This window comes from Pelagibius sp. (assembly GCF_965227505.1).
Taxonomy (GTDB): Bacteria; Pseudomonadota; Alphaproteobacteria; order Kiloniellales; family Kiloniellaceae; genus Pelagibius.
In genome coordinates this window covers 5,027,672-5,085,342 of the sequence record NZ_OZ245757.1, presented here as the reverse complement: position 1 = coordinate 5,085,342, position 57,671 = coordinate 5,027,672, and the positions used below count along the sequence as shown (strand labels likewise).

Here is a 57,671-nt window from a genome sequence, read left to right as displayed (position 1 = left end):
CGCACGGCGTCCAGGTCGACCGGTGTGCGCAGCGTGCCGTCTGCCAGCGTCCGTTCGGGGACTTCGAGGCGCAGATTGCGCGGGACTACCGGATCGAAATCTCCGCGCAGACCCCATGTGCGCGGCCGGTCGCGGCGGCGCATTTCCAGCACATCGCGCAGGCCTTCGGTCGTGATGACGCCGATTTTCGCGCCCTTGCGTTCGAGCAGGGCATTCGTGCCCGCTGTCGTGCCGTGCACAACGACGGCGACTGATGAAAGATCGTCAACCTGTCGCGCAATGCCCTCGAGAAATCCGCCTGACTGGTCAGGACGGGTGGTCGGGACCTTTGCCACCTCGGCGGATCCTGTGGCTTCGTCCAACACGAAGACGTCCGTAAAGGTGCCGCCCACATCGACACCGATCATGCGGCTCACTGCGCAAACTCCTTCCAGTTCGCGCCGTAGATCTCCGTCGCGGCCTCCGGCGTCAGATAGCCGAGCGCCACGTCTTTTGCGACAGCATCCGCGGGACGATCGGCCACTGCCCCATAGCCGCCGCCGCCTGGGGTCTCGAGCCGAACAGCCTGCCCCCTCTCAAGCCTGATCCCCAGCATCTTCGATGCGAGCGGCGGCGCGTGCCAGCCGTCCGACTGCTCGTAATGAAAGACATTCATTGCCGCTGCGCCGCCGCCAGCGGTTCCTTGCGGCGCAAACCGTCCGCGCTCGCCAAAGAGGAACGCCTCTGCATTTTCCTCGAGGAGTTCGATCTCGTAAACCGCGCCAAGTCCGCCGCGATGCATGCCGGCACCGGCGCTGTCCGGCCTCAGCGCCCACTGGCGGAACATCACCGGATATGCCGCCTCCAGGATTTCCATTGGTGGAATCGTCGCCGTCGATATTGGCGCGTTTCCGTGGTTGAGGCCGTCGCTTTCGATACTGCCGCCGTGTCCGCCGCCATAGAAGCTGAACATGACCCAGGGTTGACCATTCGCGCGCTTGCCCGCGATCGAGAGCGCGTTGATCGTGCCATAGGCGTTTGCGACAACCCGCTCCGGCGCAGCCTGGGATGCGGCCGCGAAAACGACGTCGATCATACGCAGGATCGTCTCGGTGTAGCCGCCCACCGGGGCCGGAAACTCCGCCGAAAGCAGCGATCCCTCGGGCACGCGAACGTCGACAGGCCGCATGACACCGGCGTTGGCAGGCAGATCCGGAAAGATGTGCTTGATCGCGACATAGGCGGTAGCGACGGCGGTGGGCAGCGCAATGTTGACCGGCCCCGCGGTCACCGAGGCCGTGCCCTCAAAATCCAGCGTCATGGCATCACCGGCAATTTCCAGAGCGACCTTGATCGGAAGCGCCGTGTCGGTGATCCCATCATTGTCGAGATAATCGACAGCCTCCCAGCGTCCATCAGGCAGGGCCGCGAGCTCGCTCCGCATCAGCTTCTCGGCGCGGTCACCCAGCGCGTCAAGCGCCGCTCTCACCGTCTCTGCGCCGTACTCGTCAAGCAATTCGTCAAGCCGCTTCACGCCCAGATCGAGCGCTCCAAGCTGTCCGTTCAGGTCGCCCATAGCCGACTGCGGCAGGCGCGTGTTGCGGAGCAGGATGTCAACGATGTCCTGATTGATCTCACCCTTGCGCGCGAGCTTTACGGGCGGGAGAACGAAAGCCTCCTGAAAGGCATCTGTTGCCGTGGGGTTGTAGTTCCCCGGCACCGCCCCGCCGACATCGTGCCAATGGCCCACACTGGCGAGATAGCAGAACAGCTTTCCATCCCGGAAATAGGGCCGGACGAGCCGCATGTCCGAGAGATGCGTGCCGCCAAGGTGCGCGTCATTCAGGATATAGATGTCGCCATCGGCGAGATCGCCCGCCTCGGCGGACTTGTCGATCACGGCCTTCACGGTAAAGGACATGACCCCCACGAAGATCGGGAGGCCCGACTTACCCTGCACAAGCGTATCGCCTGTTGCTGCGTGATAGAGGCCGTGGGAGGCATCGTGCGCCTCGGCGATGATCGGATTGAACGCCGCACGAAACAACGTCGCATCCATTTCATCGGCAATCTGCTCCATGCGCCCTGCCAGGACGGCAAGCGTGATCGGGTCGATGGCCTCGGTCATTGCGCGCGCACCTCCGCGATGTCGTTCCAGACGTCCTGCCTGGTGATCCGGCCTTCCCTCACCTCGAACCGGTCGATGAAGCGAATGCCGTCGAAGGGGCTTCCATCCGGCCATTCCCCGAAAAGGACGCCGCGGACGTAAACGACCGAGACGCCGCCGTTGTGAAAGGCTTCGAACGCTTCCTTGGATTTCTTTACGAAGCGGTATCTGCCTTTCGCCCAGTCAACGACTTCCGTGATGGATCTCATTGGCTGCGTGCCCGGAAAGACAGTCTCAAAATCGTCGCCCAGGAATGCCTGAGCTGCTGCGAGGTCCCTTGCCTCCATCGCGGCAAGGTAGTCCTTCACAAGCACCGTTGGGTCGGGAAGCGCCGGGGCGGGCTGACGGTGCCGACCCCCGCGGGCATAGGCCTCCGCAGGATACTCGTGCAGCATGACCGTGATCGCCTCGTCAGGTGCCGGAACGACAAAGCGGACCGCGTCGGTCAGGGCCGAGGTCAGACGGGCTTTTTCCCCATCGGCGTATCCTTCGAGAATATGCGCCTCGATAACCGGCATTTTCATCCTCCCAGAAATATGTTCTTTCCATATAACAGGTTTTGGGCTATGCAAAGATCAAAATAATTGCAGGAAACTGGTCAGGCAGGCTTGCCCAGGCGTCGTCAACCCTAGGCGCCTGGCACCCAAAGGGAGGAATGCGGCGGTGGCCATCCACCCGCAATCGACACTGCCAGAAGGCGGCAAGGCGCGCCGCGTATACCTGTTGCTTCGCGACGACATCGCCAATGACCGCTATTCCGAAGGGGCGCTGCTGCCGGGCGAACACCGGCTGGCGGAAAGGTTTGATGTCAGCCGCGTCACCATTCGACGCGCGCTCGATGCGCTCGCAGACGACGGTTGGATCGAGAAGCGGACTGGTGCGGGCTCCATGGTCCTCCCGCGTGACAGGGCCGACCCTCAGATTGCCGCGAATTTCGCGACGCTGATCCCGCAACTCGTTGAGTTCGACAGGCGGACCACCGCGCGACTTCTGTCCTTCTCATATGGTCCTGCGCCGACTGGAGTCGCCGCGGCACTCGGCCTCTCCAAGGACAGCAAGATACAGACTGCGGTGCGCGTCCGGTTCTCCGACGACAAGCCGTTTTCGCACCTGACCACCCATGTTCCCGAAGACATCGCCCGCAACTACGACGAGGCCGATCTCGCCACACAGCCGCTCTTTCGCCTGCTCGAGCGTAGCGGCGTGCGGGTCGAGAGTGCGCATCAATCGGTCACGGCCACTCTGGCCGCACCCGATGTCGCAGATGCTCTTGGCGTCTCCGTTGGTTCGGCCCTCTTGTCATTGCGCCGCGTTGTGAAGGATGCCGATGGGCGGGGGGTTGAGCATCTCTCCGCGCTTTACAGGCCGGACCTGTTCAGGCTGGAGATGAGCCTCACCCGCGTCGGCGCCGATGAAGCGCGGCACTGGGAGCCGGTCATCGGGCCGAGAGAGGAATGAAAACCCTGCTCGACAAGCTCTGGGCCACTCACGAGATCCTTCGCCGCGAGGATGGTTCAAGTCTCCTGTGGGTCGACCGGCACTTCGTGCACGAGGGATCGCACCACGCATTCGCGAAGATCGCGGAACGGAATCTGCCTGTCGCCGAACCCGCTTTGACAACTGGCGTGGTCGATCACTACGCCCCTACGCGCGGACCCGCACAGGACCCCGGGATCGCGAATATGATCGCCCAGCTTGAGCGCAATACCGCGATGCACGGCATTGCGTGCTATGGTCTCGGCGACCCCCGCCAGGGGATCGTCCATGTTGTCGGCCCTGAGCAGGGCCTGACGCTGCCCGGCCTGCTTGTCAATTGTGGCGACAGCCACACGTCGACGCACGGCGCCTTTGGGGCGCTTGCCTTCGGGATCGGCGCGACAGAGGTTGCGCACGTCCTGGCGACCCAGACAATCTGGCAGAAGAAACCGAAGTCGATGCGAATCACGGTCTCCGGCGCCCTGGGGCCGGGTGTCGCCGCCAAGGACCTGGCCCTTGCATGGATCGCCAAGCTTGGCGCCGACGGCGCACATGGACACGCGATCGAATACGCCGGCACGGCCGTTTCCGCGCTTTCGATGGAAGGACGCATGACGCTCTGCAATCTGTCCATCGAAGGTGGCGCACGCTTCGGAATGATCGCCCCGGACGAGACCACCTTTGCCTACATCAAGGGGCGTCCCTGCGCGCCCCCTGGCCCAACTTGGGAGCAGGCCGTTGGGGCCTGGTCGGCCCTGCCGACCGACGAGGACGCCGCCTTCGACCGGGAAGTGGCCATTGAGGCGGCCGAGATCGCACCGATCGTGACCTGGGGCATATCCCCGGAGGATGCCCTGCCGGTCACTGCGGCGGTGCCCGATCCGAGCAAGCTTGAGGGCGCGAAGGCCGACCGCGTTCGCGCCGCGATCGACTATATGAACCTGACCCCGGGTCGCGCCCTCTCGGAGGTCGCCGTCGACCAGGTCTTCATCGGCTCCTGCACCAACGCCCGCATCGAAGATCTGCGCGCCGCCGCGGCAGTCTTGAGCGGCCGAAGGTCCAAGGTCCCGGGGCTGGTGTCGCCCGGCTCGCAGATCATCAAGGCGCAGGCCGAAGCCGAGGGTCTCGACCGCATCTTCATCGAGGCGGGACTCGAGTGGGTTGGTGCAGGATGCTCCCTCTGCGTGGCCATGAACGGCGACGTCGTTGCGCCCGGCAAGCGCTGTGCCTCAAGCACAAACCGCAATTTCCCGGGACGCCAGGGACGGGGTGCCCGCACCCATCTGATGTCACCCGCAATGGTGGCCGCTGCTGCCGTCACAGGTCACCTGACCGATGTTCGCCCGCTCCTTGAAGGCAGGGGCCTGTGATGCGCGGATGGACCGAGCACGAAGGGCTGGCCGTGGCGCTTGACTGCGAAAGCGTCGATACTGACCAGCTTATCCCAGCCCGCTTCATGGTGACTCCGCGGTCGGAGGGCTATGGGCGCTTCCTGTTGAACGACCTGCGGTACGATCCCCGCGGAGCGCCGATCGCAGACTTCCCGCTCAACCGGCACCCGGAAGCCTCCATTCTTGTCAGCCGGCGCAACTTCGGCAGCGGCTCGAGCCGCGAGGCGGCGGTCTATGCGCTCGTTGATTTTGGTTTCCGCGTTGTCGTCGCGCCGAGCTTTGGAGACATCTTCGCGAGCAACGCGGTGAACAACGGGTTGCTGCCCGCCCGCGTCGAAAGTGTGGACGAGATCCTTCACGCCTTGGATTCCGGGACGCTGCCCGCAAAGGCCGACCTCGAATCCCAATCCGTGACGGTCGGCGGCATCACCCGATCCTTCCAGATTGACCCCGCCTGGCGGGAAAAGCTCATCAAGGGCTGGGACGACATCGATCTGACCATGGCGCGGCGACAGCAGATTGCCGCCTTCCGGGCAACGCGCGCCGAAGCCGCGCCCTGGGCCTTCACGAACGAGCAGGGAAACACATGAACACGGGGACCGGGAACCGGCCCCTTCACAGGGAGGCCAAAGGGCTGCCCAATCGGGTAAAGAGGAGACAACGCCCATGAAGATGAACCTCATCGCCGGACTTGTTGCCGGCTCCACCGCTGTCGCAAGCGTCGCCTACGCCGAAGAGACCATCACCGCAGTCCACGCGTTCCCCGAAACCCTGATCTACACCCAGAGCTTCCTGGCCTTCGTCGACAAGGTGAACGAAGCGGGCGCCGGCGTTGTGCAGATCGAAGTCCGGGGCGGACCCGAAGCCATCGGCATGTTCCAGCAGCCGGATGCGGTGCGCGACGGGATCGTCGACATGGTCTATACGCCCGGTTCGTTCTACGGCGGCGCCTTGCCCGAGAAGGACGCGCTGGTTGCATCGAACCTGACGGCGATCGAGACCCGCCAGAATGGCGGCATCGAATTGATCGACCAGATTCATCAGGAGAAGATGGGCCTGAAGTATCTCGGCTGGTTCGACAGCGGTGTCTGCTACAACCTCTGGACCCGGGACGAGCCCAGCTTCGACGCCGACGGCAACCTTGAAGTCGAAGGTCTGAAGCTTCGCGGCAATGCCGTCTACAACGCCTTCTTCGCGAACTACCTGGGCGCTCAGGTCATCGACCTGCCGACTGGTGAAGTCTATGCCGCCCTTCAGCGCGGTGTCGTCGACGCGACCGGCTGGACTCAGATTGGCCTGATCGATCTGAAGTGGAATGAGTTCCTCAACTACCGGATCGAACCCTGCTTCTTCTCGACCGACCTTGGCGTGATCGTGAACCTCGACAAGTGGAACGCGCTGAGCCCCGAAGCCCAGAAGATCGTGCAGGACGTGGCGATCCAGCATGAGATCGACAGCTTCAACGCGCTGCGCACGAAGCGGGATGAGGACTTTGCCGCCCTCGACGCGCAAGGCATGAAGGTCGTCTCGCTCGAAGGCGATGCGAAGGCCAACTACCTGCTCGCCGCCCGCGAGAAGAACTGGGAGCGGATGCAGGGGCTTATGGCCGAGCACCCGATGGGCACCGCAAACTACGACCGGCTGATCGAGCTCTTCTACGACGCCGAAGCCGACAGGTAAGCACGTTAGGCTTGGCCCGGACGGCGCGAACGTCCGGGCCAACCTTTGTCCGGAGACCAGATGCGCCTGATAGTCCGCCTCTATGACCTGCTGCTCTATGGCATGGCCCTGGTCGCGGCGGCGACGCTCGTCTGGCTTATGGTTTCTGTGGTGACCTCCGTCGCGATGCGGAACCTGGGTGTACAGCCTTTTGCATGGTTGTTCACATCCGCTGAGTACGGACTCCTCTACATGACCATGCTGGGCGCGCCCTGGCTCGTCCGGGAAAAGGGGCACGTCCATATCGAGCTTGTGACCGCGGCACTTCCCGGCGGTCTTCGGCGTATCGTCAGCAGGCTCATTGCCGCAGCCTGTGTCGCCGTCTCTCTGATCCTTGCCTGGTACGGGCTCGAGCTTTTCCTGACGAATGTAGAACGCAACGACTACGACGTGCGCGCCTACTTCTTCCCACGCTGGATGCTGACCATCAGCTTCCCCATCGCCTTCACCGTCATGGCCATCGAGTTTGCGCGTTTCGTCTTCGGACCGCAGCTGATGCACTCGGGCGAAGCGGGAATTCACGAGTAATGGAGTGGTACGAGGCGCTGGGGCTGCTCGTCGGCTCGATCATGGTTCTGATGGCGCTCGGGATGCCGGTGGCACTGGCTTTTCTCGCCGCCAACATTCTTGGCGCCTGGGTGTTCATGGGGGGCGAGCGGGGTGTCGTTGCGCTCTTGAACAACGGCTGGGGCTCGCTGACGAAGTTCGCGCTGGTACCCATCCCGCTCTTTCTTCTGATGGGTGAGATCTTCTTTCACACCGGTCTTGGCGGGCGCATGTTCTCGGCCATCGACAGGCTGCTGGGACGACTGCCCGGACGGCTGAGCTATGTAACGGTCTTGGGAGGCACAGGCTTTTCGACGCTTTCCGGCTCATCGATGGGGTCCACCGCCCTCCTCGGATCCCTCATGGTTCCGGAAATGACCAAGCGCGGTTACAAGAAGTACATGTCAATCGGACCGATCCTCGGCACCGGTGGACTCGCGATCATTATTCCGCCCTCGGCACTGGCGGTACTGCTCGCGACGCTTGCCCAGATCGACGTTGGTGCGCTCCTGATTGCCGGGATCATCCCCGGGCTCATCCTTGCTGCGCTCTATATCGGAACGATCTACCTTCAGACGCGGCTCGATCCGGCGGCTGCTCCGGCCTACGACGTTCCTCCGCAAAGCGTCGCGGAGAAGCTGGGTCTGCTCCTGCGGGATGTGGTGCCGATGATCGGGCTCATGGTCCTCATCGTCGTGATGATGATCAACGGGATTGTCACCCCGTCGGAGGCCGCAGCCTTCGGGGCCCTGGGCGTTCTATTGCTTGCGGTCCTCTACCGCTGCCTGACCTGGGAGGCCATCAAGAACTCCGTCCGCAGCGCGCTCCGGGTCACCCTCATGGCCTATCTGATCGTTTTCGGATCAGCGACCTTCAGCCAGCTCCTCGCCTTCTCCGGCGCATCGCGCGGTCTGATCAACTGGGCGACCGGCTTCGATCTGGACCCTGTCGCCATGCTCCTTGTCATGTTCGGAGTCCTTCTGATCCTCGGGATGTTCATGGAGCAGATCTCGATCATGCTGCTCACTGTCCCGATCTTTTTCCCGTTGGCGATGAGCCTCGGGTTCGACCCGATCTGGTTCGGGCTTATCATGATGCTCGCTCTCGAGATCAGCTTCACGACACCGCCCTTCGGGCTCCTGCTCTTCGTGATGAAAGGCGTCGCACCCTCGGATACGACAATGCGCGAGATCTACCTCTCGGCCATGCCCTTTATCATCTGCTCACTGATCCTGGTGGCGCTTCTGATCATGTTCCCGCCGCTCGCAACCTGGTTGCCGCAAACGGGCTAAGGCAGACTACGCGGTACTCCGCGTTCCGAACATCCGAAGGATCCTTGCTGATCGGCCGCAAGGCGCCCTCTCAAGTTACAGAGCGTTCAGGCTTCCGCCATCGACCAGAGACTGGAGAATGGCGTCCTGGGTGACAGCTGCTCTCACAAGGTTCACCCCTTGGACCACGATGGTCACATCGCTGAAACCACTGCCGTCACCATCGATGTCGATACCCATGGTGCTGTTGCTCGCGAGACCGTCGAAGGTGACCTCCAGGTAGCTTGCCAAACTGGCGCCGTCTTCAGCCCCGAGACCAACCAGGAGATCCGAAACGTCGATGACATCGCTGTCCCCAATACCGAAGTCCGCAATTACCTCCGTCGACCCGGCCGGACCGGGCGTAAAGACAAAGATATCGCTGCCTGACCCGCCTTCCAGCGTATCGTCGCCGTCACCGCCATTCAAAGTGTCGTCGCCCGGCCCGCCCACGAGGCGGTCATCTCCGCCATTTCCGAGCAGGTAGTCCGACCCTGCATCGCCGAAGAGCGTGTCGTCGCCGCCTTGCGCATCGTCGCCGCTCGAGTCGCCGTAGATCGTGTCGTCGCCGCTGCCGCCATAGAGGAGGTCGTCGCCGCCGCGGCGGGAGGCCGCCGCCCCACCGTCCAACGCCAGGACATCGCCGGAAATCAAGTCCTGGCCGCTGCCACCGAGAATCGTGTCGTCGCCACCGAAGACGGCGATGGCCAAGCCGCCCACTGACAGGGCGTCGCCGGCCAGGGTGTCGTCGCCGGCATCTGCAGCAATCCAGTCGTTGCCGGCGGCAGAACCGCTCAACCCCTCGGCGGTGTCGTTATGGAGCGATGCATCGCCGCCATCCGCCGCCATGGCATCGCCGGAGATCAGATCGTCGCCGACGCCGGCCACCGTAATCGTGTCGTTGCCGAGAAGCGCCAGAACCGCCGCTGCGGTGTTGACCACCGTGGCGCCCCCGCCTCGCCCGCTCGCAAGCGCGTCGCCGGCAATCGTGTAGCCACCATCGCCGCCGATAATGGTGTCATTGCCGGCCCGGCTCTCCCCTGCTGCTGCACCGGTCAAGGTGTCCGCAAGATTGGTAACCAGGGCCGAGGCATCGCTCCCTGCGGCCAGGGCATCGCCGGCAGCCTGGGAGCGGGGAGCGAGGAGATCACCATCCCCGCGCGGCTCCGTATTGTCGCCGAGGCGGATCCGATCGCTTCCCGCCGTGGAACCGCCGCCCCGGGCGGTGTTCTCTACCTCTGCTCTGGCGCGATGGCCCAAGGTAAGCGAGTCTCCGGCAATCGTGAGCACGCCGTCGCCGCTGTAGATCGAATCATCGCCGGCCATGGCCGGGCTGGTCTCACCCCGGGCTGAGACTGTGTTCCTGGTCAAGGCCGTAGTCTGGTCGGCCACCGTCAAGGCGTCGCCGGCAACGCTGTCGTTGCCGTAGAAGCCCGGTGAGACGGAGCGGAATCCAGCGGCGTAGATGTCGTCACTCCCTGCCCTCGGACGGCCCTGCTGGTTGGAGGTCACCGTGTTGTCCGCCGTGGCGTCGCCGCTATCGATACCGGAAGTCATGGCATCGCCGGCGATCAGATCGGACCCGAAGTTGCCGACGATGAAATCGCCCCCGGCTCTGACAATACTGTCATCGTTGGCTGTTGCCGTATTCGTAACGCTGGCAGAGGCACCAGCGCCCAAGGCCAAAGAGTCGCCGGCCAGGATGTCATCGCCGTCGTTCAGAAGGTCACTGCCTTCATCAGCCCAGATTTCGTTGGAAAAGATCCCGTCGTTTCCTGCCAGGGACACCGAAAGATCGAAGCCCGTCGCCTGGTTTGCAGCGGTTGCCAAACCATGGTCACCCGCTGATAAGGCATCGCCAGCAATCGTGTCATCGGCGCGCCCCCCGGTTATCCCATCGTCACCGATAGGGGCGTAGCCGCCCAGCTCGGCCACCGATGTGTTTTCCACATCCGCGACACCGCCCTTGCCGTAAGCCAAGGAATCGCCGGCGATCAAGGCATGAACCGTAGACCCCGCCGCGATACGGTCACCGCCGGCCAAGGCATAGGCAAAGGCAAAATCGTCTTCTCCGGAAGCGAGGCCGACGTTCCTCGTTTCCGCACGGGCATTGGCACCGTAAGCGAGGGCATCGCCTGCAACCTTGTCGAAGGAGCTTCCGAAAACATCGATGAAATCCCACGATGAAGTCGCCAGAACATCGCCGTCAAGCGCCTCTGCAAAGCTGTTGGCCCGCGCGGTGATGCCTTCGCCCATGGCAAGAGCATCACCGGAAATCGTGTTTGAGCCTCCGCCACCGGGGATGCCGGCTTGAATGCGGTCGCCGCCTGCGCGGCTGGCGCCGCCGCTGCCCGTGTTTGAGGATGTGTTGCTGGCGATGGCATCGCCACCCTCTTCGTGGAAGGCCGCGGCATCACCGGCGACGATGTTGTTGCCGACACCTGCGTCAATGGTGTCAACACCGCTGAGAGCCGCAATCGAGCCGAAAGCGGAACTCTCGAAGGAAGTATCGGCGACCGTCGCCGCCACGTTGGAAGCGTCCGCCGTGCCCCGTATACCGGTCGCCAAAGCGTCACCGGCGATCACATCGTCATTGCCGTTATCTGATCCCTCGGTTCCGTCACCGTAGATTACATCGGACCCGCCCGACGCGATGATCTCGAAACGGCCGAACTCACTTGGCAGTTGCGCAACTGACGTCTCGTTGTCGACCACCGCCGCGGCGCCTGCCCCATCCGCCAGAACGTCGCCGGATATGGTGTCCCTGCCATTTCCACCCAGGACCGTGTCGCTCCCCGCACGCGCCCTTGCCACCAGCTCGGCCAATTGATTGAGATCAGGGCCATCGCCTGTCACCGACGCAGTTGTGGCCGCCGTGTTCTTTACACCGGCGTCGCCGCCGGCCAGGGCATCGCCGGCCAGGAGGTCGTTGCCGGCACCAGCATCGATACTGTCGCTGCCGGCAGAGCTGGTCACAGCGCTGTCGCCCGCTTCTGTCTGCGACGCGGTGGTGGACGCCGTGTTCTGGACCTCCGCTGCTCCATCGCCATCGAGCGCAAGACCGTCACCGGAAACAGTGTCGCCCTGGGCGCCGCTCTTGAGCGTGTCATCCCCCGCTAGCGCTATGCCGGAGCTGTTGGCGACCTGGAGCGATGCCGCGCTAAGGGCCCGCGCCATTCCGCTACCCAAAACCAGCGACTCGCCTGCAAGCGTATCGCGTCCATCGCCACTGGCGATGGTGTCACTTCCCGCGTAACCGTCCGCGGTTACGGCGTTTTGCGCCTGCGCGAGCGACCCTGGTCCGCCATCAGCCAGCGCGTCACCGGCAATGAGGTTGTAGCCGCCGCCGCCATCGATCGCATCGTTTCCGGCGCTGCCCTGCGCCGCAGGTCCGCCGAGGGTGTTCGCAACCACGGCTTCCGCGGCACCGGCCGCCGCAAGTGCCATGGCATCGCCAGCCAGCACGTCGGCGGCCCCATCACCGCTGATGGTGTCGTCACCCGCCTCGGCAGGAGCCCCGGCCGCTTCCGAAACCCTGTTCTGCACTTCGGCGCGCGCCGCACCGCCGCCATGCGCAAGACTGTCGCCGGCGATGCTGTCGTTGCCATCGAGGCCGCGCAGGCTGTCCGTGCCGGCGGCCGAGCCTGCCACTGAAGAGGTATTTTCGGTCAGCGCATGCGCGTCACCGCTCGCCACCGCCAGGCCATCCCCTGAGGTGACGTCGTTCCCGGTGCCCGCCGTAACCGTATCGCTGCCCGCCCGGCCGGCCTGCGCCCCATTCGCGGCGTGGGCGTCGGCTGTCCCTCCGGTCGCGCGGGCCAGGGCATCGCCCGCCAGGGTGTCCGCGCCCGCACCGCCGCGAATGACATCCCCAGCAGCGACACCGCCAGCGATCGCGATGCCTGTCGCAACCGCAGAGGCCTGCTGCACGGCGCGGGCCAGACTGTCGCCCGCGATCAGATCCCTTCCGCCCCCGCCGGAAGCACTGTCATTGCCGGCCGATCCTTCTGGCCCGGTGGCCTCATTGGCGGCAACCGCATTCGCAACCCCTCCCTGCTCAAAGCTGTCGCCGGCGATCAGGTCTCTTGCATCGCCGGCACGCAGCGTATCGTTCCCGGCAAGGCCGCCGCTGCTCTGGTTGGTTGCCTGGGCCGCCCCAGGGGAAGGGTTGGCGTCCAGCGGCTTGATCAACAAGACGTCGCCGGACAGCTTGCCGAGGCCATCGCCGGAAACCAGGAGATCGTTACCGGCAGAACCGCCCTCCGATGCCGTGTTCAGGCTCGCCGCTGCGCGGGTGCGTTCAAAGCTGCCTTGATCAAACGCCAGCGCATCGCCGGCGAGCGTGTCGTGCCCGCTTCCGGCGGTCAGGGTGTCACTGCCCGCATCGGCCAGCGCTCCTGCCGCCCTATTCTCGCTCTGCGCCAGGACTTCACCGCGACTGGAAGCGAAGGCGTCGCCGGCCAGGAGATTGTTGCCACCCCCCGCAGCAAGGACGTCACCGCCCGCAACGCCACCTTCGGCGGTGTTCTCAACGAAGGCCTCGACACTTGCAAACCGACTGACGGCCATCGCATCGCCGGAAAGGTTATCCGCCCCCCCATTGCCACTGATGGTGTCGGCGCCGGCAACGCTTCGGCCGACAACGCTTTGACGAGAGTCTTCCAGGAAGACGCTGTTCCTGGCCGAGGCTGTCCCCAACACTCCGTCCGTCGATGACAAGGCATCTCCGGCAATCGAATCAAGTCCATCCAAACCGCGCAGGTGATCGTTGCCCGCCGACGACGAAGCGCCTACAGCCGTGTTTTCGGCCGCTGCGGTCGCCGGGCCCTCTGGAGTGGCCGCCATTGCATCACCGGACACCAGATCCGCACCGCTGCCGGCATTGATGATGTCGTCGCCCGCCGAGCCGCCGTCCGCATCGTTGGTGCTGCGGGCCTCGGGGAACGAACCTGCCGCGATTGTCAGGGCATCTCCGGCGAGGGTGTCGGTTCCAGCTCCGCCAAAAATGCGGTCTGCTGACGCTGTGCCGCCGTCTGTGGCCCTTGCGGCAGCTTCGGCCAGGCCCTGCCTTTCGGTGTTCGCCAGGCTGTCTCCGCCAATGGCGTCGCCCCCTCCACCTCCGAAAATGGTGTCACTGCCAGCAAGTCCCGCAGGTCCCCGGGAATCATTTTCAGTCGTACGATAGGAGTCCCCCGCAATGGTGTCATGGCCGTTGCCCGTTACGATCCGGTCGTTCCCGGCGGCGCCACCATCAGCGGTATTCAATGCGCGGCTCTCTCCGGAGGACCGGGTGTCTCCCACGAGGAGGAGAGCCTCTCCCGAAATGAGGTTGTCGCCGTCGCCGGCCAAAAGTTGGTCGTTACCCGCAAAACCACCCGCGGCAGCGATATTGGTTACGACAACACTTGGTGATCCAGAAGATCCGAAAGCCTCGCCGGCCATGGTATCGTTGCCTTCGGCCGCAGTCAGGGTATCGTTCCCGGCGAAGGCCCCCGGTCCTTCGGCTTGGTTCTCGACCACTATATTAGCCCCACCACGGGAGGCGTCCCGGGCCAGGGCGTCGCCGGCCATGCGGTTGGACCCGCTACCGCCCTCCAGACGGTCGCTACCCGCCGTCCCGCTGGTCGACAGGTTTCGGGCTTCCCCGAAAGTCCCGAAGCCGTCACGGCGGGACATGGCCAGGGCGTCGCCCACGATGACATCGCCGCCATCCCCGCCCTGGAGGGTATCGGAGCCAACAAGACCACCGTCCGTCACCGAGTTCTCGGCCGTTACCTCGGAGCTGGGCACGTCATCGCGTGCAAGCGCTTCCCCGGCGATTGTGTCATCGCCGTCGTTTCCCAGGATGAGATCATTGCCGACCGAGCTTTCGGGATCGGCACCGTCGCGGTTGACCACTGTCGCAGAGGCAAAGTTTTCGGCCACCGCAAGGGCTTCACCCGCGATCAGGTCATCCCCCAGGCCCCCGTAGATGGTGTCGTCACCACCTTGCTCGATTTCCGCAGAGGCATCGCTCAGAGCGCCTCCGTAGCCCACCGAACCCCGGTCCAGGATGTCTCCGGCAATGGTGTCTGCCTGTGTGCTGCCGCTGTCGCCCGGGACGAAGCCGTCGTCGACGCCGCCGACAGGGGCGGCGTAGCCGAAAATCCGGTCATCGCCCGTCCCGCCATCGAGGGTATCCCGGCCGGCGCCGCCGATCAGATAATCGCCGCCCGAGCCGCCGTAGAGCAGATCGTCGCCATCATCGCCGCTCAGGAAATCGTTGTGATCCTCGAAGATCCCGTCGGCCTCGGCATTGGCAAAGACTTCCGCCTGTAGGGCCGCCAGCGCCTCGCTGCCGCCATAGAGCGTATCGTCACCGGCGGCACCGAAGAGCAAATCCGGACCCGGCCCTCCTTCCAGCAGTCCACCGGCGCCGCCGCCTATGGCCAGAACGGTCTGACCGGCCTTCGGGTCAGGATTGGCCTGGCCGGGATTGAGGTCGTCGCGGAGTGGGTCCGCAGGATTGGGGTCCAAAGCGCCGGCATCAGCTGCGCCGCCGGCCAGGTCGTTCAGGCGACCGTCCGTTGCCGTGACCGAGGTTGTCCAGTCCGCCGCACTGTCGCTGTCCAGCGCGCTCCCGGAGTTCGCATCGTTCTCGTCGAACACGCGTGAAAACACCTGGTGATCGTTGGTGAAGCGGCCATTGAAGGTCTGTAGACCGATACCGACGTTGTCCGAGGTCACGCCGCCTGCGTCCCAGACCGCCGCCGTCAGCGCGCCAAGGTCAGCGCCGGCAAGGTTGGCCGCAAAGCTGTCCAGGGAGCCGGCATCCTCAGCAACAAGGTTGACCGCCAGCGGCGCTGTGGTGTCTTCGCCCAGTGCCCAGGGCAGAGCTCCGGCAATGACAAGGCCGCTGAGCGGAATACCCGATGTATCAAAGACCCTGACGACCACCGCGGCATCCCCGCCCGCATCCGCCGAGGCGTCCTGATACAGCACCAGGTAACCGCCGGCGGGGATCTCTATCCCATCCGGCAGGTCAAGCACCACAAGGTCTCCGGCAGGGTTCAGAAACTCCAGCCTGTTTGCGAAGGTCTCTGTCAGCGCTTCGGTGTTATTGTAGAGTTCCACGAAATTGTAGAGCGCGGCCGTTTCATCAGCGGCCACGGACGCCCCGTCGGCGCTCCCGCCATTGTCAAGAGGTGGGATGTCGAGAGCCGCGGAAACCCCGATCTCATTGATCACAAGGTGTCCAGGGAGGTCTTCATCCAAGCCGCCAACGATCCGGCTCTGTGAAGGCGGTGTTATGCTACCGCTTGCCTCGCCCTGGCGAACTTGGGGAAGCGCCGCTCCAGCAACCGCTGGATCAATCCTTTCGCCCTGATTGTCGGGGGCCGTGGAGGGTCCGGTTCCCCTGACGGAGAAGTCGGCACCGTTGCCCTCCTTGGCGATGGAAGCCGAAGCCCTCGGACCGTCCACAGGCAGGTTCTGCACGACCGGAGCGGTCTTGTTCTCTTGGATTGCGTTCGGCGACGGCACAGATCCACGTGCACCGGTTTCCTCGATCTCTCGGCGCATCGATAGGCTCCCTTCTTCCCTGTTAGAATCCGCCTTGCACCTGCCCAGACCTCACGACCGATGAACGACCGGTTCAATGGAGAACCGTCGCCGATAGGGGGCCTGGAATCCTTCTTCCAAACCGAGAGCAACTTCTTCGCGACTCCACGGAAAGTCGAGAAACCTAATTGAGACAACTTTGGGTTTATGTATGAGCTTGCCCAGGGGAAGGCCGCTGGCCGAGGTTGTGTTCCCAACGGCGGTGCAGGAGTGAATAAGGTGGAAGAGATTGAGTGCGCCAAAGAACATCAGCGCACCCTGACCCGGGAAGCTGAACATACTGCAGGACCTGATCCCACTCCTGGAACAGGTCACCAAGAGCGGCGATCAAAGGGCGCGTCCGCCAGATCCGCGCCCAGATCGAGAAGGCCACCAGCGACCATGACCGCGAAAAGCTGGGAGAGCACCTAGCCAAGCTCTCGAGCGGCGTGGCGGTTATCCGGGTCGGCGCACCTCCAGACCGGGATTGGTTGCGCCCTTAGGCCCGCTCTCTGGCCCCCGCACCCCGGATCACCTGGAGATGCGCTCAGCCAGACCGTTCCGCTCCTCTGCGATGCGCTGGACCCTGTCCCAATCGATGCGGAGGTGCCTGCCCTGAGCGTAGGCCAAGATCGCTTCGCGCAAACCGGGCAATGGTTCAGGTCGGAAAGCACCGCCGACTTCAATCTGGTCGGCCTGTTCTTGATTGGGGTGAACCTCGAGGTAGAGCTCTTCACCGATCCATCCAAGCTTGACCTCTTGATCGACAATCGTGACTTTCGTGCCAACCGCGACAAGGCTGAAGAGACGCTCGATGTCCTCCGGGTAGAGACGCAGGCAGCCATGGCTGACCCGTCGGCCGATGCCTTCGGGCCGGTTTGTCCCGTGAATGACGTAACCTTCCCAGCCGAGATTCAGGGCAAAGGCGCCGAGCGGGTTGTTGGGTCCCGGCGGGATCGCGGCGGGCAGTCCGGGCCGCGCGGCCCGGATCGATGCGGGGGGGACCCAGACGGGATCACGACGCTTGCTAGCGACATGCGTGGTGCCGGTCGGCGTTTCACAACCGGCGCGCCCAATCCCCAGAGGGTAGCTGCGAGCCCGGACGTCACGACCGCCAAGGAAATAGAGCCGTTGGTCCGCCAGATTGACCACGATACCCGCGCGCTCCTCCGTCGGTGCGAGGTGCAGGGTCGGAACCACGACCTCCCGGCCCTCGCCCGGCAGCCAAGGGTCGACCTCGGGGTTGGCGGCGCGCAGTTCGGTGAAGCCAAGGCCGTAGCGCCGCGCGATCGACATCAAGGTCTCATCGTGGGAGACGCGATGGGTAACATGGGTGGACGGTTCCGCCGCCGCGTTGGCCGCCAACAACACGACAGCCGCCGCGACCGTCAGACCGCCGACGATGGAAGCAGCGAAAAGGCCTATGAAATCCAGCAGTACCCTTGCTGAGACGCGACCCCAGGACCGCCTTCCTACGGAAGGCGGTGCCTGCGCCGCCGTGACGGATTGTGGTACGTTGATCATCTCAATGATCTGGGGATCGAGTGCCATCCTTGCGACCCTCCATCAATGGATCACAACGCGGATCTCGATCCCCGGTTCATGACAATGCTGCGACCTGAAAGAGGCATTGGCACCCCTATCGCTGCGACGCGTAACACCTGCGCCGTGCCGTGATACGCCAAAGCGGGAATGCACCAGATTCTCCAGATCCGCGCGTCCGATGCCATCGCGGATTAGAGCGGCACCGGCTTACCGCATTCGGAGATTGACCTGAATCAAGCAAATTTGCGGCCGCAGAGTGCAAAGTCCTCAAGGTGCAAAATGAACACGGACCCTCGACAACCGCATGGAACCTCGCTGGGCATCCGCCTATCCCCCTGGCTTGGATTGGCGCACGGAGATTGCCTCCCGGCCGCTTTTCGCCCTGCTCGACGATGCAGCGGCGCGCTATCCAGAGCATGCCTTCCTCGACTTTTTCGGCAAGAAGACCCGCTACCGAGACGCGGCTGACACGGTCGAGCGCCTGGCGCAAGGATTCATGAGGCATGGCGTTGGAAAGGGGGTCAAAGTGGGCCTCTTCCTGCCCAACTGCCCTTACTTCGTGCTCTGCTTCTTCGCTGTTCTCAAGGCGGGCGGAACGGTGGTTGCCTACAACCCGCTCCTCGCGGAGCATGAACTGGAGCGGCAGATACGCGATTCCGAGTCTGAGGTGATGGTAACCCTCGACCTGGCGCGGCTGCACGAGAAGCTCCTCTCAGTTTGCGCGAAGACGCGGCTGCGCAAAATCGTGGTCTGCCGGATGACGCGCATTCTGCCGTTCCCGAAAAATCTGCTCTTTGCACTCATGAAGCATAAGGAACAGGCAACGATACCCTCGGATGACCTGCACCTGCGCTTTGAAACGCTGCTCGACTCCGGCGGAAGCTTGCCACTGCCTGAGATCGACCCCGGCACCGACACGGCAGCGCTGCTCTACACCGGTGGCACGACGGGAGTTCCAAAGGGCGTATGTCTGACCCATGACAGTCTCTATGCCAATGCGATCCAGGGCGCCCGCGGACTGACGACGGTCGAGCCGGGGCGGGAGCGGGTTCTTGCGGTCCTGCCTTTCTTTCATGCTTTCGGCATGACAGCTGTGATGAACACCGGCATAGGAATCGGCGCTGAACTGATTCTTCTGCCTCGCTTTGACGTGAATGAGGTCTTGCGGACAATCGACCGCCACAAACCGACCCTCTTCGCCGCAGTGCCGACGATCTATGTGGCGATTACCGCGGCACCAGATCTCCAGTCCTATGATCTCTCCTCTCTCAAGCTCTGCACCTCCGGCGGCGACGCGCTGCCGCCTCAGATAAAGGAAAGCTTCGAGCGAATCGCAGGATGCAAGCTTCTGGAAGGCTACGGGCTGACCGAGGCCTCACCCGTGGTAACCTTCAACCTGCCCGGCGCCACCGACAAGCCGGGATCCATCGGCCTTCCCATGCCGCGTACCACGGTTGAGATCCTGTCAACGGAGGGCCGGCGGACGGTTCTGGAGCCCGGCGAGACGGGCGAGATCTGCGTCTCCGGCCCGCAGGTCATGGCCGGCTATTGGAAGCACCCCAGGGAGTCTGCCGACGCCCTGATCGAGGGGCGGCTTCACACCGGCGATGTCGGATACATCGACGATGAGGGTTACGTCCATCTGGTCGACCGCCTGAAAGACGTAATCAAAACTGGTGGCTACACGGTTTATCCGAGCGCGATCGAGGCTGCGATCCGGTCGCACCCGAAGGTGGCCGACGTCGCGGTGCTCGGCCAACCGGATCCATACTGGGGCCAGTTGGTCACGGCGGTCATCGTTCCGCTTCCAGCCCGCGACTTGGAAAAGGGCGAAATCCTCGCCTTCCTGGAAGACAGGCTCTCGCCTATTGAAAGGCCGAAGCGGATCGAGGTTCGCGAGACCTTGCCACGCTCGGTGATCGGCAAGATCCTCAAGGCCGAGCTGCTTTCCGAATTGGCCGAGGGGTCTGCGCAGCAAGACCAAGGTCCGGACCTGCCAGAGGCATGATCGCCCGCCAGACTGGTGGCGCAAGATTGAAACGTCAGCAGAACGGATGGCCCGGGAGCGGCGCCATCACGCCGATCACTGCTCCAGATCCGGCTCTCCGCAATGCTCCAGGATCTCAGAGCGGACCTTATCGCGCAGCCGCAGCGCAGCCGAGAAGTCCACGCCATCCGGCACAACCGGCTTGCCGATCGTGATCCGGACCGGCCCGCGCCTGGGAAACCAATAGTTGCTGCGCATCACCGAGCGCGTACCCCGCAGGGCGACCGGAACGACCGGGAGCCCGGCTCGGCACGAGGCGATGAAGGCGCCAAGATGGAAAGGCAGGAGGCCGGGCGCACGCGTGAAGGTGCCTTCTGCAAAGAACACCAGACGGCGCCCGCTTCTTGCAGCGGCGAGAATCTTGTCCAGCTCCTGCGCGCTGGCCTCGCGGTCGAACCGCTCGACGAAGACCGCACCGAGGCGCCGAAGGAACGACCCGGCAACGACCTGCGAAGCCAGCTCGTTCTTCGCGACGAAGACCAACTCACCAGGAAAAGTGGCAGCCAAGACCAGCCCGTCGACGTAACTCGCGTGGTTTGCAACGATGCTGCAACGAGTCCCCGGCAGATTCTCAATTCCCCTGACATCGAGGGGCACCGCGAGCAGGCGAAGCGCCAACCGTGCAGCACGATGAAGCAAGGCCCAGCGCCAGCGTGGGATCGGCAGGATCAGGACCGCCGCCCAAATGACGCTGGCCATGAGAACGATGACGCCCCACCAATAGCCGGCATAAAGCAGGCTCGCCAACATGCCGATGGCGCGCCGCGCCTGGGGTTTCAGTCCAACCAAGGTCAGGCGCACAATCTGCCACCAGAGGGATTTCGACCTGGCGACAAGCCTGCCTTCTTCGTAGAGACTTCGGGCGGCCGACCGGCGGATCTTGCCGCTGGATGTCTTGGGCACCGTGCGCGGCGGAGCCAGGATGATCTCGTCCGGCGGATTCTCGAGGATCCCGAGGGTAACCTCCGACACCCGGCTGCGCAGCGCCGCGAGGACCCCCGGATCGGTTGCGCGCGTTTCCGCCAGAACCACAACCCGCTCCGTGCCCGATGCGGCATCACGGCTGCCGAAAACGGCGGTGCAACCCTTGCGCAGCCCCTCGACCTCTCCGACTGCCTCTTCAACCTCCTGCGGATAGATGTTGCGTCCGGCGCGGAGGATAACGTCCTTGATCCGCCCGGTGATGAAGAGGTCGCCGCCGGCCTCGTAGGCGAGATCGCCGCTATCGAGCCAATCCCCGACGGAGAGCTCCTTGCTTTTCGCAGCGTTCCTGAAGTAGCCGCTGGTTGCAGAGGGGCCGCGGAAGTGGAGACGCCCCTGCCGGCGTTCGCCGAGTTCAAGCCCGGCCGCGTCGACAATGCGGACCTCATGCCCTGGCAGCGGACGGCCGCAGGCGACGAACTCAAGCGCCGTCGGGTCGTCCGCCGGTGCAGGAACCGCCGCTCCCTCCAGGCTCAGGGCGTCGCGCCTGATGCGATCGATCACCGGCGCACGCCCCGGTGGCGGAAAAGCCAGGCCAACAGCGCTCTCGGCCAATCCGTAGACCGGCCCCATAGCCTCGCGGCGAAACCCAAAGGGCGCGAAGCGTTCGGTGAAGCGCCTGATCGTATCGGCGCTGATCGGCTCGGCCCCATTGGCAACGAACCGCAGCGAGCTCAGGTCCAGCCCCTCGATGCTCTCTTCCTCAATCCTATTGAGGCAGAGTTCGAAGGCGAAGTTTGGCGCGGCCGACAGCGTGCCCCGATGGCGATGGACCGCCCAAAGCCAGCGTTCCGGCCTGGCAAGAAAGCTTATGGGCGACATGATCACGGCTGGCGCCGCATAGTATAGGCTGCCGAGCCAGGCGCCAATCAGCCCCATGTCATGGTAAAGCGGTAACCAGCTCACGAACACGTCCGAGGAGCTGGCTTCCATCTGATCGCCCATCGCCCGAATGTTGCTCAGGAGATTGTGGTGACTGAGGACCACGCCTTTGGGATCGCCGGTGCTGCCGGAGGTGTACTGGATCAGCGCCATGGCCGACGAGGCGGTCAGCCGGGGCAGCTTGCCGTCCGTGGCAACAGAAAGCTCCTCGACCGTTGTCACCGCCTGGAGCGTCGGCACCTGAGACTTGAGAAGCGCCGCCACGGGGCCCGCCTCTGCTCCCGAGATCAGGAACGCGGCGCCGGCATTGCGCAGGATCTTCGCCTGGCGCAGCAGGTGTTCTTCGACCTGCGAGCGGCGCAGGGGGGGATAGATGGGAACCGGCACCCCGCCAGCGTAGAGCACGCCGAAAAAGGCATAGAAAAACGCCGAAGACGTCGGCAGCATGATTCCGACGCGCTGATCCGGCGCCAAGCCGCCTTCGCGCAGCCCGCAGGCTACCGAACGGGCGCGCGAAGACAGCTCGGCATAGGTTACCGTCTCCCTGCTTCCGCTTTCCGTGAGAAGCTGGAGGTGTGGTCTCTCGGGGTGGGCCTGCACGTGCCAGTCCAGAACCTCCGGGAGGGTGGCGGCCTGCCGGGGTACGGACCCGACGACCCCCAGCGAGCCGAAGTCGGGTCCAAGATCATCGCCGGGCGCGAAGCCCTCCTCCGCGCCCCGGAGTGCTGCGAGGAGGTCGCCGGGGGTCTCGGCTTCTCCAATGAGAGTCTCCGGCAGATGCTTGCCGAAGGTGCGCTCCAGCCGATACAGCAGTTCGACCCGACCCAGGCTGTCAAATCCCAGGTCCCGGTCCAGGTGGCTGTCCAGCCTAGGCGATACCTTGCCTGAGCGGCCCGGATGCAGTTCGACAACCAGGTCGCCAACAAGGCCGAGCAGCCGCTCTCTCATCTCCGGACGCTCGACTCCGCCGCGAGTATTCGGCTTCTCTGCTGCCGACTTCGGTGAATGATCCTTGCGCGACACCCTGACATTCCACGATAGCTGACGCTGAGAGCACTTCTAGCAGCGGCGGTCCGGCGCACTCATTGATCTAATCCCTATGGCTGCGCCTGCGGCTACGCCCGGCCTGCGGATTCCTCTCAAGACCTTGACCCAATCAACTTGGTAGATGGGGACCCCCGTCTGCCTTGTCGATGGGACGACCTGACGGTTTCTGGCGCGGACTTACGATGCCAGTCCTTCAACAGAGCCATGGGCATGGCGCAGGCCGGACGCCACTCCCCGGACCGGTTGTCGGCAGCACCGGCCTAGAGAGCCGGGTCAGCCGCGGGCCGCACAAGAATCTTGTCTATACGGCGGCCGTCCATGTCGACGACCTCGAACCGCGCATTCTGATAGAGAAAGCTCTCACCGACGGTGGGCAAATGGTCAAGCTGCTGCAGGACGAAGCCGGCGACGGTATCGAAGCCACCATGCTCTCGAAGGCCTCGCAAGCCGACGCGGTCCTCGAACTCGTCTATCGGCAGCATCCCATCGACGAGCCAGGACCCGTCATCGCGTTGAACGATGAGAAGTTTGGCGGCTTCTCCCCCCTCCGGCAATTCACCTGCGATCGACTCCAGAAGATCGGTCAGTGTCGCCACGCCCTCGGTCACGCCATACTCGTCGACGACGACAGCCATATGTACGCCTTCGAGACGAAACCGTTCGATAAGCTTCAGGACGGGGAGCCGGTCAAGAACGATGAGCGCCGGCACCATCAGGGATTTTAACGCGATGGGCTCATTCTTCAGCGCCAGCGGCAACAGATCCTTTGTGTGAGCCACGCCAACCGCGTGGTCGATCGAGCCATCGCAAACGAGCAGGCGCGAAAAGCGAGACGTCTCGGCCACACGTTTCAGTGTTTCGTAGTCGGCTTGCGCATCGATCCAGACGACCTCGGAACGCGGCGTCATGATGACCCGGACCGGCCGATCGGCGAGGCGGAGCACGCCATCGATCATCTCGCGCTCCTGGGGCACGAAGATTCCCGCGAGCGTACCTTCGGCAACCAGCGACTTCACTTCATCCTCGGTCACGCTCTCCTTGCGCATCGCGGAAAGCTTCATGAAGCGAAGAACCGCATCGGTCGAAACCTTGAGGAGCCAAACCGCCGGGGCGGCCAAATGGGACAGCAGCTTCATCCGTCTGGCGACGAGCGAAGCGACGCGCTCGGGATTTGCCAGCGCAATGCGCTTCGGCACCAGCTCGCCGACGATAAGGGAGATGTAGGTGATCACTACCACCGTCAGGCCGATCGCGATCGTGTCGCCGTGCGGTGCGACGGCGGGGAAGGTTTCAAGCCAATCGCCAAGCCGGTCGGCGATCGTCGCTCCGCTCACTGCGCCCGCCAGAATTCCCACCAGCGTTATGCCGATCTGTACCGTTGACAGGAATCGCGTCGGGTCTTCGATCAGGAGCAGCGCCGTGCGTGCCCCCCTGTTGCCGAGGCCGGCCATGCGCTCAAGCCGGCTCTTCCGGGACGACACCAAGGCCAGTTCCGACATCGCCAAGAGGCCGTTCATGAGTATGAGCAGGAGCACAAAGACTATCTCTAGGTACAGCATGGTCATCCAATCTGACGAAGCAGGAGAGAGCGCTTCCCGGCTCCAACCACCCCGCCACGGCGGGCGTTCGATATTGCTTCACATTAGGTGCTTCATTTTACTGCGGAAGCCACGACGAAGGTACCGAGCGTTAACCGCCCGGGCATCAGGCTCCCGGTTGCCGCAAGCATGGCTGGCGCCTCAAACTGGGCGATGACGGCAGGGCACTCGCCAACTGTTGGTTCAAACAAAAACTGCCTGTAACAGAGTTCCTCAAACCCACAGGAACAAGTGCTTGGATCAGCTATCCGAAAGGGCAACATACCCGTCACAGTCATTTCCGTGGGCTGGTCTAAATCGGGGATGATGTTCTCGAGCCAGTACTTGGGAATGAGGCGGAGTGCGGCAAGCAAGACGCCTCGGGCATTTCACGCGACTTCGGCGACAACGGCAGGTCTTTCAAACCCTGACTGCGAAAGGTCATGCAGTATTCATCTCAACCTTCGGCGCTTGTGTCCCAATCTAGAGCAGACCGGATGCAAGGCGACTTGACACAGATCATGACTTGAAACCGGCCTTCTAATCTCAACAAAATCAACGCTATTGACGCCTCAACCCTGAGACCGGGCGGGGGAGCGATGTGTCCGCCCGGCGAACGAGGCGGACACCAGTCGTCCAACCGGCCGGAGCCGATCGATCAGGGCGTTTTCGCGCAACGCAGTTTTCAGAGCCCAAGACAGTCGAAAAGCGTTCGTAGAGGCTCTTCCTCAGCCGCTCGGCCTCCACTGTTGACGGCGCTGCCGCGGAGCCATCGCCGCTCGGACTGTCCGCAATGCAGTCTTGCCCCGCTTCGGTCGACGGTTGCAAAGGACCGGCTGGCTGGCCTCCGAAGCCGGCCGGACTACTTCACAGCATTCTCACCTGTGGGGGCCGTTTGCTGATCAGCCTCGTCAGCCGCCTCGTCTTCCTCAAGACGAAATATGACGAACTCGCCTCCAGGGCCGGTGAGCAGACCGGGGCCCGGCCGTATCTCGCGGGCGTTGCGCTTTTGCTCGCCCGGTTTCAGGGTGACCCCGCTGCAAGCCGTCACGGCAAGGCCGACGGCAAGCGCCACCGGGACAATCCAGAGCCTGGCCATCAGAACTTCGCCCGGCTGCCGAGCGTGAAGGCGAACACGTCATCAGTGTCCGGCGCGCCCGCTTCGGTATCGAGCGAGAACCAGCGCAGCTGCGAGTAGAGTTCCAGCCCCCAATCCTCCACGACCTGCACCGCGGCAATGCCAGCGGAGCGGCCCTCGTCGCATTCAGCACAGACGTTCTCGCTGTGGGTAAAGTCGACACCGAAACCGGTCGGTCCGAAACCGAAGAACTCGGTATCCCAGCCCAGCTTGGCATAGAGGTTGTAGGGGTTGTCCTCTTCGGCCTCGTCCATACCCCCGGAAAACGTTATGCTGAGACCGCTCGGCATGTGCAGCACCGACGCGGACCCGTTGATCCGATAGTCGACGTCATCGATGTCAGGGTCGGAGATGGCAACGGCACCAAGGGTCAGGAAGTCGCCGATCTCGACGCCGGTCCAGTCCCCATAGTCGCCGCCCCAGGTCGCCGCCAGATCAAGGCGATCATCGGAAGCCGCTGATGCAGAGAACTGAACGCCCGGTCCGAAGACCGGGGAGTCATAGAGAACCCGGTTCCGCCGCCCGTTGCCGTCAAAGTTGAAGAACGCATCGCCCAGCGTGATCCCGGTCAGGCTGTCGCCGTCGGTGAACTGCAGGCCGCCGACAATGTCGGAGACTCCGGAGTACATGATCGGGCCGGCAACCAAGGACAGATCGTATTCGGCCGTGTCCTCGGAAGCCGTGTTTCCCTTGCCGAGCGAGAATTGACCGTAATCGTCGTTCCGCGCAAAGATCTCGACCTTTCTCTGATCAAAGAAGTCACCGGAATCTTCGTCATCCTGGCTGACGTCGAAGGAGTTGTTCGGCGAGACGGCAATCTCAATCCGGGTTCCGAGGGTCGTCCCCTCGCCCAGATCGCCGGTGCCGACAAAGCGGATTCGCGAATTCGAGACGTCGTTGTCGACGAAAAAGGCATCGGTCTCGTTGCCGTCATTGACCACATTGACGGCCCGGTTTACCTGTCCGGAAATAGCCAGCTTCACCTTCGGCTGGCCCGAGGTCACACCTGGTTGCGTTGTCTCCCGCTCCTGCGTTGCCGTGTCCTGCGCCTGCGCGACCGCGCCGGCCTGCTCCCGGGCCTCCTGGGCAGCGCCGCGCGCCCGCTCGACGTCGGCCCGGGTTTGCGCCAGTTCACGCTGGACGGCCTGCAGCTGCTGCATCATCAGGTTCAGCTGCTCTTCCAACGCTTTGACACGTTCATCCGTCGATGTCTGAGCAGTCACCGGACCGAGGGTGAGCCCCAGCGCCAGAACAAACGTTCCACAACAAGCCGCAAAGCGGCCAAACCTGCGAACGCCCATGCCTTCAATCTCCTCCATCACACGTCATGAGTGGTCAGGGATCAATCGCCTCAGTCGCGCTTGAACGCTCGTGCCAGGCGAGCTCGCCAGCCTGCTCCGTCACCGTTGTTCCCGCGGATCCCTGAATGATCTGCACGAGGTCGGCCAGAGCCCCGATCGCCGCGGTCTTTCCCGTCCGCGCGGCAAAGCGGCAGGCGGCCTCAACCTTCGGCCCCATCGAGCCGGCGGGGAACTCGTAGGACTGGATGGCTTTCGGCGTCGCCCGTTTGATCGCTCTCGCGCCGGGCTCGCCCCAGCCCACGTAGACCGCCTCAACGTCCGTTGCCATGACGAAGAAATCGGCTTCGAGTTCGCGGGCCAGCAGCTCGCTGGCGAGGTCTTTGTCGATGACCGCCTCGGCACCGGTCAGCTTGCGGTCGTCGTCATAGACTGTGGGGATGCCGCCGCCGCCGGCGCAGATGACGATCGTTCCCTGCTCCAGCAACCAGCGGATCGGCTGGATTTCGAAGATCCGTTTGGGCTGCGGCGAGGCAACGACACGGCGCCACTTGTTGCCATCCGGCTTAATTGACCAGTCCTTTTCCTCGGCGAGCCGGTGCGCCTCCGCCGCTTCGTAGACCGGGCCGATGAACTTGGTCGGATCGTCGAACGCAGGGTCTTCGGAATCCACTTCGATCATCGTCAGCATGGTTGCAAAGGGCATTTCGCCGGGCAGCAGGTTGGCCATCTCCTGCTCGATCATGTAGCCGATCATGCCTTCGGTCTGCGCTCCCAGAACATCGAGCGGATAGGCCTCCTCCGGCTTGTAGGCCGCCCCCTGCAGCGCGAGCAGACCGACCTGCGGGCCGTTCCCATGGGAGATGACAAGCGCATGCTCCCTGGCCAGCGGCGCCATCGCCGCAGCCGCGGCGCGGACGTTCTCGCGCTGATTCTCAGCCGTCAGGGCCTGACCGCGCCTCAACAGGGCGTTGCCACCGAGGGCGATGACGATGCGCAAGGCTCAGGCTCCTATCGTCGCGACCAGGACGGCCTTGATGGTGTGCATGCGGTTCTCCGCCTGATCAAAGACGATGGAGCGCCCGGACTCGAAGACCTCTTCGGTGACCTCCATGGCATCAAGGCCGTACTTTTCTTGAACCTCCCGACCCAGGGTCGTCTCCGCGTTGTGGAAGGCCGGCAGGCAGTGCATGAACTTGGCGTGGCGGCTGCCGGTCATCTCCATCACCTCTCGGGTTACCTGGTAGGGTTTCAGAAGTGCGATCCGCTGCTCCCACAGTTCGGCCGGCTCGCCCATGGACAGCCAGACATCGGTGTAGACGTAGTCGCAGCCCCGGACAGCTTCTTCGACGTCCTCCGTCAAGGTGATCTGCGCCTGGGTCTTCTTCGCCAGGGCTTTGCACTGCTCTCTCAGATCTTCATCCGGCCACAGTGCCTCCGGCGCGGCCATTCGGATGTGCATGCCGAGCTTGGCGGCGCCGATCATCAGAGAGTCACCCACGTTGCTGCCGGCATCGCCCAGGAAGCAGAAGCTGACGTCGGAGAGATGCTTATGCGTGAACTCCCGCATCGTCAGAAAGTCGGCAAGAACCTGGGTCGGATGGAAGGCGTCGGTCAGGCCGTTCCAAACCGGGACGCCGGCGAAGTCCGCAAGGTCCTCAGCGGCTGCCTGGCCGAAACCCCTGTATTCGATCCCGTCGTAGATGCGCCCGAGCACGCGGGCCGTATCCTTCATGGTTTCCTTATGACCGATATGGCTGCCGCTGGGGCCGAGGTAGGTGACCTGCGCCCCCTGATCGTAAGCCGCCACCTCGAAACCGGTACGGGTGCGGGTCGAGGCCTTCTCAAAGATGAGGGCAATGTTCTTGCCGGTCAGACGGCGCTGTTCGTAGCCGGCCGCCTTTGCAGCCTTGAGGTCGGCGGCCAGCCGGATCAGATAGCGGATTTGGTTCGGCGTGAAGTCGAGCAAAGTGAGAAAGCTTCGCCCTTTGAGGTTGATCGGCATAGGTCCTCTCCATGCTCCGGGACAAGCGGCTTCTCGCGTCGAGGGGCGCAAACCGGTTTGTCAGACGGGGTCGCGCAGCAGCGGGCAGGTCATGCAGTGCCCGCCGCCGCGGCCACGGCCGAGTTCCGAGCCGTGGATCGTAATCACCTCGATCCCGGCCTTACGCAGTTGGGTGTTGGTGTGGGTGTTGCGGGCGTAGGCGACGACGACACCGGGCTCGAGAGCAACCACATTGTTGCCGTCGTCCCACTGCTCGCGCTCGCGCTCGTAGGCATCGCCACCCGTGAAAATGATCCGCAGTTCGTCAATGCCCAGGCAGTCCGCGACCACGGAAAAGAGGTGTTCTTTCTCCTGCCGGAAATCGATTTCGCTCGACTTGTCGCCGGGCCTCAGGCTGTAGCAGACGATCTCGTCACAGACCGCCTTGTAGGCGGTCGCCAGATCGTAGTCGCAGAGCGAGAACACCGTGTCCAGGTGCATCGCCGCTCGGGATCTCGGCATCTGACAGGCGACAACCCGCTGCGCCGCACCCTGTCTGAACAGCGACCGCGCGACCTGGCCGACAGCCTGCGGAGAGGTGCGCTCCCCCATTCCGATCAGAACCACGCCCTTGCCGAGGGGCATAACGTCGCCGCCTTCGAGCGTCGCCATTCCATGGTCAAGGTCCGGATCGCCCCACCAGACTTTCAGCTCCGCTTGCTGAAACAAGGGGTGAAACTTGTAGATTGCAGTGGTCAGCAGCGTTTCCTGCCTTCGGGCGGACCAAAACAGCGGGTTGAGCGTCACGCCGCCGTAAATCCAGCAGGTCGTATCCCGTGTGAAGATCGTGTTCGGCAAGGGGGGCAGCACAAAACCGTTCGGGCCGAGGTAGCGGCCCAGCATTCCCTTCGGATCGAACGGCAGCTCACCGGCCGCAATGCCCCCGATGAGATAGTCGGGAAGCTCTTTTGCCGGCATCTCGTCCAGCCAGGCGCGAAGCTCCTTACGCATCCCGACGCCGACCTGGTTCTCAGTGATCTTACGGTCGAGCACCCAGGCACGCGCTTGCGGGTCCGTCATGGTCGCCGCGAGCAACGCATGCATTTCCAGCACCTCGACGCCCCGCTCCTCCATCTTGGAGCAGAAGTCATAGTGATCAGTCCGGGCCTGCTGGACCCAGAAGACATCGTCGAAGAGCAGCTCCTCGCAGTTGGCCGGCGTCAGGCGCTCATGCGCCTTGCCCGGCTTGCAGACCAGAACCTTGTGTAGCTTTCCAACTTCCGAATGAACGCCATACGCCGCGGCAACGCCGGCCTTCCGATGCTGATCCATCTCGCTCATCCGATCACCACTCCAACGCTGAGTGCCGCCATGATCATGATGGTGAGGATCAGGCACAGCGGCAGTATGAAACGGAGCCAGCGTTCATAGGGTATGCGGCCGATGGCCAAGGCACCCATGACCACGGCAAAAGTGGGGTTGAAGAAGTTCACAAGGCCGTTGGCCGATTGATAGGCCGTCACCACGAGATCGCGGCCGACGCCGGCGAAGTCGGCAAGCGGCGCCATGATCGGCATTGTCAGGACCGCCAGACCCGATGACGACGGCACGAAGAACGAGAGCGCCACCTCGAGCCAGTACATCGTGTTGATGAAGGCAATGGGCGACATCCCGTCCATGGCTTGAGCCGAATGGAAGAGAATCGTATCGGTCAGATGCCCGGCATCCATCACAACGACGATGCCGCGGGCGACACCGATGATCAGGGCGACTCCAAGCAGTTCCTTGGCACCCTCCACAAAGGCCGTCGTGAAGCCCTCCTCGCCCAGTCCGCCGATCACGCCGACGACGATGGCCGAAACCAGAAAGAGACCGGACATCTCCGCCATCCACCAACCGCCGGCCGCAACGCCCCAGACCATGACGGCGAAGGTGCCGGCAAAGATCAGCAGGATGATCTTCCGCTTCAGGGTGAACTCGGTGACTTCCGAGGTCCTTCCACCTTTCAGGAAGTGCGCCTCATTGGCCTCTTTGCGATCCGCAACAATCGATCTGGACGGATCGCGCCGGACCCTTTCGGCGTAGCGCATGACATAGGCGACGCAGACGAGCCAGCCGACGCCGAGAATGATCAGGCGGAGGCCGATTCCCTCGGTAAAGGCGATGCCGGCGGCGTCGGCGGCGATGACCGTTGCAAAGGCATTCACCGTAGACCCCAAAACGCCCATTGCGGCACCGACCAGGATGATCGCGACGCCGGTCAGCGAATCGTAGCCGGCCGCAATCATGATGGGGATCACAATGGTGTAGAAGGCCAGGGTCTCTTCGGCCATGCCATAGGTCGTTCCGCCAGCGGCAAAGAGGCACATCAGGATCGGAATCATCCACTTTTCCCGGCCTCGAAGCGCCCTCATGGTGCCGGTGATCCCGGCACTGATGGCCCCGGTCTTGGCGACCACCCCGATGAAGCCGCCGAGGACCAGAACGAAGAGCGCAACGTCGATGGCATTGGCCTCGTAGCTGACCGGGTCGTAGAAGCCCGCAATGGGCGCCAGGATTATAGCCCCCAGGCCCTGCGGGCTTGGCTCGACTTCCTGGTAGGTGCCGGGTACCGGCACTTCCCGGTTCAGGGCTTCGTTGAATGCCTGCTCATACTCCCCGGCAGGAACGATCCAGGTGAGACCGGCGACGATAACAATCAATCCAAAAAGGATTGTGTAGGCAGTCGGAAACTTGAAGCGCGGCACAGGGCCGGCAGAATCGCTTGCCAAGAGAGAGCTCCACTTCGGTTCGAATCGCCGCGCTGCGGCGGCCGCTCCCTCTTCTCAAGCGTTCGCATTGCCCAACCAGCCCAGACCACGATGCGGTCCGGCGGATGGGTAAACGGGATCGGAAAGGTTCGACCCCCGCGTCCCGACTCATCACGGCACAACGTGGAGACGGAACGCCTCTGTATTGGAAGCGGCGGTTGCAATGAAGTGTACACTTATGAGGCTGCCGGACCTTGATCTAGGTCATCCGCGCGGCCGGTGGATTGTGAGACAAGAGTTCTTGTTCTTCGGGTCAAGCCCCACTGCTGCAGAACTCATCAGGCAACCTGCGAGACGAGACAGGATCAAGTAGTGCAGCGAAGTGCCTGAGGCCCGATCCGTCAGAACACCGACGCGGTTTCCCTTTGTGTCCCAGCCTCGGCATTTTCGAAGCGTCGGGCTGTTTGGCGTGCCGGAACAAATGACCTTTGACGACTCCGGAACCGGTAGCAACCGCTGAGAACTGGTGATGAAGAGATTCCGAACCATCCTCGTTGTCTTTGTGCTGGGTGTTGCCGCAGCCGCGGCCGGCTACTACTGGTGGCAGGAACGGACCAATCAGTTGCCGGCCAACATCGCAACCGGGAACGGCCGCATCGAGGCTGAAGAAGTGCACGTGGCAGCCAAGTATGCTGGCCGCGTTTCAGAGGTTGTGGTTGACGAGGGCGACATGGTCGAAGCCGGCCAAACGCTGGCCCGCATGGACACGGCAGAACTTGAAGCGAGCCTAGCAAAGGCCGAAGCGGACGTTGCCCAGGCCCTTGAAGCCGTTGCCGAGGCGAGAGCCCAGATCGCCCAGCGCCAGAGCGAGCTGGCCTTTGCCGAGCAGGAACTGGGGCGAGCGGTCTTTCTCGTCCAGAAGGGGCACGTTTCCACCGAGCACCTTGAGCGGCGTCAGACTGAGCGGGACACGGCCAAGGCAACGCTCGAGGCGGCCAATGCCCGACTTTTCAGCACCCAGCGCGCCGTCGAGTCCGCAGCGGCCGAAGCACGGCGGATACAGGCCCAAATCGACGATTCCGTTCTCAAGGCGCCGCGCGAGGGGCGCGTTCAATACCGGCTCGCGCTACCCGGCGAGGTCCTTCCCGACGGCGGCAAGGTCGTCACCTTGCTCGATCTGAGTGATGTCTACATAACGATCTTCCTTCCAACGGCTCAGGTCGGCCGCGTCTTCGTCGGATCGGACGCACGCATTATCCTGGACGCTGTCCCCGAGTTCGTAATCCCCGCGAAGGTCTCCTTCGTGGCCGCCAACGCGCAGTTCACGCCAAGGGAGGTTGAGACGCGGAGCGAGCGCGAGAAGCTCATGTTCCGGATTAAGGTCAAGATCGACCCGGAGCTGCTGCGCGCCCACATCGAGAAGGTGAAGACCGGCCTGCCGGGCGAGGCTTACATCCTGCTCGGCTCCGATGCCGAGTGGCCGGAGCGCTTTGCCGTAAGGCTGCCCCCGGTCTCCACACAATGACCGCAGAACCGACGTCGGCTGTTCGATTGGAAATTGTGAGCCATCGCTATGGCCGCACAAGCGCTCTTGATGCCGTAACGCTCGAACTGCCGGCGGGCAGAACGGTGGGCTTTATCGGTCCTGACGGGGTCGGCAAGTCAACGCTGTTGGCGCTGGTCGCCGGGGCGCGGAGAATCCAGTCAGGGAAAGTGACCGCGCTGGGCGGCGACATGGCCGACTCAGGGCACCGGCGCCGCGTCTGTCCACGGATCGCCTATATGCCGCAGGGACTGGGCAAAAACCTTTACATGGATCTTACGGTTTCGGAGAACTTGGAGTTCTTCGGCCGTCTGTTCGGCCAAGGCCCGAAAGAACGCCACCAGCGCATCGCCGACCTTCTGAGAAGCACCGGCCTTGACCCTTTCCCCGACAGGCCGGCGGGAAAGCTGTCCGGGGGGATGAAACAGAAGCTCGGGCTTTGCTGCGCACTGATCCACGATCCGGACCTTCTGATCCTTGATGAACCGACAACCGGCGTCGACCCCTTGTCGCGCCGCCAGTTCTGGGACCTGATAGACCGGATTCGAAGGCAACGGCCTCACATGGGCGTGCTTGTCGCCACTGCCTATATGGATGAGGCCGAGCGCTTCGACCTCCTCGTTGCCATGAATGAAGGCGCGGTTCTCGCAACCGGCAGCCCCGCGGAGATCAAGGCGAAGGCGAGCGCCGAGACTCTCGAGGACGCCTTCGTCGCGCTTTTGCCGGGCAGTGAGGAGCGCAGCCACCGGCGCTTGACGATCCAACCCCGCAAAGGTCACGACGGGCAGCCCGCCATCGTCGCCGAGGAGCTCACTCGGCGCTTCGGCGACTTCACCGCTGTTGACCGCGTCAGTTTCCGGATCGCGCGCGGTGAGATCTTCGGCTTCCTGGGGTCCAACGGCTGCGGCAAGACCACGACGATGAAGGTGCTGACGGGTCTGTTGCCGGCCTCCGAAGGCAAGGCCTGGCTTTTCGGCGAGGAAACCAAGGCGCACGACCTCGAAACCCGCAAGCGGGTCGGCTACATGTCCCAGGCTTTCTCGCTCTATGCCGAGCTCACGGTACGTCAGAACCTCGATCTGCACGCAAGACTGTTCCACCTGCCGCGTCAGAGCATCCCCGGACGGATCGAAGAACTGATCGTGCGCTTTGGGCTCATCGACTATACCGAGGTCCTGGCGGCGGCCTTGCCTCTGGGTGTCCGCCAGCGGCTGTCGCTGGCAGTCGCCACCATTCACGAGCCTGAGATGCTCATCCTGGATGAGCCAACCTCCGGGGTCGATCCGATTGCCAGGGACAGCTTCTGGGAGCTCCTGATCGACCTTTCGCGCAACCAGGGTGTGACGATCTTCATCTCGACCCACTTCATGAACGAGGCGATGCGCTGTGACAGGATCTCGCTGATGCATGCCGGACAGGTTCTGGCCAGCGACACGCCTGCAGCACTGGTGGCGCAGTGCAGCGCGGAAACGCTGGAGGAAGCCTTTATCGCTTACCTCCAGGGGGCAACCGACCAGGAAGCGGGCGGGCAGCAGACAGGCGGCCATACCGACGCCGACGTCCAAGGCGGCCTCGCGGGGCCGCCGACACCCCAGGTCGATATGCTGTCGCGGCGCGCGGCTCAACGCTTCAGCCCGCGCCGCCTTTTCGCTTACAGTCTCCGGGAATCCATGGAGCTTCTGCGCGACCCGATCCGGCTGACCGTCGCGCTTCTTGGTACAGCGTTCCTGATGCTTGTCTTCGGTTATGGCATCACCTTCGACGTCGAGGATCTCACCTACGCTGTGCTCGACCGCGACCGGACACCAGAGAGCCGCAGCTACCTCGAGGGGCTTGCCGGCTCGCGCTACTTCTTGGAGCAGCCGCCACTGGCGACCCATAGCGAGATGGACCATCGTCTGAAGAGCGGTGACATCTCGCTGGCGATCGAGATACCGCCCAACTTCGGCAAGGACCTGCTGCAAGGCCGGACACCGGAGGTCGCCGCCTGGATCGACGGTTCCATGCCTTTCGCCGCGGAGACGACACGCGGATACCTGGAAGGCCTGCACCGGCACTACCTGACAGAGCTCTCGCGGCGCAATTACGGCGAGGCCCCTGTCTTTCTGCCGGCGGAAATCGAGTCCCGCTACCGCTACAACCAGGACTTCAAGAGCATCTTCGCCATGGTGCCCACGGTCATCGCGCTGATGCTGATGTTCATTCCAGCGATCCTGATGGCCCTCGGCGTGGTCCGTGAAAAAGAACTCGGGTCGATCACCAACCTCTACGTAACGCCGGTGACCCGCCTGGAGTTCCTGTTCGGCAAGCAACTGCCCTACATCGCCCTGGCTATGGCCAACTTCTTCCTGATGTGCGGCCTGGCGGTATTCCTGTTCGGTGTTCCGGTCAGGGGCAGCTTCCTTGCCCTGAGTTTTGGTGCCCTCCTCTACGTGACCGCGACCACCGGGCTTGGCCTGTTCATCTCTTCGTTCACAAGGACCCAGATCGCTGCGCTGTTCGCTACGGCTATCGCCACCACAGTGCCTGCTGTCATGTTCTCCGGCATGATGCAGCCGGTCTCCTCGCTCGACGGCAGCGCAGCTGTTATCGGCCAGGGCTTTCCGACCGGTTACTTCATGACCATCAGTGTCGGCGCCTTTACCAAGGCGCTCGACTTTGCCGACCTCTATCGGGACTTCCTGGCGCTGGCCGTCTTCATCCCCATCCTGACGATCCTCAGCATGGTGTTGCTCAACAAACAGGAGCACTGACTATGCGGCGTCTCGAGAATGTCTACCGGCTGGGTGTGAAGGAGCTGTTCAGCCTGCGGCGCGACATCGTTCTGCTTGCGCTTATCGTCTGGGCCTTCTCCTTCGCCGTCCATACAGCCGCCACCGGGATGTCGCATGAACTGAGAAACGGCTCCATCGCCATCGTCGACGAGGATCGCTCCCAGCTTTCAACGCGCATCGGTCAGGCCTTTTTGCCTCCCTACTTTCGCGAACCCAGGCTGATTTCCTTCAAAGAGATCGATCCTGGAATGGATTCCGGACACTACACTTTCACGCTGGTTATCCCGCACGGCTTCCAGGCCGATGTGCTCGCCGGGCGGCGGCCCGCATTACAGGTCAACATCGACGCCACGGCAATGATGCAGGCGGGCATAGGCGACGGCTACATCGCCAGTATCCTCGCACAGGAGATCAATACGTTCCTGGGGACTCCCGCGACACCCCACCCCGTTGAGCTGAAAGCGCGCTATGCCTTCAATCCGAATATAACGAGTTCCTGGTTTACCAGTGTCACGGAGATCATCAACAACGTCACCATGCTGGCCATCGTTTTGACCGGCGCCGCTTTGATCCGGGAGCGCGAACACGGCACCATCGAACATCTTCTGGTCATGCCCCTGACCCCGATCGAAATCATGGTGGCCAAGGTCTGGGCAAACGGCCTGGTCATTCTCGTTGCCGCGGGCTTGTCGTTGTGGCTGGTGGTCGAAACACTGTTGCAGGTGCCGATCGCCGGCTCAAAAGCGCTTTTTCTCGCGGGAACGGGCCTCTACCTGTTCTTCGCCACGGCCCTCGGCATCTTTCTCGCCACCATTGCCCGCTCGATGCCCCAGTTCGGTCTGCTTTTCATGCTGGTCTTCCTGCCGATGAATCTGCTGTCAGGGGGTGAGACGCCAATCGAAAGCCAGCCGGAGCTTCTGCAGGCCGTCATGCAGGCCGTGCCTTCGACGCATTTCGTAAGCTTCGCGCAAGCCATTCTCTATCGCGGCGCCGGTATCGACATCGTGTGGCCGCAGTTTGCGCTCGTGACGGTGATCGGCGGCCTGTTCTTCGCTTTTGCAGCCGCGCGCTTCAGAAGAAGCATCGCCGTGATGCGATCTTAACCAGATACCGGAGCCAGATACCAGGGCCAGATGCCCGTGCCAGATGCCCATGGCTGACGGTCTTTCTGGAAACAGCAGGCTGGCGCTCGGCCACCTGATCATGTGGGAGCCAACCAGACCGCAAACTGCCCTTCACACGCGGCCCCGCTGTGAGCCGTTTAAAGAGCATGGCTTACGCCGGTCCCCCAATGTGTTCCCATTCGGTGAACTCGACAGCTTCGAAATGAGACGGATCAGAAGACCGCCGTCCTTTCCAACACGTCCAGACAGCATTGAAAGCTGGTCCGGCCGCCGTCGTGCGTCCCTCTCTACTTCATGTGCTGGACCACATCGAAGCCTTCGAAGTGCGGACCGTTGAGATACATATGCCGGTTGCCGCCGGCGGAGCGGTGGGCTTCGCGGAAGGCTTCCGACTTCGTCCAGGCTTCGAAGTCCTCGCGCGTGGCCCAGAGGGTGTGGGAGGAGTAGAGCCGGTAATCCTCGTGCTCGGGTCCCTTGAGCAGGTGGAACTCGACGAAGCCGGGCACGCCCTTCAGCCGGCTGTCACGGCCTTTCCAGACCTCCTCAAACTCGGCTTCGTGACCGTGGCGCACCTGAAAGCGGTTCATGGCGATGTACATGCGATCCTCCAGTGATCCAGGTAAAGGGTTGCTGTGCTTGGTATCTGTGAGACCCGCCATCATGCCGGCACCATGACGGCCCGGCCGGTGGCGGGGTGGCGCATTACCGTGACCCGCAGGCCGAAGGCGGTTTCGAGATTGCGCTCGGTGATAACGGCATCGGGCGCCCCTTCGGCCACGATCGCCCCGCCCTGCAGGATGCAGATGCGGTCGGCATGGAGCGCCGCCAGATTGGGATCGTGCAGGACGGCCAGCACGCCGTGACCGTGATCGGTCAGGCGGCGGGCCGCGGCCAGCGCCGTCTGCTGGTGGGCGATGTCGAGGTTGTTGGTGGGCTCATCGAGCAGCAGATAGCGACTGTCAGGGCCTTCCGGTCTTTTTGCGCCCCCCTCACCACCCTCCGGCCAGACCTGAGCCAGCACACGGGCCAATTGCACCCGCTGCCGCTCGCCGCCGGACAGCGTCGGATAGATGCGCTCGGCGAGGTGTTCGACATCGGCCTCCCTCAGAGCCAACGCCGCAATCCGCAGATCCTCCTGCCGCTCCACCTGACCAGCATAGGGACTGCGGCCCAGCATGACCACGTCGAGCACGCGGAAAGGAAAACTCAGCAGCGGCGCCTGGGGCAGGACAGCCCGCCGCCGGGCCAGCGCCGCAGGCCGCCATTGCCGCAAAGGGCGCTCATCGAGGCTGACGTCGCCGTCCTGCGGCTTCGTGGCGCCGGAGAGCAGATGCAGCAGCGTCGACTTGCCAGCGCCGTTCGGGCCGATGATGGCGAGCACCTCGCCGGGCCGGACGGAGAGGGAAACACCGGCGAGGATCGACTTGGATCCGTAACGAAAGTGAAGGTCCGAAGCCGCGAGCATCACCACATCCCCAGGCCGCGGCGGCGGATCAGCAGCCAGAGAAAGAACGGTCCGCCGATGCAGCTGGTCAGGATACCGACGGGCAGCTCCGCCGGCAGCACTATGGTCCGCGCGACCAGATCGGCCAGCAGCAGCAGCGCCGCGCCTAGGAGGATCGACGCCGGCAGCAGGGTGCGGTGATCCGGGCCGATCATCAGACGCACCAGATGCGGCACCACAAGGCCGATAAAACCGATGACCCCGGTCAGCGCCACCGATGCCCCGACGGCAAGAGCCGCCAGCACGATGATCCAGCGCTTGGTGCGCTCCACGTCGAAGCCGAGGTGCGTGGCCTCCGTCTCGCCGAGAAGAAGCGCGTTGAGCTGACGGGAAAACAGCGCGAGGAGGAGAGTCGGCACCAGGATCAGGGGCGCCGCGGAAAGCAGGCTGCTCCAGGTCACGCCACCGAGGCCGCCGAGCAGCCAGAACTGCAGATCGCGGAGCTGTTGGTCGTCGCTCACAAAAACCAGCAGGCCGATCCCCGCCGCCGCGAGCGCATTGAGCGCGATGCCGGCCAGCAGCATGGTGGCGACCTCGGTACGGCCGTCGCGGCTGGCGATGCGGTAGACCACCAGTGTCGTGGCGAGACCGCCGAGAAACGCAGCCAGGGGCAGGATCGCCGCGCTCAGCCAGACCGGGAGAAAGCCCAGCAGCGCGCCGCCGAACACAATGGCCACACCCGCGGCAAGCGCCGAGCCGGTGGAGACGCCGATGAGGCCGGGATCGGCCAGGGGATTGCGAAAGAGCCCCTGCAGCGCAGCGCCGGCAACGGCCAAGGCAGCACCAGCCAGAAGGGCCAAGACAGCCCGCGGCAGGCGAATGGCCAACAGAACCATCTCCTGCACCCCTTCGTAGCCGCCCATGACGTGGAGACCCAGCTGGCCGAGGAAGATGGCGAGGGTTTCCAACGGGGCAACGGCGACGGCGCCATAGCCCACCGCGAAGAAGAACGCGGCCAACAGGACTGTGGCGAAAGCAGCGAGGGCGTACCTTGACCGCCGCGTCTGCCGTTCCGCCGCCTGGCCGATGTCGACCGCTATTTCCATCGCTGCGGCGGGTCAGTTGGCTGAAGAGGGAATCGACAGCTCCGGGTGCAGACCCGCCGCCAGACTGCGGATGGCCTCGGGCGTGCGGGGCCCGAAGCCCAAGAGGAGCAGGCCGTTCATGGTGATCAGCCGAGCCTCGCGCCCCGCAGGCGTCGCGGCGATCTCAGGCCGCGACAGCAGGTTCTGCTCCCCGCCGAGCAAACCGAGGGTGCGATCCGTCACCAGAAGAACGTCCGGCTCGGCGCCGACCATGGCCTCCGGAGAGAGGGGCTTATAGCCCTCGAAGGCATCGATCGCGTTGCGGCCGCCGGCAAGTTCGATGATGCTGGCGGCCGAGGTCTCGCGCCCGGCCGCCAGCGGTGCGCCCCGTCCGATGGAGAGCAAAAAGAGCACCGAGGGGGTACGCTCGACATCTTGAAGAGCCTCGCCCAGACGCACGAGATCCTGCCGGAGACGACCGGAAACCTTTTGACCTTCTTCTTCGAGGTCGAGGGCCTCTGCGATGACGCTCACCTTCTCGATCACCCCCTCAGGCGAAGGATCGTCCGGTACGATGACCAGCTTGGTGCCGGCGGCGCGAAGCTGGTCGAGCACTGTGGCAGGCCCCGCATCCTCGACGGCCAGCAGCAGGGTCGGCTTCATGGCCAGGATCGGCTCGGCGGAAAGCCGGCGCATATAGCCGACGTCCGGGTGCTCGCGCGCCTCGGGCGGGTGCAGGCTGGTGCTGTCCACGGCGATCAGCCGGTCGCCCGCCCCCAACGCGTAGATGATCTCGGTGATCGAACCGCCGACGGAGACAACACGGCTGCCGTCCTCCGTGCCGGCCTCTCCGAAGACCGGCTGGGCAGGCAGTGCCGCCAGAAACAGCATAAGGGATGCGAAGCCCGCACGGAGAAAACTGCAGCGCAAAACGCTTATGCTCATATGGACACCGTTCCGGCGCAAACCCGCCGCCTCCTGATCACCAGTTGAGGGCATAACTGACCAAACCCTTGAAGTTGCGCCCGGCCTCCTTCGAGCCGGTGAAGACCCGCGCGTAGTTCTTGTCGAAGGCATTGTCGACGCCGACGTCGAGGCGAAGGCCCTGAAGCAGTCCGGCGGAGGGCTGCCAGGCGAAATAGAAGTCGTTGACGGTATAGCCGGAACGCTCTTCATCGGGGTCGTCGACCTTGTCGAAGGTGTCGGCCACCAGCAGCCGCCAGCCGACGATGGAATCGATCTCAGGCAGCTTGACCGCCGTGTTCAGGGTGTACTGGTCGGGCGTCAGCAAACCCAGCTTGTCGCCCGTATCCGCGTCTTCGCCGTCGATGGTGGAGAAACCGAAGGAGAACAGAAAGCGGTCGATCTCGTAAGAAGCTTCGACCTCCGTGCCCCAGAGTTCCGCCTCGGCGACGTTGTCAACCTCGGTCGTGCCGTCGCAGTCACCGGGAATGAAGGGATTACACTCGGCAAAGGGGGCGGGCTGATTGACCGAGAGATCGATGAAGTCGTCGCCCCAGATGCGGAAGTGCGAGGCTTTCACCTGAAAGCGGTCGTTCCTGGTGAGGATGCTGTCGAAATCGAGCCCGCCGCCGAACTCGATGGTGCGTGTCGTCTGGGGCTTCAGATCAGGATTGGGCACGAAGCGGTTGATCGCGGAAGCACCCGGGGGAAGGCCGGTAATCTCGAAGTGCAAGCCGGTCAGAAAGAGTTCATCAAGGGTCGGGGCACGGAATGCGTGAGCGTAGTTTGCGAAGACCATCAGCCAGTCGTTCGGCAGATAGCTGACGCCGATCCGCGGCGAAATCTCGTCCTCGCTGGTGTCATCGGAAGCCACAGAGCTCGACACGCTGAAATCGTCGTAGCGGATGCCGGGGATGATCAGCAGGTCACCGGGAATGACCCCGAAAGGCTCGGTCACCGTGATCTCCGCCTGCGCATAGATACCATAGAAGTCGGCATCCGCGTCGGGAACACCGTCCCGCTCGTCGGAACCCGCGGCGCCGTCCTGCTCATCCCGGTAGAATTCTCCGCCATAGGTGAAGGTGGTGACGATGTCCTCGGCAAACTCCACCCGCGAGCGGTTGTCGAGGCGGAAACCGATGGTGTCGACATCGCGCTTCAGCACTTCACCGGTCGGCCCCAGACCGAGGTCGTCGAGACGGATCTCGTCGGCCTGGGAGTCTGTGTAGTAGGTCAGGAAATCCAGATCGAAGAGATTATCGTCCGGGTTCTTGTAGCTGTAGGCCGCACGGTAGGTGGTGGAGCGGATGTCCTTGTCAACCACGTCGTCGGCGTCGGGATCCTGGCCATTGTTCGGCTCCTCGGCATCGTTGGTGAAGGCGACGACCGAGCCCTCAATGCGGTGGTGATCGGCAAAGCCATAGCTGCCCTTTACCAGACCGGAAATGATCTCGTCGTCCGTCGCATCGAGTTCGCTTCCGTCGCCGAGCTCGATGGATCCGGAATCGCGCCTCGTGATGCTGCCGATGAGATCCAGCCCCTCCATCGGGGTCGTATAGGCCGTGAAGGTCCCCAGCCGCTCCCGGTTGACGCTCTGGTAACCGGCGGAGACGGAGGCGCCGAGGGTTTCGCCGGGTGCAAGCAGGTCGCCCGCGTCCACCGTGCGGAACTCGATGACGCCGCCAGTGCCGCCGCTGCCGTAGAGCGAGGAGGCCGGCCCGCGCAGCACCTCGACCTGCTTCAGCAGGCTGGGGTCGATGAAAAAGCGTCCGTCGTGCGCCGACCCGAAGTTCTGGCGCGCACCATCGAAGAGAACGACCACATCGGGACCGTCGAAGCCGCGAATGCTCGGCACCTCGCCGGTGCGGCGCGGGCCGCCGGTGAACTCGACGTTCGGCACGAAGCGCAGGACGTCGTCGGGCGTCGAAGGCTGCAGGGTCTGAATCTGCTCGCGGTCGATCACCGTCACCATGCCCGGATACTCGAAAGCACGGATCGGATTGCGCGTTGCCGTCACCGAAATCGCATCCATCTGCACCGGCTGACCTGTCGCTCCTTCCGCCGTCTCGCCCACTGCCGTCTCGCCCACTGCCGTCTCGCCTGTTGCCGTCTCGCCCGCTTCGGCCTCGGTCGTTGTGGCACCGCCCGGTGATGCGGCGCCCTCCTCGCCCGTCTGGGCCATCACCGCCGCTGGGTTCGTAACCGTGATCAAAAGTGCTGCCACCGCGCAGCTCGTCCTTGGCAATGCCATTCCAACCCCCTCTGCTGCCTTCCTTGCGAAGGTGCGTCCTGGCTGGCTGCCATGCGCCGGGTCGGCTTTCGGTGGCTGGCTTGGACCTCTGTCATGTCTCTCAACAACCGCATGGCGGACTTTCTATCGTCCCCGGGCTGTCTTCGTGGTTATGAGCTTTGTTCTCTGTTCAGGCGCTACTTCGTCAGAATCAGTTTTCCCTTGCTGGTATGACGCAGGCGATAGTCCTCACCGCCGTGCGTGACGATCACCTCCTTGGCGCCGGCGAAAAGATCGCTGCTGGACACGCGCCGGACCGCAAAGCGGCTTCCTGGCACTGAGCGCGTCATCGGCACCTGCCCTCCCGGCTTCTGCGTTGGGTCCTTGCTTTGCCCCATGAACTCCGGCTTCGCCCTCGCCCAAGCGGTGGAAAGTCTTTGATGAACAAAGGCTAATAGCGCATCTTCTCGATATTTGCAAATGACTCTCATTCTCATAATGCCTTGCGATTGTAGAAGAGCTGCTCCGCGTCCTCAGGCGATCATTCCAGGCGGGGCTTGGCCCGACCCGGCTTAGCGCAGCGAGAAATCCACCGGCACCACAAGAGCAAGCCGGGCGCCGGCCATGTCGTCCGGGAACCCCGGCAGGGGCTGGGCCCGCTCGATCATCTCTTTCACCTCCCGGTCCAGCAGCTTGTACCCGGAAGTCTGCTTGATGCTGAAATCGAGGACCTGGCCGTCGCGGTCCATCACGAAGTAGAGAAATGCCGTCCCCTCCTGCCCTCGCAGACGGGCGCCACGCGGATACTTCTTGTGCCGTTCCAGCCAGGCCAGAAGCTCGGCCATGTAGTCAGGGGTTGCGGCCGGCTGGCCGCCGGCGCTGGCGGCCGTCGCGTCGCCGGCGTCCGGGCTTGCCTGGGTCCCCGAGCGGCCGCCCGCGCCCGCCGGTGCCGTCGTTGCGGTCTCTGCGGTGGTGTCCGCTTTCGGCAGCGCGGCCGTTTCCGTTTTCCGCACAGCCTGACTTACCGGAGATGCCGGCGACTGGGCACCCTGAGGAGACTGGGCCGCCTGAACGCTCTTAGCCGGCACCGGCTCCCTGGCGGGGCGCTGCGGCGGCGCAGGCTTACGCTGCGGCTTCGGCGGCACGGCGACGGGTGCCGCTGCGGCTACCGCGGTTTCGAGCGGGGGCGAGGTCTCTGCAGCCTCGACAGGGACTGCCGCAGCCTCGGGCGGCGCCTCGACGCTTTCTGCGGTTTGCGCAGGCAAAACCGGCTCCGCTTGGTTTGCAGCCTCTTCGGCAACCGCGTCGTCGACCTCGTCCGCTTCGATTGCGGGCTCGGGCACCGCTTCGGGTGGGACCTCCGCGGCGAGGTCCGCCGACACGGCGGCGGCCTCTTCGGGACTGGCCGCTGTCTCTGCCTTGGGCAGGTCGGCCTCCGCAGGCGTCGGGCTGCCCGGCGCCCCACCGGCCTGACCGAGGGAAACGGCGATGCCGCCGATACCGCTCTCCCGCGCGCCGGACGTTGGCGCCTGCCAGAGGATCGCGGCGGCAAGGCCCAGGTGCAGCAGCAAGGCCGCCGAGAGCGCAAAGGCCCAGTGCCGTTTCGCGACCCGCATCACGACTTCGACCCCACGGTCAAGAGCTGCAGCCGCTCGACGCCTGCTTCGCGCAGCAACTCCATCACCACCACGACCTGCAGGGCAGAGGCCCCGCCGTCCGCCTTCAACCGAACCTGCAAGCCTTCTGCACCGGCAAGACGCTGCGCCACCTGCGCCTTCAGGGCAGACTCGTCAAGGGGCGTGCCGTTGACGGCCAGGCGTCCGTCAGCGGCGATCTGAACGACGATATCCTGCGTTGCCGCCGGTCCCTCGCTCACCGATTGAGGCGGTGTGATCTGGAACGGGTCGGTGGCGGAGAAACGTCCCGCCAGCATGAAGAAGATCAGCAGCAGAAAAACGATGTTGATGAGCGGGAGGATTCGCTCATCGTCGTTTCGGGCGCGCGGCGGCTGAAACTGCATCTGATGCCTCAGCGCGCCCGGATCAGAGAGACATCCGTCGTCCCTGCCGCCGCCAGCCGGTCGAGGATTTGCACTACACGCTGCAGGGCAACGCCCTCGGCGGGCCTGACCAGAACCCGCTGGTCCGGCGCCTCACGCGCTCGCGCGGCGACCCGCGTCGCCAGCGTATCGATGGAAAGGACTTCCCCGGAGAGCCGCAGACGCGCCGGCAGGACCTCCACGAGAAGCGCCCCTTCCATCGCGGCGCCCGCGGAGGTCCGGGCCGGCGCGCTGAGATCGATGGCGCGCCAATCCAGAAAGCTCGAGGCGAGCATGAAGAACACCAGCAGGATGAAGACCACGTCGATAAGGGGCGTCAGGCTGACCAGGGCGCGGCGGCGACCGGACCTATCGGCCAGCCGCCGCGACTGAGGGCAGGCGGTTCGAACCATGCTGCTCCCCTTCCTTCCTGTCGCCGGACAGCGGCACGGAGAAACTTCCCGAGAGATCCTCCGTAAAGACCTGGGTCACGATGCTGTCCATTTCGTGCGCCAAGCTGTCGACCCTCCGTTCCAGCCAGTTGAGCATTGCGACCACCGGAATGGCCACGGCGAGACCCACGGCCGTCGTCAGAAGCGCTTCCCAGATGCCGCCGGAGAGAATGGCCGGGTTCACTTGGTTACCCGCCTGCTCCAACTGCCGGAATGCCTCGATCATCCCCAGGACAGTGCCGAACAGTCCCAGGAGCGGTGCCAGGGACGCGATCACCTCGAGCGGTCGGAACCCGGCCCTCAGGGACTCCAGAACATCACGGCCAAAGCGCAGCACCTCTTCGCGCACCATGCTCTCGTCGACGCCCCGCCGCTGCCCGCGGATGGCCTGCGCCAGGGCCTGCACCACCGGGCTGCGTGCATCCGCCATCAGGGACAAAGCCTCATCGGACCTGCCGGCGCGGTAGAGCCGCAGGGCCTCGCGCGCCGTCCGGCGTTCACCGAGACGCACAGAGCCGAACTGCCAGATCTTCAAGATGACAATGGTCAGCGCGATCACTGACATGACCAGGAGAATGGCCACCACCGGTCCGCCGGTCTGGAGCAGGTCCAGGGCGCGCTCGGTCATGGTCGCAGGATCGCCGGCAAGGAAACCGGGAGCCATGCCCGCTTCCATGGCGGCTTGCGTTTCGTCATTCATCGACGCGGCTCTCTCTTGATTTGGTCTTTGCGCAGCACGGAACCTTCGCCAGGCGAGCGCCATAATGAGAAGGCGACTCATTTTCATCACATCTTGGCTGGCATTTCAAGGGGTTTAGCCCTCCCTGCCCTGGTCAGCAGTGCTCAGCGGTTGGATGGACGCGCTGCTTGATGAACGATAGCCGCGCCCGCGCCGTGGCCTCAATGACGGCTAAGCAGTCGACACGCGGGCCGCTTTCATCGTCACAGGCCACCACGTCGTTCAGGAGCACACGGCCTGGGCGATCGCACGGCAGGTTCCAGATATCAAAGACCTTGAGGCTGGTCTTGACGGCTATATCCGGGTCGAATAGCGCCCGAAGGCCGACTCTGGGTTCGGCACCGCGGCAGGGTGTCCGGCATTGTCCGAAGCCGGTGTCGTCAGGCCTGGCTGCTTCGATCGCCGCAACGCAGATGCACAAGACTGGCCGCGAAGCGGCGGCGCAAGGCGGGAATGCGGGACAGCGTTCGATAAAGACGGGTCCGCTGCGGAAAGGGATCGGCATAGCTCTGCACGGAGAGGACCTCGAGTCCGGGAATCCGCCGGATGAAGGCCGGAAGGTCGTCGATCGAAATGCCCCAAGGCATGGGCGGCGCCGTGTAGCGCCTTGTCACCTTGAGGCCCCGCAGTGTCTTGCGCGAGAAAACCGGCGGGATGGCATCGAAGAAGATCTGCGCAGCGGGAAAGGCCTCGGCGATCCGGCGGAGCAACGCGGCCACCTCGGCCTCCTCGAAGTACATGAGAAGGCCCGCCGCGGTGATGAAAGGAGGCGCTTTCCTCGGCACCGCATCCATCCACGACGGATCCAGGGCGGAGGATTCGAGCAAAGCGCCGCGCGGATGCTCCGGCAGCAGTTGCCGGCGCACGGCCATCGCCTCCGGCAGGTCGACGCTGACCCAGCGCACGCGACCGTCGTCAACGCGCCAGAGCTGGGTCTCCAGGCCCTCCCCCAAGGCAACGACAACAGGATCTTCGGTGACGGACTTCAGGTAGGCGCGGACCAGGTCGTCGCTGTAACGGGACCGAACCGGGTGAAAAACGGAGGGCCTGCCGAAGCGGCCCGCGAAGTCGTAGTCGATCCGCGCCACCAGATCGGCCGCCATCGGGTCCTCGATCAAGCGATCGGCGCGGCGCATCTCGCAGGCGCGGTTCCACAACGTCCAAAGCATGGTTTCCGGGACGCCGGAAAGATCGACGGCATGTGCCTCTGTCGGAGCAGACGTCTGATGCAGGGCCTGGTTCTGCGTCATGGCCGTCCCGCCTCCATGACATCGGCAATGGCCTGAAGCCATTGCGGTGTGCGCCGAGGTCCGCAACCGGCACAGGGTGCCGGCGCGGCCCATTTCGTATCTGCGCTGCCCTGATCTCCAGCGACGTTAAGCACTAGCGTCATACTCACGAAGCCCTCCTCCGTGCCGATACTGGACCAGCCGCAAAAGGCCAGGATGGCCAGTCCCCGAAACTTCGTCAATGCAAATGCGACGCATTCGCGATATACTGTGCCCTTGTTGTCGGCTCCACCGAGCATGGATCAGCACCATCGCGACCCTAGCCAGATACCTGATCGCGACCACCCTCGCGTGTTCCTTCACAGCGGCGGTCTCGGCTAAGCCCGTGGAATCGATCCTCACGGCGCCGGGCCCGGAGGGTCCGCTGGAAGGAACCCTGCTGAAACCCGCAGCGAGTGCAGGCCAGGTGGTGCTCATCATCCCCGGCTCCGGGCCGACCGACCGCGACGGAAACAGCCCCTACGGCGTCCGGGCCGCCACCTATCGCCTTCTGGCCGATGGGTTGGCGGCGGCCGGAATCACAAGTCTGCGCATCGACAAACGCGGCATGTTCGCCAGCCGGGCGGCGCTCGCGGACCCGAACGCCGTGACTGTTGCCGACTACGCCGACGATGTTCGGGCCTGGGCAGCGGTTCTGCGGGAAGAGACCGGGGCGGCCTGCACGTGGCTGCTGGGCCACAGCGAAGGCGGACTGATCGCCCTGGCAGCGGCGGAGCAGAACGCTGACGACTTCTGCGGCCTGATCCTCGTGGCGACGCTCGGACGGCCCTTTGCAGAGGTTCTGAAAGAGCAGCTGATGGCCAACCCGGACAACGCCGCCGTCCTGGACGAAGCGCTGCAGGCGGTCGACCAACTGCAGGCAGGCCGGCGCGTCGACACGCGGACCATGGACCCCGCCCTCCTGCCCCTGTTCCACCCTTCGGTCCAGGGCTACCTGATGGATCTCTTCGCCTACGATCCCGCCGCGCTGTTGAAGCAATACAGCGGCCCCGTCCTCATCCTGCAGGGCAAGCGCGATATCCAAGTAAGCGAAGCGGACGCCCGGCGGCTCGGCACCAGCGCTCCCGCCGCCACTCTCAATCTGCTTGCTGACACCAACCACGTCCTCAAGAAAGTGCACAGCCGCGACCGCGCCGCCAACCAAGCCGCCTACACCGACCCGAACCTACCGCTGGCGTCGGAAGTCTTGGACAGCATCACCTACTTCCTGAGGACCCAGAGCGGAAACTGATAAGTATCAGCTTTGCTTCACAGCCCGGTTAGGGAGGATGACCAGTATCGCTATCATCGTGGGCGCAAGCGCGTTCCTGATCCTCCGCCGCACCTGCCGACGGTAAGGACTTCGATCTCGAAGCGTAGCGACCAGCCTTACGGGCGACGATCCGGATGGTTGAGGCAACCTTTTCTGCGGACGGCAGGAAAGTCGTTCTTGATGAGAAGGCGGCGTGTTCGATAGAGGTGGTCGCGGGTGCAGGATTGGCTGCTTCGCAGTCTTTGTTCGCCTTTGGCTCACTTCGACCTTGTTCGCGCTTACGCGGCCCCATCAGGGAAGCGCACGACTGCGCATGAAGTTGCCTTCCGAGAGTTCAATCCATCCGCGGATCTGGGCACGGGCGGTGACAAAACTGTCAAACACCCGTCGGTGCTCCGCCGGCGCTTCGTCTCGTGCTGCCGAGAGAATGTCGCTCGCCACCCCGCCAATCCGGGTCAGAACGTCGTCCGGAACGGTGCCAATCATGACGTTGTGCTGCTCCTTGAGAACCTGCAGCGCCGCGATGTTGCTGGCATGCACCCGTGTCAGGTTTGCAACGTGTTCGGCCTGAGCAGCAAACGGCATCCCGCAGGCGAGCGCGAAGCTGTAAAGCATGGCTGCCGCGACGACTTGACCGAAAACCATTGACGCTCAGCGCCTGCACGGGCATGGAGATCACGTGATCTGTTGGGAAGGTCGGTTGAGCCAACCGTCCGACCCGAAGGTCGGGCCAGAGCAGGATCCATGTTATGCAGTCATATGATCTACCCGCGGCCGTTCCCGTCGCCTTCGGCCTTGGTCGTCTGAATGACCTGGGCAAGCTCGCTGCCGAGCGGCTCGGCCCTGAGCAGCGCTTGCTGCTGGTCGCCGATCCCTTCGCCGTCAGCTCCGGCTTGGCGGAGCGCCTGATTCAAGGCTTGGAAGCGGCCGGCCATAAGGCAGCACTCTTCAGCGACATCGCCAGCGATCCGCGCGAGGGGCACATTGATGCCTGTGCCGAGGCGGCGCGAGGTTTCGGCGCCAGTGCCATCATCGCGCTTGGCGGCGGCTCGGCCATGGACGTCGGCAAGCTGGCGGCCGCTATCGTCGGCGCCGAGGAGGGCTCGGCCGCCTATGCTTTGGCCATAAAGCCCTTCCCCGGCAACGGTCTGCCGGTCATCGCGATCCCGACGACTTCGGGCACCGGGGCGGAAATGACTGCGGTCTCGGTCTTTTCGCTCGCCGACGGCACCAAAGTCTGGGCCTGGGGACTGGAGCTCTTTCCCAGACTTGCGCTTCTCGATGCGGAGATCACGGCCAGCCTGCCGGCCACTCTGACGGCTGCGACCGGCGTCGACGCTCTGGTCCATGCCATCGAGTCGATGACCAACTGCAAGGCACACCCCCTGAACGATCCTCCGGCGATGCGGGCCATTGGCCTGATCCGGCGCTGGCTGCCACGGGTGGTGGCGGACGGTAGCGATCTCGAAGCCCGAGGCCAGGTGCAGATCGCGGCCTGCCTTGCCGGTGCGGCAATCGCGGTCAATGGCTGTGCGGTGGCGCATGGCCTGGGGCATGCCTTGGGCACAGTGGGGCATGTGCATCACGGTCGCGCCGTCGGTCTCTCGCTGCGCGTCGCCTTGGCCGGCAATGTGGCGGCAACGCCGGAGCGTCATGCGCTGGTGGCCGAAGCCTTCGGTATCGAGCGTCAGGGGCGCAGCGATGCGACCCTGGCGGCAGCTCTGCCCGAGGTCTATGACGCCTTCCTGCGAGAGGTCGGCTTGGAGATCAGCCTGGCCGGTGACGGCCTGAGCGGCGTCGACGAGGAGCGCCTGGCCGCGGCCTGCGACACGCCGGAGAATCGCCCCATGTTCGAGATCACCTGCCGTGACTTCGACCGTGCCGAGGTGGAGCGCCTCTGCCGCGAACTGCTGACGGCGGCCTAGCAGGACACCGCCACCGCGTTGGCAAACGGGATGAAGCGGCATCGGTCTCAGATTTGCCCGCCGTGTTCTGTGTGTTATCGGTGCAGAGGCGCCCCACCCCAGTACGATTGTGCAGGGCTCAGTCCTCTAAAGGGGGAAACCAGGTGAGTGAGGAATGATGCAACGAGATGAGAACGCGTCCATCCAGCTTGTGATAGGCGAAGGTATAGTCGGCGCGGGTCGCATTGCCGTCCCCGTCAATGAAGGTGTAGTGCCCCATGTCCTTATAGCCGAGTCCTCCGGCCTTTAGGATCGGACCGGCAGCGCTCTGAAAATCCACTCGCTTCCAACCTCGATTGAGAAAGCCATGGTCGTGGGGATAGTTCGGATCGCCGCCCACAAAGTAGGACCGCGCTCCAGCGCGATCGAGCCGAATGACGTCCGCCAAAGTCGGCTTGAAAAGGAGCGGCTCGTCCGGTGCGCCGAAGTCGTAGAGGTCCAAGAGTTTGTCGACGTCGCGCTCAGTGACGTATTTGGCCCAAGCACGCTGCGCGGCGACGACTTCAGCCTTGGTCATAGGTTCAAAAATACGCTCGGAAATCTATCAGACTCCTCGTTGGTTGGCTGTTCGCAACGGTATTGGAAGCGTTCGACTTAGTACAGAGCCAGATCATGCCGCCGGGCGGCGCCACGTCCGCTGTCCGGGCCGAAGTGGACGGAATGGCCCGCTCGTCCGAGAGTTAAAGGTGCCCGCCACGGACAGCGGCTCCGAAATGCCGGTTGACTCGATAAGACGGTCGTAGAAACGGCCGTCCTACCTCAAAGCTGCGTCGGATTCGGCGCGTCACCGTAGACGTCCTTCGGATCAAAGGACTTCTGTGACTCCGTGAACACGAGTCGGGCAGGTCCATCAGCTGGGCCGCCGAGTTCAACCGAACGATAGAAGCAGGAACGGAATCCGACGTGACAACTGGCGCCCGAACCAGCCACCCGGACGCGCAGCCAGACGGCATCCTGGTCGTCGTCGATACGCATCTCGACAACCTCTTGGACGAGGCCGCTGGTCGAGCCCTTGCGCCAGAGGCATCGGCGGCTTCGGCTCCAGTAGTGCGCTTCGCCAGTCGCGATCGTTTTCTGTAGAGCCTCGCCATTCATGTAGCCCAACATCAGCACTTCGCCCGTGTGGGCGTCGGTCGTGATGCAGGGGATCAGTCCGCCGGCGTCGAACTTGGGCGCCAGGGCGAGGCCTTCTTCGACCTGTTCGACCGTCATCCGGGCGGCGAAGGCGGCGGCGGTTTCCGGAACAGACTTGTCAGATGCCATTTGAGCCGCTCCTGGGGCTTCCGATCATCGCCAGAAACTCCCGGCGGGTCGCCGGGTCATTGCGAAAGGAACCGAGCAACCGGCTGGTTACCATGCTGACCCCTGGCTTGCGGACACCGCGCGTGGTCATGCACTGATGCGCCGCCTCGATGACGACGCCGACACCACGCGGATTGAGCACCTCCTGGATGGTGTCCGCGATCTGCGCGGTCAGCACCTCTTGGATCTGCAGCCGCTTGGCGAACACTTCCACGAGGCGCGCCAGCTTGGAAATCCCGACGACGCGGCCTGTCGGCAGGTAACCGACATGCGCCTTACCCAGGATGGGAACGATGTGATGCTCGCAGTGTGATTCGAGGCGGATGTCGCGCAAGACGATCATCTCGTCGTAGGCGGCAGTCTCCTCGAACGTCGTCTCAAGCAGCGCGACCGGGTCTTCGTTGTATCCGGCGAAGAACTCCTCATAGGCCCGCACCACGCGCTCGGGCGTCCCGATGAGGCCTTCGCGGTCGGGGTCGTCGCCAGCCCATTCGATGAGTGTCCGCACCGCCGCTTCCGCCTCTGTCTGGCTGGGCCGCTGGCGCCGGCCCGAGTTGGTGAGTACTGATTCTGCAGGCCGGCCACCGACCATTGCTGTGTCCATGTCGAACCCTCTCCTGCGGCCACGCCAAGCGTTCAGAAGCAATTGGCTGTTGTAATCAAAGATCAGAACGTTATAACATTACATTTCTTGAAAGCAAGACGGGATAAGGCCATGGCGCTCCCGACCATCCAGCCCCAGCCCTGCACCGATTCCAGCTGCCGCGGGCGGCATGCGCCGGCTGAGCGGGTTGCGCTGGCAGAGGCCCTCTGCGGCGCGCGCGGCGTGCGGCTAACGCCACTCAGGCGGCAGATCCTGGAGCTGCTCTGGGAGAGTGCTCGCCCGGCGGGCGCTTACGAGCTGATCGAAGCGCTGAAGCTCAGGGACTCCCGCCCGGTCGGGCCGCCCACCGTCTACCGGGCGCTTGAGTTCCTGATGTCCCAAGGACTCGTCTCGAAGATCGAAAGCCGCAACGCTTACGTCCCCTGCGCGCATCCGGAGCGCCGGCATGACTGTCTGTTCTTTATCTGCAGCAACTGCGGGGCATCGATCGAGTTGGAGGACCAGCGGCTTGAGCGCCTTATCTGCGAGGATGCCGCCCTTATCGGGTTCCGCGCAACACGGCGCGTGATCGAGGTCGAGGGCACCTGCACGCATTGCATCGCGGCCGGCGCTGCCTGAACAAGAGAAGAGAGTGTACCATGGAAAGCTGGGATTCAACCGCGTCCCATCAACGCCTACCAGTTTCTCTGCTGACCGGCTTTCTGGGCAGCGGCAAGACGACGCTGCTGAACCATCTTGTGCAACAGCCTGAACTGGCGAAAACCCTCGTCATCATCAACGAGTTCGGCGAGACCGGCCTCGATCACGAACTCGTCGAGCGGTCGAGCGAAGACATGGTGTTGCTGCAGAGCGGCTGCCTCTGCTGCACGATCCGCAGCGATCTGATCGACACGATGCGCAGCCTTTTCCTGCGCCGCGTAAGAGGAGAAATCCCCGAATTCGACCGAGTGGTCATCGAGACGACGGGGCTCGCCGATCCGGCGCCCATCTTGCACACTCTCATGACCGACCCGCTGATCGCCGCCCGCTATCGCCTCGATGGTGTTATCACAACGATCGACGCAGCGAACGGTCAGCAAACGCTCGACCGGCAGGTCGAATCCGTAAAGCAAGCGGCTGTGGCCGATCGGCTGTTGCTGACGAAGACCGATCTTGTCGAACCCGATGCCGTCGCTGCGCTGATCCAACGTTTGAGTGCGCTAAACCCGGGCGCGCCGGTCATCCGCACGATCAACGGCACGGTCGATCCCGCAAAGCTGCTGGATGCCGGACTGTACAATCCGAAAACCAAGAGCCTCGATGTTCGGCGCTGGCTGAACGCCGAAGCCTTCAGCAACACCAACCACCATCACCATGAGGCACATCATGAGCCGCATCACGATCACGGGCATGGTGTCCATCATGGCACTGACAGTCACGATCACCATCACGACGTAAACCGGCACGACGATCACATCAAAGCCGTATGCCTGACACTGGACGACCCGATCCCCGGGGATTCCTTTGATCGCTGGCTTGAAGCCCTCTTGCTGCTTAAGGGCCCGGACGTCCTTCGCGTCAAAGGAATCGTCAATATCCAGGGCCTGAAAGGCCCTTTCGTGGTCCATGGCGTACAGCACATTTTTCACCCGCCGGTCATGCTCAAGAAGTGGCCGGGTAAGGACAGGCGCACCCGCATCGTCTTTATCACCCGCGATCTCGATGAGACGGCATTGCGGAACACGCTGAAGATATTCACGACCGGGCCGGAAAGCGTGGAACAGCCGGTGCAACTGTTTGGTCCAGAAGACAGTACGCAAACCAGCATGGCTCAGTTCGAGGACAGGAAGTGAGATGCCCCTCGTTCTGACCAACTCTCTAACACACCAGAAGGAGATCTTCGTTCCGGTTATCTGGTTCGGCGAGCATCTTTCGTCGCATCCGGCAAAGAGTCTCTCACTCCTGCTCGCGCGCATTCGCGCACGCGCGATGGCACATGTCCCAGGCAACCTTGCTGGGGGAAGCGTATGATGGATCTCGATCTGTACAACAAGCAGATCCTGCAGCTTGCCGCGTCGATACCCCGAGTTGGCAGGCTGGCGGCTCCCGATGCATCAGCAACCGCGCATAGCCGGCTTTGCGGCAGTCGGATCACCATCGACCTCAAGCTCAATAATGATGCCATCACCGACTATGCCCAAGAGCTTAGAGCCTGTGTCATCGGGCAAGCCGTCGCCTCCGTCGTTGCCCGGGTCGTCGTTGGCCTGACCATCGACGAGGTGGACGAGGGCGCAGGGGTTCTGCGCGCCGTTCTCCGGGAAAAGACGCTCCCACCACCAGGGCCTTGGGCGGGGCTCGAGCCGTTCCTGCCGGTGGCGGACTTCGGAAGCCGCCACAGTTCGGCGTTGCTTCCCTTCGAGGCGCTGCAGCACGCGATTGCGGAGGTGAGCCCGAAGCGCGCAGGGCAGCGACCCGCGATCGTGAGTATCGAACAGGACAGTCTAACATGACTCAACTCCCGTCCTCGAGCCTGATCGGGCTGATCCGTCTCCGTCGGGATCTGTCGCCGCCGCTCCTTGGCCGAAGCTGCCGCTTCACGCCGCGTTGCTCGGCCGGTACCTTGACGTTCTCCGAAGGCATTGTGCGCACCAACAACTCCAGCGGCCAGGGATACAAAGGCCTGCAATCGGCGCTCTGGCGATGTGCAATGCAAAGGGTGACGGCCGTTCAACCCCCTACTGTCTTCTCGATCCCTTGAGGTCACTGTCATGATACAGATTGTCGTGAAAGGCGGCGTTCAGAGCCATCACAAGCCCGTTCGTGGCACAGAGATCGCAGCCCGCTTAGGCGGCACGATCGCTGATAGGGCACTGGCTCTGAGAATCAATGGCGTCTTGCGCGATCTCAACTCGCTGATCGACGACGATGCCGACGTCGAGATCGTGATCGACGAACAGCCCGAAGCGCTCGAGCTGCTGAGGCATGACGCAGCGCATGTCATGGCCCAAGCTGTCAAGGAGCTTTATCCGGAGACCCAGGTCACCATCGGCCCGACGATTGAAAACGGGTTCTACTACGACTTCGCCCGCGAGACATCGTTCACGCCAGAAGACCTCGGGCAGATCGAGGAACGCATGCGGGAGATCGTCGCGCGAGATGAGGTGATCGAGCGCGAGCTGTGGGAGCGCGATGACGCAATCCGCTACTTCGAATCCAAGGGCGAGCACTACAAGGCCGAGATAATTGCCGACATACCGGCAACCGAGACACTGAGCGTCTATCGCCAAGGCGAGTTCTGCGACCTCTGCCGCGGTCCACACCTGCCTTCGACAGGCAAGCTCGGTACCGCCTTCAAGCTTCTGAAGGTTGCCGGCGCTTATTGGCGCGGCGACCATCGCAATCCGATGCTGCAGCGGATCTATGGTACCGCATGGCGCGACCAGACCGAGCTTGATGCGTACCTTCGGCAGCTTGAAGAGTCCGAGAAGCGCGACCACCGAAAGCTCGGCCGCGAAATGGACCTGTTTCATTTCCAGGAGAAGGCGCCGGGCGCCGTCTTCTGGCACCCGAGGGGCTGGACACTGTTCCAGACCCTCATCGACTACATGCGCCAGCGTCAGACCAGGGCCGGCTACGTCGAGATCAACACGCCGGATATCATGGAGCGGAGCCTGTGGGAGCAGTCGGGCCATTGGGACAAGTTTGGCGAAAACATGTTCACTACCGAGGCAAGGGAGGAACGTGTCTTTGCCCTGAAGCCGATGAATTGCCCCGGCGGGGTCCAGGTCTACAAACAGGGGATCAAGAGTTACCGCGATCTACCCCTGCGCATTGCCGAGTTCGGCAAGGTTCACCGGTTCGAGCCATCGGGCGCCCTGCATGGGCTCATGCGCCTGCGCGCCTTCACTCAGGATGATGCTCACATCTTCTGCACAGAAGAGCAGATCACCCAGGAATGCCGAATCGTTTGCCAGCTCATCCTGAGCATCTACCGCGATTTCGGTTTCAAAGATGTGCGAGTCAAGTTCTCGGACCGACCTCAGAAGCGCATAGGCTCGGATGCGATCTGGGACAAGTCCGAGGCAGCCTTGCAGGCAGCGGTCGAAGCGGCCGGCCTTGCCTACACCACCAATCCCGGCGAGGGCGCATTCTACGGACCAAAGCTGGAGTTCGTTCTGTGGGACGCCATCGGCCGCGACTGGCAGTGCGGCACGCTGCAGGTCGACCTCAATCTGCCTGAACGGCTTGGCGCCTTCTACGTTGGCGCCGATGGCGAGAAGCACACCCCGGTGATGCTGCACCGGGCACTCTTCGGCTCGCTGGAGCGGTTCACGGGCATGCTTCTTGAGCATCATGCGGGCAAGCTTCCGCTCTGGCTGGCGCCGGTCCAAGCCGTCGTCGCGACGATTACCTCCGACAGCGACTCTTATGCCAGCGAGGTGGCCGCCCAATTCACGTCTCTTGGCCTCCGGATCGAGACCGATCTGAGGAACGAGAAGATCGGCTACAAGATCCGCGAGCACAGCCTGGCCAAAATCCCGGTGCTCCTGATCGTGGGCAAACGCGAGGCAAAAGAAGGCAGCGTCTCGTTCCGCCGAATTGGCCGCAACGACACCGAAACCCTCTCGTTACGCGAAGCCATGGTTCGGCTCGAAACCGAGGCACTTCGCAGTACAAATCCGCCCGTGAACCTTCCGCCGGTTGGAGGTCGGAGCGAAGACAAGGAGCAGCTTGTAGAAGCTGCGGCAAGGTGACCATGGCGCAGTCTCTGAAGACTTACGAAGACTGGAAGCATTGCATCACTGTGCTGTGCGGCATCCCGCTCACTGGACCCTATATCGAGCAGAGGCTCACCGCTTTGCGTGACCCGGCGAACAACACGACGCAGAGGTTTGTAGCAATGTGGGGTGAACAACATCGTCTGCGCGTTGTTGGCTGGTTTGAGCAGGCGCAGCAGGAGGAGGCTGGAACGAATACCGGTTCTGAGCCGTCAGGACGAACAAGCTGATGCGAGCCTTCGATTCCACCAATATTCCAGTCATCGTCAATGCCGTCGAGCAGGTTCTCGGTGTCGGGCACCCCATCGCCCGCACCGTTCAAGCCGCGGCTGCCGATCCCGATCTGGTGCGGGAAGCGTGGAACGCCATTGAATCTCTCCCGGTCGAGCAACGTCGTGCCATCGCCGGCATACTGGCCAGCACAATGATGCCTGGTCTTTGAAGACAACGAGGAGACCGCGGTGCCGCTATTCGACCATGAACAAACACGCGATCTGGTGGGTGATCAGGCCTCCGCCGACTACGAACTCGATCTGCGCGGCGTGACTGCGGCGCACGCTCGTATCGCCATCGAGCGGATGCTCGAACGCCGACGCTTCGTTGAGGCTACGACCGTGGTGATCCGCATCGATCCGGCAACGCCGACAAGCGGCGAAACGCTATTTCTGCCGGTTGGTCGGCAATTGCTGGAAGCCC

At 63.5% G+C, this 57,671-nt stretch carries 47 protein-coding genes (2 of these 47 running past the window's edge); 19 read left to right on the top strand and 28 right to left on the bottom strand.

Features of this window, described 5'->3' with window-relative positions; genetic code table 11:
• The 3 genes in view from ACO06P_RS23735 to ACO06P_RS23725 are tightly spaced (at most 5 nt apart) and all read right to left on the bottom strand, a layout consistent with a single transcriptional unit that may run on beyond the window.
• Nucleotides 1–407: the beginning of a hydantoinase/oxoprolinase family protein gene (locus ACO06P_RS23735; RefSeq protein WP_420349674.1), read on the bottom strand. It extends 1,648 nt beyond the left edge of the window; the window shows 407 of its 2,055 coding nt (coding positions 1–407); it begins with the start codon at nt 405–407; the stop codon falls past the left edge of the window.
• Between the two features lie 5 nt (nt 408–412).
• Nucleotides 413–2,107, bottom strand: coding sequence for a hydantoinase B/oxoprolinase family protein (locus ACO06P_RS23730; protein ID WP_420347688.1), 1,695 nt, complete (start codon nt 2,105–2,107; stop codon nt 413–415).
• Nucleotides 2,104–2,664 (bottom strand): nuclear transport factor 2 family protein, encoded by a 561-nt coding sequence (locus ACO06P_RS23725; protein ID WP_420347687.1) that lies wholly within the window; start codon nt 2,662–2,664, stop codon nt 2,104–2,106. The genes ACO06P_RS23730 and ACO06P_RS23725 overlap by 4 nt, the downstream gene beginning before the upstream one ends.
• 145 nt (nt 2,665–2,809) lie before the next feature.
• Between ACO06P_RS23725 and ACO06P_RS23720 the strand changes: the two genes are divergently transcribed.
• The 6 genes from ACO06P_RS23720 (at nt 2,810) to ACO06P_RS23695 (ending at nt 8,570) form a co-directional block, all read left to right on the top strand.
• Complete coding sequence (locus ACO06P_RS23720; RefSeq protein ID WP_420347686.1) at nt 2,810–3,604, top strand: GntR family transcriptional regulator; 795 nt, start codon at nt 2,810–2,812, stop codon at nt 3,602–3,604.
• A complete protein-coding gene (leuC, locus tag ACO06P_RS23715; RefSeq protein ID WP_420347685.1) occupies nt 3,601–4,992 on the top strand; it encodes a 3-isopropylmalate dehydratase large subunit in 1,392 nt (463 codons plus the stop codon). The genes ACO06P_RS23720 and leuC overlap by 4 nt, the downstream gene beginning before the upstream one ends.
• Nucleotides 4,992–5,603 carry a 3-isopropylmalate dehydratase small subunit gene (leuD, locus tag ACO06P_RS23710; protein ID WP_420347684.1) on the top strand — a complete coding sequence of 204 codons (612 nt, stop codon included), beginning with the start codon at nt 4,992–4,994 and terminating at the stop codon, nt 5,601–5,603. Before leuC ends, leuD begins: the two co-directional genes overlap by 1 nt.
• Nucleotides 5,604–5,679: 76 nt before the next feature.
• On the top strand, nt 5,680–6,693 hold the full coding sequence (gene dctP, locus ACO06P_RS23705; protein ID WP_420347683.1) for a TRAP transporter substrate-binding protein DctP: 1,014 nt from the start codon (nt 5,680–5,682) through the stop codon (nt 6,691–6,693).
• A gap of 60 nt (nt 6,694–6,753) precedes the next feature.
• The gene (locus tag ACO06P_RS23700; protein ID WP_420347682.1) at nt 6,754–7,260 is read left to right on the top strand and encodes a TRAP transporter small permease; all 507 of its coding nucleotides are present in this window, start codon (nt 6,754–6,756) and stop codon (nt 7,258–7,260) included.
• Nucleotides 7,260–8,570 carry a TRAP transporter large permease gene (locus tag ACO06P_RS23695; RefSeq protein ID WP_420347681.1) on the top strand — a complete coding sequence of 437 codons (1,311 nt, stop codon included), beginning with the start codon at nt 7,260–7,262 and terminating at the stop codon, nt 8,568–8,570. The genes ACO06P_RS23700 and ACO06P_RS23695 overlap by 1 nt, the downstream gene beginning before the upstream one ends.
• Before the next feature lie 75 nt (nt 8,571–8,645).
• On the opposite strand, the gene ACO06P_RS23690 is transcribed toward ACO06P_RS23695, so the two are convergent.
• Entirely contained in the window at nt 8,646–15,737 is a 7,092-nt protein-coding gene (locus ACO06P_RS23690) for a type I secretion C-terminal target domain-containing protein (protein ID WP_420347680.1), read from the bottom strand.
• Between the two features lie 960 nt (nt 15,738–16,697).
• Nucleotides 16,698–17,717 (bottom strand): L,D-transpeptidase family protein, encoded by a 1,020-nt coding sequence (locus tag ACO06P_RS23685; protein ID WP_420347679.1) that lies wholly within the window; start codon nt 17,715–17,717, stop codon nt 16,698–16,700.
• A 298-nt stretch (nt 17,718–18,015) separates the two neighbouring features.
• Here ACO06P_RS23685 and ACO06P_RS23680 point away from each other — a divergent pair, with 298 nt between their 5' ends.
• Nucleotides 18,016–19,719: a long-chain-fatty-acid--CoA ligase gene (locus ACO06P_RS23680; RefSeq protein WP_420347678.1), complete on the top strand. Its 1,704-nt coding sequence runs from the start codon at nt 18,016–18,018 to the stop codon at nt 19,717–19,719.
• 75 nt (nt 19,720–19,794) lie between these two features.
• Here the strand turns inward: ACO06P_RS23680 and ACO06P_RS23675 are convergent, their stop codons facing one another.
• From ACO06P_RS23675 to ACO06P_RS23640, 8 genes are all read right to left on the bottom strand, one after another.
• On the bottom strand, nt 19,795–22,569 hold the full coding sequence (locus ACO06P_RS23675; RefSeq protein ID WP_420347677.1) for an AMP-binding protein: 2,775 nt from the start codon (nt 22,567–22,569) through the stop codon (nt 19,795–19,797).
• A 359-nt stretch (nt 22,570–22,928) separates the two neighbouring features.
• Nucleotides 22,929–24,233 (bottom strand): hemolysin family protein, encoded by a 1,305-nt coding sequence (locus ACO06P_RS23670; protein WP_420347676.1) that lies wholly within the window; start codon nt 24,231–24,233, stop codon nt 22,929–22,931.
• 874 nt (nt 24,234–25,107) lie between these two features.
• Nucleotides 25,108–25,344, bottom strand: a complete 237-nt coding sequence (locus ACO06P_RS23665) for a hypothetical protein (RefSeq protein ID WP_420347675.1) — start codon at nt 25,342–25,344, stop codon at nt 25,108–25,110.
• A complete protein-coding gene (locus ACO06P_RS23660) occupies nt 25,344–26,684 on the bottom strand; it encodes a hypothetical protein (protein ID WP_420347674.1) in 1,341 nt (446 codons plus the stop codon). Before ACO06P_RS23660 ends, ACO06P_RS23665 begins: the two co-directional genes overlap by 1 nt.
• 34 nt (nt 26,685–26,718) lie before the next feature.
• Nucleotides 26,719–27,681: a carbamate kinase gene (arcC, locus tag ACO06P_RS23655; RefSeq protein ID WP_420347673.1), complete on the bottom strand. Its 963-nt coding sequence runs from the start codon at nt 27,679–27,681 to the stop codon at nt 26,719–26,721.
• A 3-nt stretch (nt 27,682–27,684) separates the two neighbouring features.
• Nucleotides 27,685–28,686 carry an ornithine carbamoyltransferase gene (argF, locus tag ACO06P_RS23650; RefSeq protein ID WP_420347672.1) on the bottom strand — a complete coding sequence of 334 codons (1,002 nt, stop codon included), beginning with the start codon at nt 28,684–28,686 and terminating at the stop codon, nt 27,685–27,687.
• Nucleotides 28,687–28,746: 60 nt separating this feature from the next.
• Nucleotides 28,747–30,006, bottom strand: a complete 1,260-nt coding sequence (gene arcA / locus ACO06P_RS23645; RefSeq protein ID WP_420347671.1) for an arginine deiminase — start codon at nt 30,004–30,006, stop codon at nt 28,747–28,749.
• Nucleotides 30,003–31,436 carry a YfcC family protein gene (locus ACO06P_RS23640; protein ID WP_420347670.1) on the bottom strand — a complete coding sequence of 478 codons (1,434 nt, stop codon included), beginning with the start codon at nt 31,434–31,436 and terminating at the stop codon, nt 30,003–30,005. The genes arcA and ACO06P_RS23640 overlap by 4 nt, the downstream gene beginning before the upstream one ends.
• A 508-nt stretch (nt 31,437–31,944) precedes the next feature.
• On the opposite strand from ACO06P_RS23640, the gene ACO06P_RS23635 reads away from it, so the two are divergent.
• From ACO06P_RS23635 to ACO06P_RS23625, 3 genes are read left to right on the top strand one after another with little or no spacing between them, the layout of a single operon-like run.
• Entirely contained in the window at nt 31,945–32,940 is a 996-nt protein-coding gene (locus tag ACO06P_RS23635) for an HlyD family secretion protein (RefSeq protein WP_420347669.1), read from the top strand.
• The gene (gene rbbA, locus ACO06P_RS23630) at nt 32,937–35,711 is read left to right on the top strand and encodes a ribosome-associated ATPase/putative transporter RbbA (RefSeq protein ID WP_420347668.1); all 2,775 of its coding nucleotides are present in this window, start codon (nt 32,937–32,939) and stop codon (nt 35,709–35,711) included. Before ACO06P_RS23635 ends, rbbA begins: the two co-directional genes overlap by 4 nt.
• A gap of 2 nt (nt 35,712–35,713) precedes the next feature.
• Nucleotides 35,714–36,835 (top strand): ABC transporter permease, encoded by a 1,122-nt coding sequence (locus ACO06P_RS23625; protein WP_420347667.1) that lies wholly within the window; start codon nt 35,714–35,716, stop codon nt 36,833–36,835.
• A 308-nt stretch (nt 36,836–37,143) separates the two neighbouring features.
• Here the strand turns inward: ACO06P_RS23625 and ACO06P_RS23620 are convergent, their stop codons facing one another.
• The 11 genes from ACO06P_RS23620 to ACO06P_RS23570 form a co-directional block, all read right to left on the bottom strand.
• Nucleotides 37,144–37,455 (bottom strand): antibiotic biosynthesis monooxygenase family protein, encoded by a 312-nt coding sequence (locus tag ACO06P_RS23620; protein WP_420347666.1) that lies wholly within the window; start codon nt 37,453–37,455, stop codon nt 37,144–37,146.
• A gap of 59 nt (nt 37,456–37,514) precedes the next feature.
• Entirely contained in the window at nt 37,515–38,321 is an 807-nt protein-coding gene (locus ACO06P_RS23615; protein WP_420347665.1) for a heme ABC transporter ATP-binding protein, read from the bottom strand.
• Nucleotides 38,321–39,406: a FecCD family ABC transporter permease gene (locus ACO06P_RS23610; protein WP_420347664.1), complete on the bottom strand. Its 1,086-nt coding sequence runs from the start codon at nt 39,404–39,406 to the stop codon at nt 38,321–38,323. Before ACO06P_RS23610 ends, ACO06P_RS23615 begins: the two co-directional genes overlap by 1 nt.
• A 12-nt stretch (nt 39,407–39,418) precedes the next feature.
• Complete coding sequence (locus ACO06P_RS23605) at nt 39,419–40,330, bottom strand: heme/hemin ABC transporter substrate-binding protein (protein WP_420347663.1); 912 nt, start codon at nt 40,328–40,330, stop codon at nt 39,419–39,421.
• Nucleotides 40,331–40,367: 37 nt separating this feature from the next.
• Nucleotides 40,368–42,572 carry a TonB-dependent hemoglobin/transferrin/lactoferrin family receptor gene (locus tag ACO06P_RS23600; RefSeq protein ID WP_420347662.1) on the bottom strand — a complete coding sequence of 735 codons (2,205 nt, stop codon included), beginning with the start codon at nt 42,570–42,572 and terminating at the stop codon, nt 40,368–40,370.
• A 203-nt stretch (nt 42,573–42,775) separates the two neighbouring features.
• Nucleotides 42,776–42,928, bottom strand: a complete 153-nt coding sequence (gene hemP, locus ACO06P_RS23595; protein ID WP_420347661.1) for a hemin uptake protein HemP — start codon at nt 42,926–42,928, stop codon at nt 42,776–42,778.
• Nucleotides 42,929–43,150: 222 nt separating this feature from the next.
• On the bottom strand, nt 43,151–44,194 hold the full coding sequence (locus ACO06P_RS23590; protein WP_421935206.1) for a TonB family protein: 1,044 nt from the start codon (nt 44,192–44,194) through the stop codon (nt 43,151–43,153).
• Nucleotides 44,194–44,598: an ExbD/TolR family protein gene (locus ACO06P_RS23585; RefSeq protein ID WP_420347659.1), complete on the bottom strand. Its 405-nt coding sequence runs from the start codon at nt 44,596–44,598 to the stop codon at nt 44,194–44,196. Before ACO06P_RS23585 ends, ACO06P_RS23590 begins: the two co-directional genes overlap by 1 nt.
• A gap of 8 nt (nt 44,599–44,606) precedes the next feature.
• Nucleotides 44,607–45,029, bottom strand: coding sequence for an ExbD/TolR family protein (locus tag ACO06P_RS23580; RefSeq protein ID WP_420347658.1), 423 nt, complete (start codon nt 45,027–45,029; stop codon nt 44,607–44,609).
• A complete protein-coding gene (locus ACO06P_RS23575; protein WP_420347657.1) occupies nt 44,986–45,768 on the bottom strand; it encodes a MotA/TolQ/ExbB proton channel family protein in 783 nt (260 codons plus the stop codon). Before ACO06P_RS23575 ends, ACO06P_RS23580 begins: the two co-directional genes overlap by 44 nt.
• Nucleotides 45,769–46,187: 419 nt before the next feature.
• On the bottom strand, nt 46,188–47,057 hold the full coding sequence (locus ACO06P_RS23570; RefSeq protein ID WP_420347656.1) for a class I SAM-dependent methyltransferase: 870 nt from the start codon (nt 47,055–47,057) through the stop codon (nt 46,188–46,190).
• 364 nt (nt 47,058–47,421) lie between these two features.
• Here ACO06P_RS23570 and ACO06P_RS23565 point away from each other — a divergent pair, with 364 nt between their 5' ends.
• Nucleotides 47,422–48,327 (top strand): alpha/beta hydrolase, encoded by a 906-nt coding sequence (locus ACO06P_RS23565; RefSeq protein ID WP_420347655.1) that lies wholly within the window; start codon nt 47,422–47,424, stop codon nt 48,325–48,327.
• A gap of 312 nt (nt 48,328–48,639) precedes the next feature.
• Here the strand turns inward: ACO06P_RS23565 and ACO06P_RS23560 are convergent, their stop codons facing one another.
• A complete protein-coding gene (locus tag ACO06P_RS23560) occupies nt 48,640–48,993 on the bottom strand; it encodes a hypothetical protein (protein ID WP_420347654.1) in 354 nt (117 codons plus the stop codon).
• Between the two features lie 104 nt (nt 48,994–49,097).
• Between ACO06P_RS23560 and ACO06P_RS23555 the strand changes: the two genes are divergently transcribed.
• Nucleotides 49,098–50,273, top strand: a complete 1,176-nt coding sequence (locus ACO06P_RS23555; RefSeq protein ID WP_420347653.1) for an iron-containing alcohol dehydrogenase — start codon at nt 49,098–49,100, stop codon at nt 50,271–50,273.
• 118 nt (nt 50,274–50,391) lie between these two features.
• Here ACO06P_RS23555 and ACO06P_RS23550 read toward each other — a convergent pair whose 3' ends face one another.
• The 3 genes from ACO06P_RS23550 to folE form a co-directional block, all read right to left on the bottom strand.
• Nucleotides 50,392–50,829 (bottom strand): hypothetical protein, encoded by a 438-nt coding sequence (locus tag ACO06P_RS23550; protein ID WP_420347652.1) that lies wholly within the window; start codon nt 50,827–50,829, stop codon nt 50,392–50,394.
• 242 nt (nt 50,830–51,071) lie between these two features.
• Nucleotides 51,072–51,575, bottom strand: a complete 504-nt coding sequence (gene hisI / locus ACO06P_RS23545) for a phosphoribosyl-AMP cyclohydrolase (protein ID WP_420347651.1) — start codon at nt 51,573–51,575, stop codon at nt 51,072–51,074.
• Nucleotides 51,565–52,206: a GTP cyclohydrolase I FolE gene (gene folE, locus ACO06P_RS23540; RefSeq protein WP_420349673.1), complete on the bottom strand. Its 642-nt coding sequence runs from the start codon at nt 52,204–52,206 to the stop codon at nt 51,565–51,567. Before folE ends, hisI begins: the two co-directional genes overlap by 11 nt.
• Nucleotides 52,207–52,329: 123 nt before the next feature.
• Between folE and ACO06P_RS23535 the strand changes: the two genes are divergently transcribed.
• The 7 genes from ACO06P_RS23535 to ACO06P_RS23505 form a co-directional block, all read left to right on the top strand.
• Entirely contained in the window at nt 52,330–52,836 is a 507-nt protein-coding gene (locus ACO06P_RS23535; RefSeq protein ID WP_420347650.1) for a Fur family transcriptional regulator, read from the top strand.
• A gap of 20 nt (nt 52,837–52,856) precedes the next feature.
• Entirely contained in the window at nt 52,857–54,050 is a 1,194-nt protein-coding gene (locus ACO06P_RS23530) for a CobW family GTP-binding protein (RefSeq protein ID WP_420347649.1), read from the top strand.
• A gap of 174 nt (nt 54,051–54,224) precedes the next feature.
• On the top strand, nt 54,225–54,707 hold the full coding sequence (locus ACO06P_RS23525) for an iron-sulfur cluster assembly scaffold protein (RefSeq protein WP_420347648.1): 483 nt from the start codon (nt 54,225–54,227) through the stop codon (nt 54,705–54,707).
• 258 nt (nt 54,708–54,965) lie between these two features.
• A complete protein-coding gene (gene thrS / locus ACO06P_RS23520) occupies nt 54,966–56,951 on the top strand; it encodes a threonine--tRNA ligase (RefSeq protein ID WP_420347647.1) in 1,986 nt (661 codons plus the stop codon).
• A 2-nt stretch (nt 56,952–56,953) separates the two neighbouring features.
• Nucleotides 56,954–57,205 carry a hypothetical protein gene (locus ACO06P_RS23515; protein ID WP_420347646.1) on the top strand — a complete coding sequence of 84 codons (252 nt, stop codon included), beginning with the start codon at nt 56,954–56,956 and terminating at the stop codon, nt 57,203–57,205.
• Nucleotides 57,205–57,417, top strand: coding sequence for a hypothetical protein (locus ACO06P_RS23510; RefSeq protein ID WP_420347645.1), 213 nt, complete (start codon nt 57,205–57,207; stop codon nt 57,415–57,417). Before ACO06P_RS23515 ends, ACO06P_RS23510 begins: the two co-directional genes overlap by 1 nt.
• A gap of 19 nt (nt 57,418–57,436) precedes the next feature.
• Nucleotides 57,437–57,671, top strand: the 5' portion of a protein-coding gene (locus tag ACO06P_RS23505; protein WP_420347644.1) for a hypothetical protein. It continues 107 nt past the right edge of the window; only the first 235 of its 342 coding nucleotides appear in the window; its start codon is at nt 57,437–57,439; its stop codon lies beyond the right edge, outside the window.

Bases quoted from the DNA above. Each gene is read 5' to 3' on its own strand.
- ACO06P_RS23635 (WP_420347669.1), top strand. From the start codon at position 31,945: ATGAAGAGATTCCGAACCATCCTCGTTGTCTTTGTGCTGGGTGTTGCC.
- hemP (WP_420347661.1), bottom strand. From the start codon at position 42,928: ATGACGCGCTCAGTGCCAGGAAGCCGCTTTGCGGTCCGGCGCGTGTCC.
- ACO06P_RS23605 (WP_420347663.1), bottom strand. From the start codon at position 40,330: ATGAGCATAAGCGTTTTGCGCTGCAGTTTTCTCCGTGCGGGCTTCGCA.
- arcA (WP_420347671.1), bottom strand. From the start codon at position 30,006: ATGAGCGAGATGGATCAGCATCGGAAGGCCGGCGTTGCCGCGGCGTAT.
- ACO06P_RS23570 (WP_420347656.1), bottom strand. From the start codon at position 47,057: ATGACGCAGAACCAGGCCCTGCATCAGACGTCTGCTCCGACAGAGGCA.
- ACO06P_RS23575 (WP_420347657.1), bottom strand. From the start codon at position 45,768: ATGAATGACGAAACGCAAGCCGCCATGGAAGCGGGCATGGCTCCCGGT.
- ACO06P_RS23700 (WP_420347682.1), top strand. From the start codon at position 6,754: ATGCGCCTGATAGTCCGCCTCTATGACCTGCTGCTCTATGGCATGGCC.
- ACO06P_RS23510 (WP_420347645.1), top strand. From the start codon at position 57,205: ATGCGAGCCTTCGATTCCACCAATATTCCAGTCATCGTCAATGCCGTC.
- ACO06P_RS23580 (WP_420347658.1), bottom strand. From the start codon at position 45,029: ATGGTTCGAACCGCCTGCCCTCAGTCGCGGCGGCTGGCCGATAGGTCC.
- leuC (WP_420347685.1), top strand. From the start codon at position 3,601: ATGAAAACCCTGCTCGACAAGCTCTGGGCCACTCACGAGATCCTTCGC.
- hisI (WP_420347651.1), bottom strand. From the start codon at position 51,575: ATGGCATCTGACAAGTCTGTTCCGGAAACCGCCGCCGCCTTCGCCGCC.
- ACO06P_RS23560 (WP_420347654.1), bottom strand. From the start codon at position 48,993: ATGGTTTTCGGTCAAGTCGTCGCGGCAGCCATGCTTTACAGCTTCGCG.
- ACO06P_RS23615 (WP_420347665.1), bottom strand. From the start codon at position 38,321: ATGCTCGCGGCTTCGGACCTTCACTTTCGTTACGGATCCAAGTCGATC.
- ACO06P_RS23530 (WP_420347649.1), top strand. From the start codon at position 52,857: ATGGAAAGCTGGGATTCAACCGCGTCCCATCAACGCCTACCAGTTTCT.
- ACO06P_RS23680 (WP_420347678.1), top strand. From the start codon at position 18,016: ATGGAACCTCGCTGGGCATCCGCCTATCCCCCTGGCTTGGATTGGCGC.
- ACO06P_RS23725 (WP_420347687.1), bottom strand. From the start codon at position 2,664: ATGCCGGTTATCGAGGCGCATATTCTCGAAGGATACGCCGATGGGGAA.
- ACO06P_RS23660 (WP_420347674.1), bottom strand. From the start codon at position 26,684: ATGGGCGTTCGCAGGTTTGGCCGCTTTGCGGCTTGTTGTGGAACGTTT.
- ACO06P_RS23515 (WP_420347646.1), top strand. From the start codon at position 56,954: ATGGCGCAGTCTCTGAAGACTTACGAAGACTGGAAGCATTGCATCACT.
- ACO06P_RS23695 (WP_420347681.1), top strand. From the start codon at position 7,260: ATGGAGTGGTACGAGGCGCTGGGGCTGCTCGTCGGCTCGATCATGGTT.
- ACO06P_RS23555 (WP_420347653.1), top strand. From the start codon at position 49,098: ATGCAGTCATATGATCTACCCGCGGCCGTTCCCGTCGCCTTCGGCCTT.
- ACO06P_RS23535 (WP_420347650.1), top strand. From the start codon at position 52,330: ATGGCGCTCCCGACCATCCAGCCCCAGCCCTGCACCGATTCCAGCTGC.
- ACO06P_RS23730 (WP_420347688.1), bottom strand. From the start codon at position 2,107: ATGACCGAGGCCATCGACCCGATCACGCTTGCCGTCCTGGCAGGGCGC.
- rbbA (WP_420347668.1), top strand. From the start codon at position 32,937: ATGACCGCAGAACCGACGTCGGCTGTTCGATTGGAAATTGTGAGCCAT.
- thrS (WP_420347647.1), top strand. From the start codon at position 54,966: ATGATACAGATTGTCGTGAAAGGCGGCGTTCAGAGCCATCACAAGCCC.
- ACO06P_RS23670 (WP_420347676.1), bottom strand. From the start codon at position 24,233: ATGACCATGCTGTACCTAGAGATAGTCTTTGTGCTCCTGCTCATACTC.
- ACO06P_RS23590 (WP_421935206.1), bottom strand. From the start codon at position 44,194: ATGCGGGTCGCGAAACGGCACTGGGCCTTTGCGCTCTCGGCGGCCTTG.
- leuD (WP_420347684.1), top strand. From the start codon at position 4,992: ATGCGCGGATGGACCGAGCACGAAGGGCTGGCCGTGGCGCTTGACTGC.
- ACO06P_RS23685 (WP_420347679.1), bottom strand. From the start codon at position 17,717: ATGGCACTCGATCCCCAGATCATTGAGATGATCAACGTACCACAATCC.
- ACO06P_RS23525 (WP_420347648.1), top strand. From the start codon at position 54,225: ATGATGGATCTCGATCTGTACAACAAGCAGATCCTGCAGCTTGCCGCG.
- folE (WP_420349673.1), bottom strand. From the start codon at position 52,206: ATGGTCGGTGGCCGGCCTGCAGAATCAGTACTCACCAACTCGGGCCGG.
- ACO06P_RS23625 (WP_420347667.1), top strand. From the start codon at position 35,714: ATGCGGCGTCTCGAGAATGTCTACCGGCTGGGTGTGAAGGAGCTGTTC.
- dctP (WP_420347683.1), top strand. From the start codon at position 5,680: ATGAAGATGAACCTCATCGCCGGACTTGTTGCCGGCTCCACCGCTGTC.
- ACO06P_RS23675 (WP_420347677.1), bottom strand. From the start codon at position 22,569: ATGAGAGAGCGGCTGCTCGGCCTTGTTGGCGACCTGGTTGTCGAACTG.
- ACO06P_RS23665 (WP_420347675.1), bottom strand. From the start codon at position 25,344: ATGGCCAGGCTCTGGATTGTCCCGGTGGCGCTTGCCGTCGGCCTTGCC.
- ACO06P_RS23610 (WP_420347664.1), bottom strand. From the start codon at position 39,406: ATGGAAATAGCGGTCGACATCGGCCAGGCGGCGGAACGGCAGACGCGG.
- ACO06P_RS23620 (WP_420347666.1), bottom strand. From the start codon at position 37,455: ATGTACATCGCCATGAACCGCTTTCAGGTGCGCCACGGTCACGAAGCC.
- argF (WP_420347672.1), bottom strand. From the start codon at position 28,686: ATGCCGATCAACCTCAAAGGGCGAAGCTTTCTCACTTTGCTCGACTTC.
- ACO06P_RS23550 (WP_420347652.1), bottom strand. From the start codon at position 50,829: ATGACCAAGGCTGAAGTCGTCGCCGCGCAGCGTGCTTGGGCCAAATAC.
- ACO06P_RS23585 (WP_420347659.1), bottom strand. From the start codon at position 44,598: ATGCAGTTTCAGCCGCCGCGCGCCCGAAACGACGATGAGCGAATCCTC.